Origin of the sequence: Promicromonospora sp. NPDC052451, from assembly GCF_044547525.1 — a bacterium.
GTDB lineage: Bacteria > Actinomycetota > Actinomycetes > Actinomycetales > Cellulomonadaceae > Promicromonospora.
The window spans coordinates 515,701-572,285 of the sequence record NZ_JBIUAP010000001.1; the positions used below are offsets into that span (position 1 = coordinate 515,701).

Consider the following 56,585-nt stretch of genomic DNA (forward strand, 5'->3'; position numbering starts at 1 on the left):
CCCAGCTCCAGGAGCCCCGAGATCACGTGCACGGTGTTGGCGAACTCGTGGGACCGGGACCGCAGGGCGTCGGTCAGGCCCCGGGTCTCCAGGAGCCCCGCGATGTCCTCGGGCTCCAGCAGGTAGATCCGGCGCCGCACCAGCCGGGTCACCCACGCCGCGCAGAGCACGCCCACCACCGTGGCGGCGGCGAGCGCCCCGAGGAGCCAGCCGCGGTCGTCGGTGAGGTCGGCGCGCAGCTCGGACTCCAGGATGCCGACGCTGGCCGTGCCGATCACGGGGGCGGGCGAGGCGTCGTCGGCGGCGTCGCCGTAGACGGGCACCTTGACCCGCCAGGACGTGCCGAGCGTGCCGGTCTGGGTACCGGTCCAGATCTGCCCGGACAGCGGCACGGAGGGGTCGGTCGAGACGGGCCGCCCGATCTCCTCGGGGTCGGGGTGCGAGTAGCGCACGCCGTGGTCGTCGGTGACGACCACGTAGGTGACCTCGGACGCCTCGCGGATGACCTCGGCGATGGGCTGGATGGTCGCGGAGGGGTCCTCGTCGTCGAACGCGTCGTGGATGGCGGGCAGGCGTGCCACGGACTGGGCCACCCCGGTCATCCGGTCGGCGTAGGCCTCCCGGAGCTGGCGTTCCTGCAGCGTGGAGGCCACGAGACCGGTGGTGCAGACGAGTACGAGCACGATGACGACCTGCAGCGCCAGCAGCTGCACCCGGAGCGTCATCGCCCTTCTCACGGACGCCAGTGTGCACCGCGGAACGGCCGGGGTGGTAGCGCGGCGCCGTGACCTAAACGACCACAACCTTCGTTGCGACCAGAACCCGGGTCGGGTGCACGGCGCTCCCTACGCTCTCGCCGAGGTGGGCCGGGCAACGTCGCCGGCGCCCACGCATCCGCTCAAGGAGGAGACATGCGCATCATCCGAACCGGGGCCGCTCCCGTCGGGATCGTCCTGGCCCTGGCCCTCACGGGATGTTCGGGCCTGGAGCCGAACGGCGGTGGCACGGGCGACGCCGCCATCGACGAGCTCAGCATCGTGGTCCCGGCGGCGCCGGGCGGCGGCTGGGACCAGACGGGCCGCGCCCTGCAGACAGACCTGCAGGAGGAGGGCCTGGTCGGTACGGCGACGGTGACCAACGTCGACGGCGCGGGCGGCACGGTCGGCCTGGCGAACATCGCCAACGCGCCGGACCCGAACACGCTGCTCGTGATGGGCCTGGTCATGGTGGGGGCCGTCGAGACCAACCAGTCCCAGGCGCGCATCGAGGACACGACGCCGATCGCCCGCCTCACCGAGGAGCAGGAGGTCATCGTGGTGCCGGCCGAGTCGCCGTACGAGACGGTCGACGACCTGGTGGCGGACATCGAGAAGAACGGCAAGGACGTCTCCGTCACCGGCGGGTCGGCGGGCGGTACCGACCACATGCTCGCGGGCATGCTGCTCCAGGCCGCCGGGCTGCCGGCGGAGGACATCGCGAGCAGCCTCAACTACGTGGCCTACTCCGGCGGCGGCGAGTCGCTGGCGGCCCTGCTCGGCAACAACGTCGACGCGGGCATCTCGGGCATCAGCGAGTACGCCGAGCAGGTCGAGGCAGGTGAGCTGCGGGCGCTCGCGGTCTCGGGCGAGGAACGGGTGGACGCCCTCCCCGACACGCCGACCCTGACCGAGGCAGGCTACGACGTCGTCCTGACGAACTGGCGCGGCGTGGTCGCCCCGGGTTCGATCGACGACGCCGAGCGCGAGGCGCTGACCTCCGCCGTGACCGAGCTCGCCGGGTCGGACGCGTGGCAGGCGACCCTCCAGGAGAAGGACTGGGACGACGCCTTCCTGGCCGGCGATGAGTTCGACGCGTACCTCGAGGGCAACATCGCGGAGGCCCAGGCCGTGCTGCGGGACATCGGCCTGGTCCAGTGAGTCCCGACACCGCGGCGCCCGGGACGCCGGACGGCCCGACGGCGCCGCCACCGTCGGGCACTCCCGGCCCCGTGGAGGCGCCTCGCCGCCGCTGGGGTGAGCTCGTGCTCGCTGCCGCCACGGCGGCCCTCGGGGTGTACGTGCTGGTGACCGCCGGCAGCATCACGGTGCCGGGCTCGACCAACACGCTGGGTCCGCGCGCCTTCCCGTACCTCGTGGGCGCCCTGCTCCTCGCGGCGGGCGTGGTGCTGGTGGTGCTGGTCCTGAGCGGCCGGGCCGGGCAGGAGGAGGGCGGCGAGGACGTCGACCCCTCCGTCCGGACCGACTGGCTCACGGTGGTGCTGCTCGTGGTGATCCTCGTGGTCCACGTGTTCGCCATCAACGCCGTCGGCTGGCCCGTGGCCGCCGCACTGCTGTTCGCCGGTGCCGCGGTGGTCCTGGGGGCGCGCCCCTGGTGGCGCGCCGCGCTGGCCGGTCTCGTCCTGGGTCTGCTGATCCAGGTGGTCTTCGGCGGGCTGCTGGGGCTGTCGCTCCCGCCCGGCCCGCTCCTGGAAGGGGTGCCGTTCCTCCGTGGATAACCTCACCGCCCTCGTCGAGGGCTTCGCCACCGTGCTGCACCCGGTGTACCTGCTGTACGCGCTGTTCGGCGTGTTCGTCGGCACGGCGGTCGGCGTGCTGCCGGGCATCGGCCCCGCGATGACCATCGCCCTGCTGCTCCCGCTCACCTACACGCTGGACCCGACGGCGGCGATCATCGTCTTCGCCGGCATCTACTACGGCGGCATGTACGGCGGGTCCACGACGTCGATCCTGCTCAACACGCCGGGCGAGTCCGCCTCGATCGTCACGGCCATCGAGGGAAACAAGATGGCCCGGGCGGGACGGGGCGCCGCGGCGCTCGCCACCGCGGCGATCGGCTCGTTCGTGGCGGGCACCCTCGCCACGGTCGCACTCACCTTCCTGGCACCCGTCATCGCGCGCTGGGCGGTACGGCTGGGTGAACCCGACTACTTCGCCCTCATGGTGGTCGCGTTCATCACCGTGGGCGCGCTGCTGGGCACGTCGGTGCCGCGCGGGCTCGCGTCGCTGTCGCTCGGCCTGTTCCTCGGCCTGGTCGGCACCGACACGCTCACCGGCCAGCAGCGGTTCACGTTCGGCGTGCCCAACCTGGCCGACGGGATCGACGTCGTCGTGGTCGCCGTCGGCCTGTTCGCCGTCGGGGAGGCGGTCTACGTGGGCTCGCGGATGCGGCACGGGCCCGTGCGGGTCATCCCGGTCGAGAAGGGCTGGCGCACCTGGATGAAGCGCGACGACTGGCGCCGCTCCTGGAAGCCGTGGCTGCGCGGCGCGGCCATCGGGTTCCCCGTCGGCACCATCCCGGCGGGCGGCGCCGACGTCGCCACGTTCCTCTCCTACGCCTCGGAGCGACGGCTCGCCGGACCGCGGCGCAAGGAGTTCGGCAAGGGTGCCATCGAGGGGGTGGCGGGCCCCGAGGCGGCGAACAACGCGGCGGCGTCCGGCGTGCTGGTCCCGCTGCTCACCCTGGGTCTGCCGACCACGGCGACGGCGGCGATCATCATCGTCGCGTTCCAGTCCTACGGCATCCAGCCCGGCCCGCTGCTGCTGCAGAGCGAGTCCTCGCTGGTGTGGGCGCTGATCGCCAGCCTGTACGTCGGCAACCTCATGCTGGTGGTGCTGAACCTGCCGCTGGTGGGCATGTGGGTCAAGGTGCTGCGCATCCCGCGGCACTACCTCTACGCGGGCATCCTCCTGTTCGGTGCGCTGGGTTCGTACGCGCTGAACTTCTCGCCCGTGGACGTGCTGCTGCTGGTGATCATCGGGCTGGCCGGGTTCTTCATGCGGCGCTACGGCTACCCCGTGGCACCGCTGGTGGTCGGCATGATCCTCGGCCCGATGGCGGAGGACCGGCTGCGCCGCTCCCTCGCGATCAGCCAGGGCGACCTGTCCTACCTGGTGACCAGCCCCTTCGCCGCCACCGCCTACGGGGCGATCGTGGTGCTGCTGGTCGTGGGCCTCTGGCTCAAGCGCCGCGAGCGGGCCGAGGAGGCCCAGGGGAACACTGGTTAGGCTCGCCGTATGAGCACCGCACTGATCACCGGCGGGTCCGCCGGCCTGGGCCTCGAGTTCGCCCGCCAGCTCGCGGCGGACCAGCACGACCTGGTGCTGGTCGCACGGAGCGAGGAACGACTCCACCGGGTCGCCGAGGAGCTCAGCTCCGCCTACGGGGTGGCGATCGAGGTGCTCCCGGCGGACCTCTCGACGGCCGACGGCGTCGCGCGGGTCGCGCGGCGGCTCGCCGTCGTCGGCGGCCGCCCGGGGGAGGGGGACCTGCGTCCCGTCGGGCTGCTCGTGAACAACGCGGGCTTCACGACGAGCGGGAACTTCGTGACGGGCCGCGTCACGACCGAACGGCGCGGGATCGCCGTCATGGTGACGGCGGTGATGGAGCTGACCCACGCCGCCGTCGGGCAGATGCTCGAACGCGACCGGGGCGCGATCCTCAACGTCGGCTCGGTCGCGGCCCTCACCGCCGGCGGCACGTACGCGGCGGCCAAGGCGTACGTGCGGACCTTCACCGACTCCCTCGCGGTGGAGCTCAAGGGCACCGGCGTGACGGCCACGCTGCTGTCCCCCGGGTTCATGCACACCGAGTTCCACGCGCGCGCGGGTATCGCCGACGCCGCGTCGTCGGCCGTCCCGTCCTGGGGCTGGCTCGACGTCGAGGACGTGGTCCGGCAGGCCCTGGCGGACGTGCGCCGCGGCGTCGTCCTGTCGACGCCGTCGGTGCGCTACAAGGTGGCCTCCGCGGCGCTGCGTGCCGCGCCCCGCTGGGCGGTCCGGGCGCTGGGCAAGTACCGCTGACCGGCCGGGCCGGCCGACGTCAGAGCCAGCCGACCCGCTTGAAGACGCGGTACAGGATGGCGCCGAGCACCACCATCACGAGCAGCGCGAGCGGGTACCCGAACGTCCAGTGCAGCTCGGGCATGTGCCTGAAGTTCATGCCGTAGACGGTGCCGACCAGGGACGGCGCGAAGAGGATCGCCGCCCACGCGGAGATCTGCTTCATCTGCTCGTTCTGCTCCTGCGTGACGAGGGTCGAGTGCGCGCCCAGCACGTTGGCCAGCAGCGACCGGTAGGTGTCGGCGGTCTCCGCGTACTTGACGGCGTGGTCCAGCACGCTGCGCAGGTGGCGTTCGAGCTCCACGTACCCGGGTCCGCGCTCCGCGGGCGGTGCGTCGTCGCGCAGCGCGCGCAGCACGTCCACCAGGGGCAGGGTGGCCCGCTGCAGGCCGATCACCTCGCGGGTCGCCTCGTAGATCCCCCGCGAGACCTCCGGGTCGCGGGAGAACAGCCGGTCCTCGACCTGGTCGATGTCGGTGCGCAGCCGCGTGACGACGGGCCGGTAGGTGTCGACCACCTGCTCCAGCAGCGTCGCGAGGATCGCCCTGGGCCCGTGGCGCAGCAGGTTCGGCCGGCTCTCCAGCCGCTCGCGCATCGTCGCCAGGTCCGGCACGGCGGACCGGCGGATCGTCACCACGAAGTCCGGGCCCACCCAGGCGTGCAACGTGCCGAACTCCACCCGGCCGATCCGGCCGTCACCGGAACCGTCCGGGTCGAGCGCGGGGTGCAGCACCATGAACAGGGCGTCGTCGAACCGCTCGATCTTGGGCCGCTGGTGCACGGCGATGGCGTCCTCGACGGCGAGGTGGTGCAGGGCGAACTCGGCGGCGACCTGCTGGATCTCCTCGGCCGTCGGCCACGCCAGGTCGACCCACGCGATGCCGCCCCGTGCCCGCGTGATCTCGTAGGTCTCCTCGATGCTCGCCGGGTTCGCCGTGCGCAGGCCGTCCACGTACACCGCGTTGTCCATGATGGTCACAGCCACACCTTCGCAGATGCCGGGGGCGGCCGGGTGGCGGACGGCGGCCGGCCGGTCGGCGGCGTCGTGCCGCGACGTACCCTTGCACCGTGAACGCTGACTTCTCCCCGACCCCGCGCGAGCAGCTCGCCGAGCTCATCAAGGAGCTCGCCGTGGTGCACGGCAAGGTGACCCTGTCCTCCGGCAAGGAGGCCGACTACTACGTCGACCTGCGCCGTATCACGCTGCACCACCGGGCTGCCCCGCTCGTGGGGCACGTGCTCCTGGACCACCTGGAGGAGGTCGGGCTGGGCACGGCCGAGATCGACGCCGTCGGCGGCCTGACCCTGGGCGCGGACCCGATCGCGGACGCGCTGCTGCACGCCGCGGCCTCGCGCGGGCAGGACCTGGACGCGTTCGTGGTGCGCAAGGCGGCCAAGGCGCACGGCATGCAGCGCCAGATCGAGGGCCCGGACATCGCCGGCCGCAAGGTGGTCGTCGTGGAGGACACGACGACGACGGGCGGCTCGCCGATCGCGGCGATCGAGGCCGCACGGGCCGCCGGCGCCGAGGTGCTGGGCGTTGCGACGATCGTGGACCGGGCCACCGGCGCGGGCGAGAAGATCGAGGCGCTCGGGGTGCCGTACCACTACCTGTACGGCCTCGAGGACCTTGACCTCGCCTGAGCCCGTTACCGTAAAACTGGCCGTCTCCATATCACTCCCCCGTGGAGACTTTTGCCTAGCCCTACTGTATCTTTAAGTTCATGGGGCCATTTGTCGCATTAGTCCTGCTCGTCGTCGGCGTCGTGACCTTCACGGTCACCGCGGCGCGGTTCATGGGGCGCGGGCGCTCGCAGGACGTGCAGCGGTGGGCCGAGGCGAACGGGTGGGAGTACGTGGGCACGGACCCGACGCTCGCCCAGCGCTGGAGCGGCCGGCCGTTCGGCGTGGGCCTGGACCGCACGGCGCGCGACGTGCTCCGGGGCAACGTCGACGGGTTCGACATGGTCTCGTTCACCTACACGTGGCGCACCGGCTCGCCCGACGGCGACACGCGCCGCCCGGGGCTGCGCCGGACCGCCCACGTCGTGGCGCTCGACGCGCTCCCGGGCGAGCCCGTGGTCGACCTGTCGCCGGAGGGCCTCCGCGAGAAGTGGCAGAAGCTCTTCGGCGCGCAGGACGTCCAGATCGACAACCCCGCCTTCGACGGCCAGTGGCTCGTGCGCACCTCGGACGAGTTCTTCGCGCGCCGCGCCCTGGACGCCCGGCTCGCGAACATCGTGATGCTGCCCGACTTCCACGGCTCCCGGCTGCGGATCGAGGGCCCGTCCGTGCTGCTGTGGCGTCCGGGCCGCACGGACGTGACCACGTTGACCGAGCGTGCCAAGCGGGTCGCCGACGTGGCGCGCATCGTGCTGCCCATGGAGAAGGGCGGGCCCCGCTTCGAGTCCGGCGGCACGATCGACGGGTTCGGCATCCCGGGCCTGACCTGACGGCTCCGGGCGGGCCGCCGACGCAGGCCAGACCCAGTCCGGATCAGACCCGGTCGACGACGTCCGCGATCGAGTTCAGCACGTGGCTCGGGCGGAACGGGTACTTGTCGACCTCGTCGGCCGCCGTCGACCCCGTGAGCACCAGGAACGTCTCCAGGCCGGCCTCCATGCCGCCCAGGATGTCGGTGTCCATACGGTCGCCCACCATGGCCGTCGACTCCGAGTGCGCGCCGATCAGGTTGAGCGCCGAGCGGAACAGCACCGGGTTGGGCTTGCCCACGTAGTAGGGCTGCCGGCCGGTCGCCGCCGTGATCATCGCGGCCACCGAGCCCGCGGCGGGCAGGAGCCCCTCCTGCGACGGCCCGGTCACGTCCGGGTTGGTGCAGATGAACCGGGCGCCGCCCGTGATCAGGCGGATCGCCTTGGTGATGGCCTCGAACGAGTACGTGCGGGTCTCCCCGAGCACCACGTAGTCGGGGTCCGACTCGGTGAGCGTGAAGCCCGCCTGGTGCAGCGCGGTCGTGAGGCCCGCCTCGCCGATCGCGTACGCGCTGCCGCCGGGGATCTGGTCCGCGACGAACTGCGCGGTGGCCAGGGCCGACGTCCAGATGTTCTCCTCCGGCACGTCGATCCCGCTGTACGCGAGCCGGGCGCGCAGGTCGCGCGGCGTGAAGATCGAGTTGTTCGTCAGGACGAGGAACGGCAGGTCCTTGTCCCGTAGCGCCTTGATGAACTCGGGACCGCCGGGCAGGGCCGTGCCCTCGTGCACCAGCACGCCGTCCATGTCCGTGAGCCAGGCCTCGGTGGTGCGCTCCATGCGGCTCAGCCTAGTGTCCTAGGCTTCGGCCCGTGACCAACCAGTACCGAGAAGCGGTCCGTCCTGTCCCGGTCCGGCGTCATGCCTCACCGCCCACCACGACACCCTGGTCGGCGGCGCCTGGGAACGCGGTGCGGGGCGGGCTGGTCGGTGCGGCCGAGTCGGTCCCCGGCATCAGCGGCGGCACCATCGCCCTCGTGGTCGGCCTGTACGACGCGCTGCTGGGCGCCGCCAGCCAGCTCGTGCACGCGGGTCGGGAGCTGGTCCAGGGCGTGGCCGGACGGCGCGGCCTGCGGCCGGCCGGAGCGGCTCTGCGCCAGATCGACTGGCCGTTCCTCGTCCCGGTGCTCGCCGGCATGGCGGTGGTCCTGCTCGTCTCCCTGAGCACGATCGCCCCCCTGCTCGAGTCGAACCCGGTGCCGATGCGGGCGCTGTTCTTCGGCATGATCGCGGTCTCGGTCAGCGTGCCCGTGCGGATGATGCCGCGCCGGTTCGGGGCGCTCGACGTGGTGCTGCTGCTCGCCGGCGCGGTGGCCGCCTTCTTCCTCACCGGTCTGCCCGCGTCCGAGATCGACGACCCGCCCCTGTGGCTGGTGTTCGTCGGTGCCGCGGTGGCGATCAACGCGCTGGTGCTGCCCGGTGTGTCGGGGTCCTTCGTGCTGCTCGCCATGGGTCTGTACGTGCCGGTGCAGCAGGCGCTGCACGACCGCGACCTCGCGTTCGTGGGCGTGTTCCTGCTGGGCGCGGCGATCGGCCTCGGGTCGTTCGTCAAGCTGCTGCACTGGCTCCTGGAGGAGCGCCGGCAGGGCACCATGGCGCTGCTCGCGGGCCTCATGGTCGGCTCGCTCCGGTCCCTGTGGCCGTGGCAGGACGACGCCGGCGCACTGCTCGCGCCGTCGGGCGGCATCGCCCTGCCGGTGCTGCTCGCCGTCGCGGGTGCAGCCGTCGTGCTGGTCGCGATCTGGTGGGAGGCGCGCCGGACGCCTGCGGCGCCGGGCGCCGCGGTGGACCGTGGCTGACGATCCCGTCGCCGCGCGGCCTGAACCGGCCGAGCCCCCGGTCGGCGTCGGGCCGTGGGTGGGTCCCTCGCCCGACGACCCCCGCTACGACCCCGAGCTGCTCGCCGCGGGCGACCGCCGCAACGTGACCGACGAGTACCGGTACTGGTCGGTCGAGGCCATCGTCGCGGACCTCGACACCCGCCGGCACCCCTTCCACGTGGCGATCGAGAACTGGGCGCACGACCTCAACATCGGCTCCGTGGTCCGCACCGCCAACGCCTTCAACACCGCGGGCGTGCACGTGGTGGGCCGACGCCGCTGGAACCGCCGGGGTGCCATGGTCACCGACCGGTACCTGCACGTGACGCACCACCCGGACGCGGAGGCTCTCGCCGGATGGGCCGCGACGGCGGGACCCGGCGGCGGACGCCTGCCGGTGGTCGGCATCGACAACGTGCCCGGCTCCGTGCCCATCGAGGGGTACGCGCTGCCGCGCCACTGCGTGCTGCTGTTCGGCCAGGAGTCCACCGGCCTGACGGACGAGGCCCAGGCGGCGTGCGACGTCGTCCTGCACATCACGCAGTACGGCTCGACGCGGTCGATCAACGCGGGCGCGGCGGCCGCGATCGCCATGCACACCTGGGTCGAGCAGCACGCGTGACGGGCGCGGCGCGCCCCCACGGCGCGCCCCCGAGCCGGTGACCGACGGCGGTAAGCCGTTGCCCCTCGCCCCGCCGCTCGGACAGGATCGTCGGGTGAATCAGCGACCCCTCGTGCGTGACCGGAACTTCCTCGTCTTCTGGGGTACCCAGACGTTCTCGGTGCTCGGGGACTCGTTCTCCGTGGTCGCCTTCCCGCTGCTGATGCTGGAGGCCACCGGGTCGCTCCTGCAGATGGGGCTGCTGACGAGCGTCATGGCGGCAGGCTCGCTCTCGATGGGGCTCGTCGGCGGGGCGATCGTCGACCGGTTCGACCGCCGACGGCTCCTGATCGCGTGCGACGTGGCACGCCTGCTCCTGTTCGCCGCCGTGCCCGTGTGCTGGGCGATCGACCCCCAGGTGTGGCTGCTGTTCGTGGTGGCGGGCGTGGCGTCGGTGTTCGGGCAGCTCTTCCAGATCACCTACATCACGGCCGTGCCCACCCTCGTGGGCCGGGAACGGGTGGCCGAGGCCAACGGAAAGCTCCAGGCCACGGCGTCGCTCGCCAGCATCGGCGGGCCCGCCCTGGCCGGGCTCGTGGCGGCCGCGGCCGGCGTCACCGCGGCCATCGCCATCGACGCGGCGACCTTCGGCATCTCGGCGCTCGGGCTGGTCGCCGTGCGGCTGTCGCGGACCGCGCCCGCGGGCACGGTCGACCGCGCGGGCCTGGGCCAGGACCTGCGGACCGGCTTCGTCACCGGCGCCCGGTTCCTGTGGCGGCACCCCGTGCTCCGGGTGCTGACCGTCTTCCTGACCATCACCACCTTCGTCACCTACGGGATGACCGACGTGATCATCTACCAGGTGCGGCACGGCCTGGGCCAGGGCGAGACCGTGGTGGGGTACGTGATGGCCGCCGCGGGCGTCGGCACCTGCGTGGCGGCGGCCCTGTCCGCCTGGTTGCGGCGCCGGCTGGGGTTCGGCGCGCTCTGGCTGGGCGCCATGACCCTGTGCGGCGCGGCCGCGGGCGTCCTGGCCCTGGGGCAGCACGTGCTCGTGATCGGTGCGGCCGTGCTCGGCTTCTGGTTCGGGCTGATGCTCGCCGCGGTGTCCTCGATGTCGCTGCGCCAGATGGTCACGCCCGACGCGCTCCTCGGGCGCGTGACCGCCGCGTTCTGGACCATCCACTACAGCCTCGCGCCGCTCGGTGCGGCCGCCCTCACCGCGGCGGCGGACCGGTTCGGTGCCGCGCGACCGCTGCTCGCCGTCGCCGTCGTGTACCTCGGGGTCGTGGGCGTCGCGTTCTTCACCCCCGTCCGCAGCCGCAACCCGGAGGGCCTGGCCGTCGGCTGAGCAGCGGAAAAGACGAAAAGCACAGCGTTGCGGCCGTTCGACTGTCGAGCGGGCGCACACAACGCCTGGTGGATCATGGCAAGATCGATGGTGCATCCCCGGGCGGCCCTGGACACTCTCGCGACCGCCCACCTCACCATTCGTTTGGAGTTTCCCAGATGCCCATCGCAACCCCTGAGATCTACGCCGAGATGATCGACCGCGCGAAGGCCGGCAAGTTCGCCTACCCCGCCGTCAACATCACCTCGTCGCAGACCATCACTGCCGCACTTCAGGGCTTTGCCGAGGCGGAGTCGGACGGCATCATCCAGGTTTCCGTGGGCGGCGGCGAGTACGCGTCCGGCTCGACGGTGAAGGACCGGGTCTCGGGCTCCCTCGCGCTCGCGGCGTACGCCACCGAGGTGGCCAAGGGCTACGGCGTCAACATCGCCATCCACACGGACCACTGCACTGCCGACAAGCTCGACTCCTGGGTCAAGCCGCTGCTCGCGATCGAGGCCGAGCAGGTCAAGAACGGCGGCCTGCCGACGTTCCAGTCGCACATGTTCGACGGCTCCACCGTGCCGCTGGACGAGAACCTGGTGATCGCCGCGGAGCTCCTCGAGCTGTCGCAGGCCGCGCGCACGATCCTCGAGATCGAGATCGGCGTGGTCGGTGGCGAGGAGGACGGCCACACCGCCGAGATCAACGACAAGCTGTACACCACGGCCGAGGACGGCCTGGCCACGGTCCGCGCCCTCGGCGCGGGCGAGAAGGGCCGCTACCTGACGGCGCTCACCTTCGGCAACGTGCACGGCGTGTACAAGCCGGGTGCCGTGAAGCTGCGCCCGGAGATCCTGCTGGACATCCAGAAGGCCGTGGGCTCGGAGATCGGCAAGGACATGCCGTTCGACCTGGTCTTCCACGGTGGTTCGGGTTCGACGGCGGAGGAGATCTCCGCGGCCGTCGACAACGGCGTCATCAAGATGAACATCGACACCGACACGCAGTACGCGTTCACGCGTCCCGTGGTCGAGCACATGTTCAAGAACTACGACGGCGTGCTGAAGATCGACGGCGAGGTGGGCAACAAGAAGGCCTACGACCCGCGCGCCTGGGGCAAGTCGGCGGAGGCCGGCATGGCCGCCCGCATCGTCGAGGCCTGCCAGCAGCTCCGCTCGGCCGGTCAGAAGCTCTGACCCCTCGGCCGGGGTCGCCGCGCACGTGGGACGACCCCGGCCCGAGTACGGGACGGCCCGCGACACGGTTCGTGTCGCGGGCCGTCGTGCGTGCGGGCCGGTCGCGGCGGCGGTCCGCCGTGGGGCTCGTCAGGAGGCGGGCGGGCCGCTCACCCCGGCGGGGGCGGCCGTGCTGCCCGACGGCGGGCCTGCCGGGCCGTCGTCGTCCAGCTCGAAGCCCGGGTCCTCGTCCACGATGTCCAGCAGGTCGCCGATCCGGGTGACCTCCAGCAGGAAGCGCACCGTGGGCGGTGCGCGCAGCACGCGGACCCGGTGCGGGCTGCGGCTGGCCAGGCGCGCGAGGAACGCGACGCCGGACGAGTCCATGAAGGTCACGTGGTGCGCGTCGATCTCCACGGGCAGACGCGACTCCTCGGCGGCCGCCGTCGCCTCGTGCAGGTCGCCGCCGATGTCGGCGTCGATCTCGCCGGAGAGCACGATCCGGGCCCGGGACTTGCCCACGATGACGTGGATGCTCGCGGGGTCCCCGATCTCGGGGCTCTGCTGTCCGGGGTCCTGGGGGCTCCCGCCCTGCGGACCGCGCGGGGGGTCGTATGTTCCGTCCTGCACGGTTCTCCTTCCGGGAGCAATGGTGGTGGCGCTGTGTCGGTCCGATGATAGAGGTTGTGCTTCAGATCTCGGACCGTCCCAATCTACGGTTGAATGTCCTGCTGGAACAGCACCTCGCGCAATAGACATGGATGGGAGGGCATTTTGACCGATTCATCCGGTCTGACACCGTCCTCTCCGCAGCCCCGGCATCCCGGACTCTCGGTATTCGGCCTCGGTCGTGCCCAGGACGGGACGAACGCCACGAACGACACGCCGGACGGGAACGGATTCCATTTCGGTCGGGCCACCGCACCGACCACCGAGAACGCATCACCCGACGACAGGCCGGCCGACCCGCCCGCCGGCGCGCACCGTGCCCGGTCCGCCGAGCCGTACCGGGCACCCGGGACCGAACCGCGCCGGGGCATGGCGGGCACCGGCATCCCGCGCACCCTTCCCCCGTCGATCGGTGACGTGGTGCTGCGTGCCGCCGTGAACGTCGGGATCCCGGTCTTCCTCACGGGACCCACCGAGGACGGCATGCCGATGCTGTGGGCCAACAGCGCCTTCGAGCGCTACGCGGGCGTCCGGTTCAGCGACTTCGCGGGCTTCACGGTGCGCCGCCTCGGCGAGATGCTGGTGGAGCCGCAGGACCTGGAGCGCATGACGGAGCTCGTCAACGCGGGCCAGGAGGTGCACGCCACCGTGCGGTCGCACGTCCGTGGCGGCACCCACGGCTGGGCCCAGCTCACGCTCACCCCGGCCCGTGCCGGGCACAGCGACCGCATCACCCACTGGGTCGGCTTCAGCGTGGACGTGTCCGACCACATGGAACGCCATGCGGCGCAGCTCGCGAGCCTGGAGGTCGAGCGCCAGCAGCGCGAGGACCTCGACCTCATCGCGCAGACCACCGAGATCCTCACGGACCTGGAGTACCCGTACGCCCTGCGCGACATCGCGGAGCTGCTCCAGTCGATGGTGCGCTGGGCCGGCTTCTACGTGAACGACGACGGGCTCAAGCACGCCGCCGGCATCGACGTCGCGGCACCGCCGAGCGGCCGCGGCCGCCGTCACGCCCGGTACATCGAGGGCGACAACATCGCGGACAAGTCCCTGCGGCGTCGTCCGCAGACGGACGCCCTCGGCGACTCCGTCACGACGGGCCCGATGCCGATCCTCGAGGTCGTGGACTCGGTGCAGGACGTGCTCGACGGCGTGCTCGACGGTCCCGTCGCGCTGCACCTCGACATCCCGCACGCACCGCACTCGGCGTCCGGCTGGCTGCAGCGCGACCTCACGCTGCGGCTGGCGGACGAGCTGGGCAAGGCACCCGACTCCGTGGTGGTGCACCCCGTCGCCGGTCGGCGGGACGTGCTGGGCCTCGTGGTGATCGTCCCGGACGAGGACGAGTCCGGCGAGTACGTGGAGGCCGAGGAGCCCGACACGCTGCGCACCGTCGTGGAGGTCGTGGCGCGCCGCGCGGGCAGCGCCATCGACAACGCGCGCATGTACGCGCGTGAGCACCGCCTCGCCGAGACCCTGCAGCGCGCCATGCTCCCCGAGCAGGCGGACGTCGCGGGCCTGGACGTGTGGACCTACTACGCGCCCAACGCCGAGCACGCCCAGGTCGGCGGCGACTGGTACGACGTGCTGCAGATCTCGCCGGAGCTGGTCGGCATCGTGATCGGCGACGTCGTGGGGCACGACGTCGAGGCGGCCGCCACCATGGGTCAGCTCCGGTCCGTGGTGCGCTCGTACGCGTTCGAGCTGTCCACCCCGAGCCGCGTGCTCGAACGCGTGGACCAGCTCGTGGCCGGCATGGGCATCCCCCGCTCGGCGAGCATGGTGTACGCCTCCCTCAAGCGCGAGGAGGCGCCGGACACCTGGACGGTCGGCTATTCGCGTGCCGGCCACCTGCCGCCGCTGCTGCTGCGCGGCGGCAAGGTGATCAAGATGGACGAGGGTGGCGGCGCGCTCGTCGGCTTCGGCTCGCGCGAGCGGAGCACGGGCGAGGCCCGGCTCCAGGCCGGCGACACGCTCCTCTTCTACACGGACGGCCTCATCGAACGGCGCGACCGGTCGCTGCGGCTGGGCCTGGAGGCGCTGCTGGAGACGGCGTCGGCGATCACGGCGCGCGACGCCGCGGGCGTGGGCGAGGAGCTGCTCTCCCGCCTCGCGGACGCACCCGAGGACGACGTCGCGATCGTCGTGGTCCGCATCCCCGACCCGACGGGCGACGCCGGGGAGACCGCGCTGTCGCCGCGCTGGCGGCGCTGGATGCTGCCGAGCGAGCCGTCGTCGATCGGCCGCGCCCGGCACGCCGTGCTGCGCACCTGCCAGGCGTGGGGCATCGAGGAGTCGGCGCAGGCCGAGCTGGTGGTCTCGGAGCTGGTGGCGAACGGTGTGCTGCACGGCTGGGGGCACATCGCGCTGCGCCTGTACGACACGGGTGACGGCCTGCGCATCGAGGTCGAGGACAACAACCCGGCACCCCCGGTGGCCACCGACGGGCACCCCAACCGGCTGGGCGGCTTCGGCATGCAGATCGTGGACCGGCTGGCCGAGTGGGGCTGGCGCCCGTCCGGCAGCGGAAAGCTGGTCTGGGCGAAGCTGCGCCGCCAGCCCACCCCGCCGAAGTAGCCGCGCCGCGGGACGCCCAGGTCACCGAGTGGCCCGGGCGTCCGGCAGTGTGAGGTGGATAACGTTTTACGCGGTGGACGCGTCGCGATGGGACAACGGTGACCCGTCGTCCTCGCGCGAGGTCATGACCGCGAACCCCGAGTCGGGGGCCGAGGGCTCGCACGCGTGCTCGTCGTCGACGCGGAAGAGCTCCATCGCGCCGCACACCTCGAGCACGAACAGGTCGCGCTCGTCGGCGCCGCGGATGACGGTGGCGCCACCGCGCTTGCGGCCGGCGTCGGCCAGGGAGATGAGGAACGCCGCGCCGGTGGAGTCCATGAAGGTGACCCGGCACATGTCGATGACGAGCAGCTGCCGGCGCAGACCGACCACGCGCGCCGCGATCTCCGGGAACTGGTCTCGTTCGGCGAGGTCGAGGTCGCCGGCGATCACGAGCGTCGTCGTCGTGGGAGACGTCGCGATCTCGATCATGTGTCGAGCGTAACGACTGTTGCTCGATCGCACCGGATGAAAGGCAAAATTCACCGCCTCGGCAGAGCCCGCGGGCAATCCGGTGCGCCCGGCTTTGCCCCTCGGTGTCCCGGAAGTGTGAGAATCCGTGCATGAGCACCCACGAGAACCTGCTGCAGGGCCCGGCCCCGACGCTGCTGCCCGACGACCTTCCGGCCGCTCGTGAGCGCCTGACCAGCGGGGACGACCCGGTCGAGGTGGCGGCGCAGGCTCCGGCGTCGTCCCTCGTGTGGGCCGTCCTGGCCGAGGGCTCGCTCACGGTGGGCACCGCTGCGGCCGACGTCGCGGCGTACGCCTACGCCCGCACCGGCTACCACCGCGGCCTGGACGCGCTGCGCCGGGCGGGCTGGCGGGGCCAGGGCCCGATCCCGGCCGGGCACGTGCCCAACCAGGGTTTCCTGCGTGCCCTGCTCGCCCTCTCGGAGGCCGCGCACCGCATCGGCGAGGAGGCGGAGGCCGACCGCTGTGCGACGTTCCTCACGGACTCCGGCACGTCCGCGGACGAGGTCCGCGCCCTGCGTCCCACCACGAAGTAGACTCGGGCGCGGCTCGCCGGCGCCAACGGAGCGCACGCGGCGGAGCGACCAAGCAATCCGAGAAGGTGGAGATCCATGCCAGGCGTCGTGCTCGTCGGGGCCCAGTGGGGCGATGAGGGCAAGGGAAAGGCGACGGACCTCCTGGGCTCCCGCGTCGACTACGTGGTCAAGTTCAACGGTGGTAACAACGCGGGGCACACGGTCGTCATCGACGACGAGAAGTACGCCCTGCACCTGCTGCCGTCGGGCATCCTGTCGCCGGGCGTGGTGCCGGTCATCGCCAACGGCGTGGTGGTCGACATCGAGGTCCTGTTCGAGGAGCTCGACGCCCTGATCGAGCGCGGCGTGGACGTGTCCCGCCTGCTCGTGTCGGGCAGCGCGCACGTCATCGCCCCGTACCACCGCACCATCGACAAGGTGACCGAGCGGTTCCTCGGCAAGCGGCGCATCGGCACCACGGGCCGCGGCATCGGGCCGGCGTACGCCGACAAGATCAACCGCGTCGGCATCCGCATGTGGGACCTGTTCGACGAGAAGATCCTGCGCGCCAAGATCGAGGGCTCGCTGGACCAGAAGAACCACCTGCTCGTGAAGGTCTACAACCGGCGGGCCATCACGGTCGACGAGACGCTCGACGAGCTGCTGCAGTACGCCGAGCGGCTGCGCCCCATGGTCACCGACACCGCCGTCGAGCTGAACAAGGCGCTGGACGCGGGCAAGAACGTGCTGTTCGAGGCCGGCCAGGCCACGATGCTCGACATCGACCACGGCACCTACCCGTTCGTCACCTCGTCCAGCGCGACGGCGGGCGGCGCGGTCACCGGGTCCGGTGTCGGGCCCACCCGCATCGACTCCGTGATCGGCGTCATCAAGGCCTACACGACGCGCGTGGGCGAGGGTCCCTTCCCCACGGAGCTGTTCGACGACAAGGGCGAGTTCCTGCGCAAGACCGGCGGCGAGTACGGCGTCACCACGGGCCGCGCCCGCCGCACCGGCTGGTACGACGCCGTGATCGCCCGCTACGCGACGCGCATCAACGGCCTCACCGACATCGTGCTCACCAAGCTCGACGTGCTCACCGGCATGGAGAAGGTGCCGGTCTGCGTGGCCTACGACGTCGACGGCGTGCGCCACGACGAGATGCCCACCGACCAGACGGCCTTCCACCACGCGAAGCCGATCTACGAGGAGCTCGACGGCTGGTGGGAGGACATCTCCCAGGCCCGCTCCTTCGACGACCTGCCCAAGAACGCCCAGGCGTACGTGAAGGCGCTCGAGGAGATGTCGGGCACCCGGATCTCCGCCATCGGCGTGGGTCCCAAGCGTGACGAGATCATCCCCGTCCACGACCTCATCCACGCCCGCTGAACCCGCTGAGACCACACCACCGAGAGAGCCCTCCGCCACAGTGAAGATCCTCGTCATCGGCACCGGTGCCCGTGAGCACGCCATCATCCACTCCCTGCACCGGGAGACCGAGGCCGGCACCGCCGCGCACGAGCTGCACGCGGCCCCGGGCAACCCGGGCATCGCGGAGCTGGCCACCCTGCACCCGGTCGACCCGCTGGACGGGACGGCGGTCGCTGCCCTCGCCGAGCAGGTGGGTGCCGACCTCGTCGTCGTCGGCCCGGAGGCGCCGCTCGTCGCGGGCGTGGCCGACTCGGTCCGCGCGGCAGGCATCCCGGTGTTCGGCCCGTCGGGCGAGGCCGCCCGGCTGGAGGGCTCCAAGTCGTTCGCCAAGGAGGTCATGGCCGCCGCCGGCGTGCCGACCGCGATGGCACACGTGTGCACCGACACGGCCGAGCTCGCCGCGGCCCTGGACGCGTTCGGCGCGCCGTACGTCGTCAAGGACGACGGTCTGGCCGCGGGCAAGGGCGTCGTGGTGACGTCCGACCGGGCGGAGGCGCTCGCGCACGGCGAGGCCTGCCTGGCCCACGAGGAAGGCCGCGTAGTGATCGAGGAGTACCTCGACGGCCCCGAGGTGTCCCTGTTCTGCGTGTGCGACGGCGCCACGGTGGTCCCCCTGGTCCCGGCGCAGGACTTCAAGCGGGTCGGCGACGGCGACGAGGGCCCCAACACCGGCGGCATGGGCGCCTACACGCCGCTGGAGTGGGCGCCGCCGGGCCTGGTCGACGAGGTGGTCTCGCGCATCGCCCAGCCCACCGTCGACGAGATGGCGCGGCGCGGCACGCCGTTCTCCGGTGTCCTGTACGTGGGGCTCGCGCTCACCAGCCGGGGCACCCGTGTGGTGGAGTTCAACGCGCGCTTCGGCGACCCCGAGACGCAGTCCGTGCTGGCCCGGCTCGCGACGCCGCTGTCCGAGGTGCTGCTCGCCGCGGCCACGGGCGGGCTCGCCGGGCTGGAGCCGCTGCGCTGGCGCCCGGAGGCGTCGGTGACGGTGGTCGTCGCGTCGGAGGGCTACCCGGCGTCGGCGCGTGCGGGCGATCCGATCAACGGTCTCGAGGACGTCGCGGCGCTGCCCGGGGTGCACGTGCTCCACGCGGGCACCGGCCGCTCCGAGACCGGGGAGCTGGTCAGCGCGGGCGGGCGGGTGCTGTCCGTCGTGGCGCTCGGTACCGATCTGGCGGACGCCCGGCGTCGGGCCTACGAGGGTGTGGCGCGGATCGACCTCAAGGGTTCGCACCACCGCACCGACATCGCGCTGAAGGCGGAGCGCGGCGAGGTCACCGTCCCGTAGCGCCGCGCGCGGCTGCCACCTGCTCCGGGTGGTCTCGCCGTCCGCCGGCGTCACCTCCGCGAAACCTGGGCGGCGTTACCATCACGGCCTGTCGACAGGGGAGTGGGTCGTGGCCGAGCGCGAGCGCGTCACGTTCGAGAGCACGTCAGGTCCGCGGCTCGCGGGCATCGTCGATCTGCCCGACGGCGAGGTGCGCGGCTGGGGGGTGTTCTCCCACGGGTTCACGCTCGGCAAGGACTCGCCGGCCGCGGCGCGGATCTGCAAGCAGCTCGCCGCCGAGGGCATCGGGATGCTGCGCTTCGACAACCTCGGCCTGGGGGACTCCGAGGGCGACTGGGGCGACGGCTCGTTCACGCACAAGGTCGCCGACACGGTGCGGGCCGCCGAGTTCATGGCCGGCCAGGGCCGGCCGGTGCACCTGCTCGTGGGCCACTCGTTCGGCGGAGCGGCCGTGATCGCCGCCGCCGCGGACGTGCCGGGCGTGCAGGCCGTCGCGACGATCGGTGCCCCCGTCCAGCCGCGGCACGCGGAGCACAACTACGACGCCGTCCTGGGCCGCGTGTTCGACGACGGTCACGCACTGTGGATGGTGGGCGGCCGCGCGCTCACGCTGAAGCGGCACTTCGTCGAGGACGTCCGGCGGGCCGAGCTGCGCTCGAAGATCCGCGAGATGGGCTCGCCCCTGCTGGTCATGCACTCGCCGACGGACAGCACCGTCGACATCTCGAACGCCGGGGAGATCTTCCGGGAGGCGCGGCACCCGCGCTCGTTCGTCTCGCTGGAGGGCGCCGACCACCTGCTCACCGCGCCCGGTCAGGCCAAGCGGGCGGCCCGCATCATCAGCGCCTGGGCGGACCAGTACCTCACCGTCTGAACCGGCGCGGCGCACGTCACTGGTCCCGGACAGCGGGGCACCCCGCCGCGCAAGTAGACTCTCCCCGGAATCTTCCTCGCCATTCCCATCAGCAAGGAGCCTTCGTGGGACGCGTCGTCGTCGAGGTCATGCCCAAGCCCGAGATCCTGGACCCCCAGGGCAAGGCTGTCGTCGGGGCGCTGCCGCGCCTCGGTTTCACCCAGTTCTCCGGCGTGCGTCAGGGCAAGCGGTTCGAGCTCGAGGTGGACGGCGAGGTGACGCCGGAGATCCTCGCCGCCGCGCGCGAGGCCGCCGCCACCCTCCTGTCCAACCCGGTGATCGAGGACGTCGTGTCGGTGACCGACGCGTCGGACGCCGTCACCGAGACCGCGGTGAGCGCCTGATGTCGGTGGTCGAGCCGACGTCCGCCGCCCCGGTCCCCGGCATCGGGGGCGCCCGGATCGGCGTCATCACGTTCCCCGGCACGCTCGACGACCGGGACGCGGTGCGTGCCGTGCGCCTCGCGGGTGCCGAGGCCGTGTCGCTGTGGCACGCGGACGAGTCGCTCCAGGACGTCGACGCGGTGGTGCTGCCCGGCGGGTTCTCCTACGGCGACTACCTGCGCGCGGGTGCGATCAGCCGGTTCGCCCCGGCGATGTCCGCCGTCGTGGACGCCGCCAAGGGCGGTATGCCGGTGCTCGGCATCTGCAACGGCTTCCAGGTGCTGACCGAGGTGCACCTGCTGCCCGGCTCCATGGTCAAGAACGACCACCTGCACTTCGTGTGCCGGGAGCAGTCGATGGTCGTCGAGAACGCGCACACCGCCTGGACCAACGAGTTCCGGCGCGGCCAGCGGATCACGATCCCGCTGAAGAACCAGGACGGCCAGTTCGTGGCGGACGAGCGCACCCTCGACGAGCTCGAGGGCGAGGGCCGCGTCGTCTTCCGCTACGAGGGCTGGAACCCGAACGGGTCGCGCCGCGACATCGCGGGCATCACCAACGACCGCGGCAACGTGGTGGGGCTCATGCCGCACCCGGAGCACGCCGTCGAGCCCGGGTTCGGGCCGGCCTCCGCCGAGGGGCCGCGCGCCGGCACCGACGGGCTGACGTTCTTCACGTCGGTGCTGTCCTCGCTGGTCCACGCGTGACCACGGGCTCGTCCCGGGCAGGTACGCATGGCCGCTGAGGTGCTGGCGGGGCTCACCATCGAGACGGTGAGCTGGGACCACCCGGACGCCGTCCGCCTCCGTGCCGAGCAGCAGCGCGAGATCGACCTGCGGTACGCCGAGCCCGGCGCGCCGTCGAACGACGACGGCCTGCCCGTGCCCGACGGGCGCGACCAGGTCGACCCCTCGAACGTCTTCGCCACCCTCCTGCTCCGGGTGGACGGAGAGCCCGCCGCGCACGCCGCGGCCCGCGACCTGTCCGGCCGCGACGACTACCGTGGCGGCCGGCACCCCGAGGGCACGGGCGAGGTCAAGCGCGTGTACGTCGCCCCCGGATTCCGGGGCCGCGGCCTCTCCCGCACCCTGATGGAGGCCGTGGAGGACGTGGCCCGCGCCGCGGGCGTGCGGCACCTCGTCCTGGAGAGCGGCCTCATGCAGCCCGAGTCGCTCGGGCTGTACCTGCGGATGGGGTACGACCCGGTCGAGTCGTTCGGTGTGTTCTCGGACGAGCCCGGGTCACGCTGCTTCGGCAAGTGGCTCGTGCCCGGGCCCGACGGCGAGCCGGCCCGCCAGGAGGGCGGGGGCAGCTCCCCGGTCGTGGAGCTGCGTGAGGTGCCCTGGGTCGATCCCGACGCCGTCGCCCTGCGCCGCGCCATGTGGGACTTCCACCAGGAGCGGTACCCCGAGATGGCACGCGACGTCGCGGCGCGCGGCGGTCACGAGGCCGTCGACGCCGAGCGGGGCCGGTCCGCCCTGGCCACCTTCCTCGCCACCGTGGACGGACGGCCGGCCGGGTGCGCCACGCTCGCCGCCGCGCAGGCCGGGCCCGAGCACCTCACGGCCGATCCGCTGCGAGGCGTCGCGGGGCTCGTCGCCGCCTCGGCCGCGGGGCCGGTCGCGGCCGCGGACTCACGCGGGTTCGAGATGCGCGGGGTCTTCGTGGACCCCGCCGTACGGCGCGCAGGCGTCGCCACGGCGCTGGTCCGCCAGGTCGAGGCCGAGGCGCGGCGCCGGGGCGGGCTCGCGCTCTTCCTCGGGACCGGCATCCGCCAGCCGGAGGCGCTGCGCCTCTACGTCGGGCTCGGTTACCGGCCCGTGCTGCCGTACCCGCCGCACGACACCCCCGACGACCCGCTGCTGCTGTTCCTGGCGAAGCCCCTCTGAGCTCCGGCCGCGCACGGTCGGTGCGGGGTGCGGTTCCTCAGCGCACGTCGCGGAGATAGTCGAGCTGGGCACGGACCGACGAGCGGGCCGCCGGCAGCACCGACGGGTCGACGTCGGAGTACACCGCGCGCGTCACCTCGTCCAGCAGCCGGTCCGGGAGCGGGGTCCCGGCGCGGGGCAACGGCGCGTCGAGGGCGGTCAGGGCGGAGCGCACCTGGTCCAGCCGCTCCTGCCGGTGCTCGCGGTAGGCCCGCACCACCGCGCCGAGGTCGTCCACGACCGGCCCGTGCCCGGGCAGGCCGAGGACGGGCGACGTCGCGCCGCCGAGCGCGGCGACCCGCGACGCGAGGCGGTCCAGCGACGCCAGGTAGTGCCGCAGCGAACCGTCCGGCTCGGCGAGCACCGTCGTACCCCGGCCCAGCACCGTGTCCCCCGTGAGCACCACCGTGCCCGACGCCGTCCCGGTCGCCTCTCCTGGCGACTCGCCGGTGGGTGCCGACACCACGAGACACACGGAGTCCGCGGTGTGTCCCGGCGTGGCCAGCACCTCGATGCGCAGGCCCGCGACCTCCAGGACCTCGCCGTCGGCCAGCGGTCCGGACCTCGGGCCGGTGCTCCTGCCGTCCGCGCAGAACTCCGGCAGGACGCCCCGTGACGGCGCCCCGGTCAGCTCGCGGAACCGGGCGAGCCCGCCGGTGTGGTCGGCGTGCCGGTGGGTGACGAGCACCAGCTCGACCGGACCGGCGTCCGCCAGGGCGGTGAGGTGCGGTTCCAGGCCGGGCCCGGGATCCACCACCACGCAGCCGGGTGCGCCGGGGGCGCGCAGCACGTAGGACCGGGTCCCGTCGAGCGTCATCGGGCCGGGGTTGTCGGCACGGAGCACCGACGCGAAGGAGACGACCGGAATCACCGGATCACCTTATCCAGGGGGCGACGGGGCTTGTGCTGCGGCGTCCCGCGGTGTGTGATCGATGAACCACCTCCCAATGGCGAGAGGACCCCGGAATGCCCCTCGTTCCCGGCAGGTCGCGAGGCTCCCGCGGCCGCACAGCCCGCACCGTTCCCGCACTCCTGGCCGCGGTCGCGCTCGCCGCGACCGCCCAGGCCGTCCCCGTGCCCGTCCCCGCAGCCGGCGCCGCGGACGGCCCGGTCCTGGTCAGCGCGGACCCCGTCGTCCTGGTCGGCGACGGTGGCACCGCGCACGTCACGCTCACCGTCGAGGCCGACGGCGGCGGCACCCTCGCCGCACCCGTCACGGTCCGCTGGCGCACGGGCTCGGGCACCGCGACCGCCGACGTCGACTACACCGCCGGCTCCGGCACCGTCGAGTTCGCGGCAGGAACGCCGTCGGGCGCCGAGCGGACCGTCGCGATCCGCACCCGGGCGTCGGCGTCGGGCGAGACGGCGGAGACGGTCCGGGTGGGTCTGGAGTCCGGGGACGCGGAGGTGTCCGCCGACCCCACCGTCGTCGTCCGGGCGCACGGGCTGCCGTACCTCGACCGCCGCCTGCCCACGGAGCGCCGGGTCGCGGACCTGCTGGGCCGCATGACGACGGCCGAGAAGGTGGGGCAGATGACGCAGGCCGAACGGGCGAACGTCGCGGGTGACCCGGCGGTCGTCACGGAGCTCGGGCTCGGGTCGATCCTGAGCGGCGGCGGGTCCACGCCCGCCGACAACACGCCCGAGGGCTGGGCCGACGCGATCGACGGCTTCCAGGCACGCGCCCTGGCGACCCGGCTGCAGATCCCCCTGATCTACGGGGTCGACTCGGTGCACGGGCACGGCAACCTGGCAGGGGCCACGATCCTGCCGCACAACATCGGGCTCGGTGCCACGCGCGACCCGCTGCTGGTGGCCCGGGCCGAGCGCATGGTCGCCACCGAGACCCGTGCGACCGGCATCCCCTGGACGTTCGCGCCCTGCCTGTGCGTGGCGCGCGACGACCGCTGGGGCCGCACCTACGAGTCCTTCGGCGAGCACCCGGCGCTGGCGGGAGTGCTCGGTGCCGCCGCCGTCACGGGGTTCCAGGGGCGCCGCCTGGACGGCAGCCGATCCGTCCTCGCCACGGCCAAGCACTTCGTGGCCGACGGCGACACCGCGTACGGCACCGGCGAGGGCGACTACACGATCGACCAGGGAGTCACGCAGCAGAGCCGGCGGCATGTCGAGGCCGTGGACCTGCCGCCCTACGAGGCGGCGCTCGGGGCAGGCGTCGGCTCGGTCATGCCGAGCTTCTCCAGCGTCGACTGGACCGACGACGGCCTGGGCAACCCCCTCAAGATGCACGCCCACGACGAGCTGATCAACGGCTGGCTCAAGGACGGGCACGGCTTCGAGGGCTTCGTCATCAGCGACTACCAGGGCATCCACCAGATCCCGCCGCTCGCGCCCGACCCGCCGACCACCGGCCAGATCGTCACGAGCGTGAACGCGGGCGTGGACATGTTCATGGAGCCCTCGCAGTTCGAGCGGTTCCATACACGGCTCGTCGCGGCGGTGCAGGACGGTGCCGTGGCCGAGGAGCGGATCGACGACGCCGTGTCCCGGATCCTGACGGCCAAGTTCGAGCTGGGCCTGTTCGAGGAGCCGTTCGCCGACCGGTCGCATGCCGACGAGATCGGGTCCGCGGAGCACCGGGCCGTCGCGCGCCAGGCGGTGGCGGCGTCGCAGGTGCTGCTCAAGAACGCGCGGCACGCGCTGCCGCTGGACCACGACGCGAGCATCTACGTGGCGGGCCGCAACGCCGACGACCTGGGCAACCAGGCCGGCGGCTGGACCGGCACGTGGCAGGGCTTCTCGGGCGACGTCACCGAGGGCACCACGATCCTGGAGGGCATCCGGGCGGCGGCCGACGACGTCACGTTCAGCGAGGACGCCTCCGCGCCGACCGCCGGGGCCGACGTCGGCGTCGTCGTCGTGGGGGAGACCCCGTACGCCGAGGGGTTCGGTGACGTGGGTGGCCCCGAGTGGGCCTGGGACCCGGCGGACGGCGGCGTGCCGCGCGAGGAGAAGTCGATGGCGCTCCAGCCGGGCGACGCCGAGGTCGTGGAGAAGGTGTGCGCCGAGATCCGTGCCTGCGTGGTCCTGGTGGTCTCGGGCCGGCCGCAGGTGCTGACCGACCAGCTCGGCTCGATCGACGCGCTGGTTGCGTCGTGGTTGCCGGGGACGGAGGGCGCGGGCGTCGCGGACGTGCTGTTCGGCGAGCGCCGGTTCACGGGCCGGCTGCCGGTCTCGTGGCCGCGGTCCGCCGACGACCCGGTGGTCAACGTCGGCGACCGGGACTACGACCCGCTGTTCCCGTTCGGCTGGGGGTTGTCCACGGGTGGCCGGGTCGCCCACCTCGACGAGCACCGGCTGGCGCTGCAGGACGCGGTGCTCGACCCCGTGCACGGCGTCCCGGCGCGCGAGTCCCGCCTGCTCGCCCGGGCCGACGTCGCCCGGCTGGAAGGGCGTGCCGGCCTCGCCCTGAGCATCCTGGGCGAGGCGGAGGGCGGACGCTGACGGAAGCATGCCTGGGTCTCCGACAGGGGCCGGCGCAGGACGGTCGGCGGAGGGCGGCCGGGGCAGGACCCGCCAGGTGAAGGTGCCCCGCGGGGGTGGGTTGCTCTGGGTAGACAATGTCTACGCGGAGCAACCCACACCCGCGGGCCATGTCCTCTCAGGGTCAGCCCGCCGAGGCGAGCGCCTGCTCCACGTCCTCGACCAGGTCGCGGGGGTCCTCCAGGCCGACCGAGAGGCGCACCGTCGTCTCCGTGATGCCGACGGCGGCCCGGCCGGGCGCGCCCAGCTTGCGGTGGGTGGTGGTCGCGGGGTGGGTGATCAGGGACTTCGCGTCGCCCAGGTTGTTCGAGATGTCGATCACCCGGAGCGCGTCGAGGAACGCGAACGTGTGCTTCTTCGCGCTCTCGGCGTCGACGCCCTCGGGGACGGCCAGGTCGAACGTGACCACGGTGCCGCCCCCGCTCATCTGGGCGCGCGCGAGCTCGGCCTGCGGGTGCGAGTCGAGGAACGGGTACCGGACCGCGCCCACCCCGGGCAGCTCCTCCAGGGCGTTCGCGACGGTGAGCGCGCCCGCGCCCTGCGCCGCGACGCGTACCGGCAGCGTCTCCAGGCCCTTGAGCAGGGTCCACGCGTTGAACGGCGACAGCGACGGCCCCGTGTTGCGGATGAAGGTCTGCACGGGGCCGGTCACGTACTCGGTCGAGCCGAGGATCGCGCCGCCGAGCACGCGGCCCTGGCCGTCGATGTGCTTGGTGGCCGAGTACACGACCACGTCGGCGCCCAGCTCCAGCGGCTTCTGCAGCAGCGGGGTGGCGAAGACGTTGTCGAGCACCACGGTCGCCCCGGCCGCGTGGGCCAGGTCCACGACGGCGCGCACGTCCACGATGTCCTGCATCGGGTTGGAGGGCGTCTCGAAGAACACCACGTCCGCCGGTGTGGAGAGGGCCTCCTCCCACTGGGACAGCACGTGCCCGTCGACGTAGTCGGTGTGCACCCCCCACTTCTTGAGGATCTCCTCGAAGATCACCACGGTGGACCCGAACAGGGCCCGGGCGGCCACGATCCGCGAGCCGGACCCCACGAGCGCGGCCAGCGACGTGAACACCGCGGACATGCCCGTCGCGGTCGCGTAGCAGGCCTCGGCGCCCTCCAGCAGGCGCAGGCGCTCCTCGAACGTGTGCACCGTCGGGTTCCCGTAGCGGGAGTAGACGAACCGGTCCAGGTCGCCCTTGAACGCGGCCTCGGCGTCGGCCGCCGAGTCGTACACGTAGCCCTGCGTGAGGAACAGTGCCTCGCTGGTCTCCTGGAACTCGCTGCGCTGGTGCCCGCCGCGCACGGCGAGCGTCTGCGGCCGGACGGTGGGCGGCAGCGGCTTGCGGCCGGACCCGCCCGGGCTCGCGTCGTGCGGGAAAGCGCCCGTGACGGTCACGCGTCGCCCTCCGACGCCGGGCCCTGCGACCAGGGCAGCCCGGCGACCTTCCAGCCTCGCTGGTCGCGGACGCCGTCGGCCCCGGGCGCGCCCTCGAACCCGTCCAGCACGTTGTACGACGGCGTGATGCCCGACGCCGTCGCGAGCCGCGCCGCGCCGATCGAGCGCTGACCCGACCGGCAGAGGAAGACCACGGGGCCGTGCGTCACGCCGGCGGCCTTGAGCTCCTCCAGGAACGCGGGGTTGGGCCGTCCGCCGGCCCGCACCCACTCGCTGAACACGGGCCGCCTGCCGAGCGACGACGTGTCCGGCACGCCGATGGTGCGCCACTCGCCGTCGGTGCGGACGTCCACCAGCGTGGCGTCCGGGTCGTCCGCGAGCAGGTCCCAGGCCTGCTGGGGCGTGAGGTCGCCGGCGTAGCCGTCGGCGGGCCGGGCTCCGGGGTGTGCGGGATCGCTCATGGTGCTCCTCCATCGGTCGTGGCGGTAGCACCCTCGTCCGTCCGCGCCGCGAGGCGGGAACGCTGGGTTGCTGCGGCGTCGTCGTGCCACGTCACTCGGCCGCTCGGGATGGTCGTGGCCAACCCTACGACATCTGTCCGGTGGGTGGAACGGCGTCTCGCACGCTGGGCGTGCGCTCGGATGTTGGGACCAGCATCTGAGACATCCGTTGACAGTCCCTTGACCCGCGACACAGGATGACGCCAGGTCATGAGTGCCAGCGCCAAGCCCCGGCTCGCTGGCCGGCAACCCTCCTCCGCGGTGGGGTGCCCCGGGTGACGACCTGGCCGTGCGCAGCCCGCGTGCGGCAAGCGCGGGGGCACGTCCCCCAGGACCTTGCTGGAGGATGCCATGTCCGCACCCACCCTCACCCGTCGTCCCGCTGCCCCGGTGGCGGACGTCGCGCCGCTCCGGCCCGTCGTCGGCGGCGCCACGCTCGTGCCGCTCGTGGACGGTACCCAGGTCGCCTATGCGAACCTCGACGTCGCCGCGTCCGCCCCGGCGCTGCAGGCCGTCGCCGACCGCGTCACCCAGGTGCTCCCCCTGTACGCCAGCGTGCACCGCGGCGCCGGCTACCTCTCGCAGGTGAGCACGGCGCTGTACGAGACCGCCCGCCGCACGATCGGCGCGTTCGTCGGCGCCCGCGAGGACGACCTGACGATCATCACCCGCAACACCACCGACTCCCTGAACCTCCTCGCCGGCTGCGTCCCCGCCCAGCCCGACGGCGAGCCGGGCCGTGTGCTGGTGCTCGACGTCGAGCACCACGCCAACCTGCTGCCCTGGCAGCGGTCCACGGGTGCGACCGTGCTGACCGGCGGCGCGACCGTCGCCGAGACCCTGGCGCAGATCCGCGAGGAGCTCGCCGACGCCGCCTCGGACCGGCCGTTCGCGCTGCTCGCCCTCACCGGCGCCTCCAACGTGACGGGGGAGTCGCTCCCGGTCGACCAGATCGTGGCCGTCGCGCACGAGTACGGCGCGCGCGTGGTGCTCGACGGCGCCCAGCTCGTGCCGCACCGCCGCATCTCCCTGGAGTCGACCGGTGTCGACTACCTCGCGTTCTCCGGTCACAAGACGTACGCGCCGTTCGGTGCGGGCGCCCTGGTGGGCCGTCGCGACTGGCTCGACGCCGGTACGCCGTACCTCGCGGGCGGCGGTGCCGTCCGGCGTGTCCGGGTCGGTGGCACGGACTGGCACGAGGGTCCCGCCCGCCACGAGGCCGGCTCGCCCAACGTGATCGGCGCGGTGGCCCTGGCCGCGGCGTGCGAGGAGCTCGCGGCGCTCGACCCTGCCGAGGTGGTCGCGCACGAGACGGCGCTGCGGGAACGGCTGGTGGCCGGCCTCGAGGCGATCGACCGCGTCGAGGTGGTGCGGGTGTGGGCGGACGCCGTGGACCCGGTGGGCGTGGTGACCTTCACCGTGTCCGGGTACGACCCGGGCCTCGTCGCCGCCTACCTCTCCGCGGAGCACGGCATCGGCGTGCGGGACGGCAGGTTCTGCGCGCACCCTCTGCTCGGCCGCCTCGGCTTCGACGCCGGGGCCGTGCGTGCCTCGGTCGGCGTCGGCACCGCGGGCGAGGAGGTGGAACGCCTGGTCGCCGCCGTGGCCCGGCTCGTCGCCGAGGGCCCGCAGGCCGGGTACGACGTCGTCGACGGCCTCTGGGTGGTCACCGACGACCCGCGCCCGGTCCCGGAGGGATCCGGTCTCGCGGGCCTGCTGGCGACGGCCGCCCTGGGCTTCGACGAGGCCTTCGGCTGCCTTCCCGACGAGGACTAGCCCCGACCGCTACAGCGCCAGGGCCACGCAGATGCCGCCCAGCGTCAGGTCGAGACCGATGCACCAGAGCGCGAGGGACCGGTTGACCACCACGTCGCGGCGGTAGTGCAGCACGTCCCAGACCGCGTGCGCGGCCAGGGCGAGGCCTGCGAGGGCCAGCCCCGTGCGCGGCTCCAGGAACAGGGCCGCCGTCGCGGCCCCGAAGAAGCCTGCCATCGCGGCGGCCTGCACCCAGGTGGCCCGGCGTCCGCGGGCGAGCCCGATGCCGGTGAGGACCACGCCCACCAGCGTGAAGGCGATCCACCGGGGCGTGTCGAGCAGCTCGGACGCGACCGGGATCGCCGACGCCAGGAGCGCGACCAGCCAGGCGGTCCAGCGCACGCCCGTCACGGCGGCGGCCAGATAGCACAGCGCCGCGACGCCGACGGCGGTGGCCGGGTCCTCGGCGACGGCGTCCTGCCAGCCGGCGCCTGCGATCGCCGTGCCGCCGATGAGCAGGCCCACGCCCGTGACCGCTCCGAGCACCAGCCAGGCGGTGTTGGTCGGCCAGGTCCCGGTCCAGCGGCTCGGCCGTGCGGCCGCCGCCGTCTCGAACGTCTCGGTCATGGTCCTGTCTCCTCGCGACCGGCTGAATACCCTCCAGGGGTACCTTGGCAGACGGTGCGAGGTCGGCGAAACCCCTTTCGGTCAGGACCGAAGCCGTTCGGCCCGAGCGGCGTCGCCGGACGCGCAGGTCACGGGAACGGCCTGCGCGTCCCGCCCCGTCAGAGGGGGAAGGCGCGCGGTGCCGGGAGGGCGGCCTCGACCTGTGTCGCGAGTGCCAGGAGCGTGAGCTCGCCGCCCGGCCGGCCGATGATCTGCACGCCCATCGGCAGACCCGCGGGCGCGTCGCTGGTGGGTTCGGTCCAGTGCGTCGGCACCGTGATCGCGGGCAGCCCCGCGACGTTGAGCATCGAGGTGAACGGCGTGTACTGGCACTGCTGCTCGAAGTTCCGCTCCGGGTCCTCGGCGTCGTACCACCCGATCGGACGGGGCGTGAGCGCGAGCGCGGGGGTGACGACGGCGTCGTACGCGCTGACCTGAGCGACCAGGGACCGTTCGTAGCCTGTGAGCGTGCGCAGTGCCTCGGCGAGCTGCCGCGCCGGCAGCTCGCGCCCCGACCGGATCAGCCACTGCGTCAACGGTTCCAGCCGGTCGAGCGTCGCGGGGTCGTCGAGGGGCACCGCGGAGGCGCCGCCCATCCACAGGGTGCGGAACGCGGGGGCGTACTCGGGGGCCTCGGCGAGGACCGTCTCCTCGATCTCGTGCCCGGCCCCGGCCAGCGCGCGCACACCCGCGTCGAGGGCCGCCCGTGCCTCGGGCGACACCGTGATGTCGTAGAACCCGTCCCACGCCGACGACGTGGTGACGCCGATCCGGGCGACGTTCACGCCCGCACCGCCGGTGTTCTCCGGGGCGGGCAGCTCCGCCCGCTGGGCCGTGGCCAGGTAGGCCCCCGCCGCGTACGACGGCGCGCGCAGCGTGAACGGGTGCGCGACGCCGCCCCCGGCCCGCCTCGGGAGCATCGCCTCCAGCAGGAGCGCGGCGTCGGCCACCGTGCGCGCGACAGGCCCGTTGACGACCAGCCCACCCAGCGCGTCGACACCGCTGCCCGCCGGCAGCAGCCCGCGCGTGGGCTTGAGACCCACGACGCCGCAGGCCGCGGCCGGGATGCGGATCGAGCCACCGCCGTCGGACCCGGGCGCGAACGGCAGCATGCCCGCGGCCACCGCGGCGGCGGCCCCGCCGCTCGACCCGCCCGCACCGCGGGTCAGGTCCCACGGGGTGCGCGCGGGCGGGGCGCCCACCGGCTCCGTGTAGGCGGGGAAGCCGAGCTCGGGGGCAGCGGTCTTGCCGAGGCTGACGATGCCCGCGTCGTCGAGCACGCGGACGATCTCGTCGCTCTGCTCCGCCGGCGGCAGGCCCGCGAAGGCGCGCGACCCGAAGCCGGTCGGCACGCCCGCGCGGTTCCAGAGGTCCTTGTCGCCGGTGGGCAGACCCCACAGGCTGCCCGGCGACGGCGCACCGTCCGGCTGCGTGCCGGTGCCGCCCTCGGGGCGACCCGCGGACCCGAGCTCCGCGGCGCGTGCCCGCGCACGGTCCGGGGTGACGGTGGCGAAGGCGCCGACCAGCGGGTCGAGCCGTTCGACGCGGTCGAGGAAGTAGTCGGTGACCTCGGTGGGGGTGAGCTCTCCGGCGGCGAGAAGGTCGCGGAGCTCGACGGCGGTCCGCTCGTGCAGGGCATCCATCGGGCCAGGTTATGCGCACCTCGGCACCGATCTGACGACCGGGCGTCGCGCAATGAAATGTCATTCCACCGCGCAGAATGCGCTTCTCCGGCATATGTTCGTGGGGTGCCGGCACCTTTACGGCGCGCCACCGTGGGGCGCCAGAGGTGACCAGAAATGTCTCTAAGGGGGAGAGAACCATGACATTCCTCAGTGCAGGGCTCGTTCTACCGAGCCAGGTCGACTGGCTGGAGCCGCTCACGAGCGCTCTCGGGGCCGTCGCGAGCTTCATCCCGAAGCTTCTGGTGTTCCTGATCGTCTTTCTCATCGGGTACTTCATCGCCAAGGCGATCGCCCGGTTCGTGGGGATGATCCTGACGCGGGTCGGCTTCAACAAGGTGCTGGAGCGGGCCGGGGCCACGAGGCTCCTGGCGGGCTCGGGGATCGAGCCGATCTCGCTGCTCACCAAGATCATCTACTACTTCATCCTGCTGATCACGCTCCAGCTCGCGCTGAGCGCGTTCGGGCCCACCAACCCGGTGAGCGCGATCGTGAACGACATCGTGGCGTGGCTGCCGAGCCTGCTGGTCGCGATCATCATCGTCGTGATCGCCGGCGCCATCGCGAATGCCGTGAAGGACCTTCTGCTCAACACCATGAGCGGTGTTTCCTACGGCTCTCTCGTGGCCAAGGCCGTGTCGTTCCTCATCATCGCGCTCGGTGTTATCGCCGCGGTCAACCAGATCGGCATCGGCACCACGGTGACAATGCCTGTTCTCGTCGCATTCCTGGCCACCGTCGCCGGAATTCTGATCGTCGGTGTCGGTGGTGCGCTGATCGGCCCCATGCGCTCGCGCGTCGAGGGCTTCCTCGGCAACCTCTCGTCGGGTGGTGGCGCCGCTGCCACGCCCGCCGCGGGGACCGGGACCGCTCCGGGCACCGACCCGGGCGCCGCCCCGGCGTCGGGCTCGTTCGCGCCCCCGCCGCCGCGCGACATCTGATCGCCCCGGCTCACCGGTCGCAGGACGCCGGGGTCGCACCGTCAACCGACGGTGCGACCCCGGCGTCGTCCTGTGGGGGTCGGTACTCGCGGTCGTCCGGCAGTGGCGATCGGCCCGCCGGGTCGAGCCCCCTAGCCCGCGCCCAGCAGCGCGCGGGCTTCGCCCAGCACGTCGGCGAGCCGCTCCAGGTCGGGGTCGTCCTCGGTCGGCTGGATCGCCACGGTGCCGGCCCCGGCGTCGCCGAACCGGCGCACGCCGTCGGCGAAGTCCTGGGCGTCGCCCCAGATCGCGTAGCTCGCGAGGCGCTCGTCGTCGGCGACGTCCCGCCCCCAGGCGGTGAGCTCGGCGCGCAGGCGCGTGACGGCGTCCGGTCCGGTGCCGCCCGACACGAACTGGATCACCGGGAAGTCCTCGGCCTCCCGCCCGGCGGCGGCCCGGCCCTCGGCGATACGTTCCAGCGCACCCGGCAGGCCCGCCAGGCCCACGGACCCCTCCAGCACCACGCCGTCGCCCACCTCGCCCGCGAGCCGCAGCGACTTCGGTCCCGTCGCGGCGACCGGCACCCCCACGGGCCGGGCGGGCGGCCAGTCGAGCGCGACGTCGTCCAGGGAGACGTACCGGCCCGACGTCGTCACGCGCTCCCCGGCGAGCAGCGAGCGCAGCGCCGTCGAGTACTCGCGCATGAGCGTGAGCGGGGACGCCGCCTTCGCGCCCACCTGGGCCATCCACGACTGCACGCCGTGACCGATGCCGGGGACGAGCCGCCCCGGGAACATCCCGTCGACCGTGGCGACCTCCATGGCGGTGAGCGCGACGTTCCGCAGCGGCGTCGGCATCACGCCGATCCCGACCCGGACCCGGTCGGTGGCAGCGAGGATGGCGGTCGCGGCGGAGATCCCGCCCGTCTGGAAGCAGTCCTCCCAGAGCCAGATCTCCTCGATCCCCGCGGTCTCCACGGCGCGGGCGAGCGGGACGATGCGGGACGGCGGGGTCGAGGGGCGGATGATGCACGCCAGTGTGGTCATGGGGGCCACGCTGTCACGGCGGCAGCCGTCAGATCCAGTCCTTCCGGGCCGCGTACCAGCCCAGCTGGATCCTGGTCGAGACCCCGGCGATACCCATCAGCACCTTGACGCGCCGCTGCACGGTGCGCAGCGACAGGCCGAGCTGGTTGGCCACGGACTGGTCCGTGAGACCGGCGAGCATCAGCGCGAGGATGCGCGCGTCCTGCCGGTCGAGCCCGGACCGTTCGGCACCCTCGCCGGGCAGGGGGAACGGGGTGGCGTCGCGCCACACGCCCTCGAACAGCGCGATCAGGGCGTCCAGCAGCCCGGAGGGGTGGATGATCAGCGCGCCCACGAGGTCGGGCGCCATGTCGGTGGTGCCGTCCCCGGCCTCCCGCACCGTCTGGATGGGCACGAACGCGAGCCGGTGGTCGATGATGAAGAGCTTGATCGGCACCCGCTCCGAGAACCGGACGTCCTCGCCCTTCTCGATCGCCTCGGTGACGTCGTCCACGCGCAGCATGCCGGTGTCGAGGAACACCCGGTCCACGACCACGCGGTACCGGACGCCGCGCGCGACGGCCTGGTCCTCGGCGGTGTTCTCGCCGACGGACATCACGAAGACCGGCGGCTTGGTGAACGACTCGACGGTCTCGCGCGCACCGAGCTGGAGCTGCGTGAGCCGTTGCCGCACCGCGTCGGCCCCGCGCACCACGTCCACGACGTCGGTCGCGGGCCGGAGCGCGGACGAGCGCCGGAACTCCGCCTCGAGCTGGATCAGCTCCTCCTGCGCGGCCTGGATCTCGTCCTTGCGCCGGGCCAGCAGCGCGCCGAGCGCGATCTCGGGCGGCGCGGCCTGGAAGCGGGAGTCGTCGGTGCTCTGCCGCGTCGCGAGTCCGTGGCTCTCGAGCGCGCGCAGCACGTCCAGGGCGTCGCCCGGGTCGCAGCCGAGGCGGCGGGCCAGCTCGGCCGCGTCGAGGGACGGCGAGGCCACCAGGTCGTGGTAGGCGAGCGCCTGCGAGGTGGTCAGTCCGAGCACGTCACCGAGCATGAGTCCTCCCGCCGGACGAAATCCGCAGCGTCGGGCCCGAGGATACGGGATTGCTAACCTCCGGCAGGTGAGCATCGAGGACGTGCGCTTCCCCGCGGCCGACGGCGAGCCCGTCGCCGGCCGCTGGTTCCTGCCGGACGGCGACCCCGCGGGCGTCGTGGCGATCGCACCCGCCATGGCGATGCCGATGCGGTTCTACCGGCACACCGCGGCCTGGCTCGCCGAGCGGGGTCTGGCCGTCCTGACCTTCTCCTACCGCGGGTCCGAGCCGGAGCTGTACGGCCCGCTGCGGGAGTCGGCCGCGACCGCCCTGGACTGGTACCGCGACGCGGAGGGCGCCGCGGGGCACGCCCGCGCCCGGGCGGACGCCGCGGGCGTGCCGCTCACGTGGGTGGGCCACTCGTTCGGCGGCCAGAGCCTGGGCTTCCTGTCCGACGTCGCCGTGGAGCGCTGCGTCATGGTCGCGTCGGGCACCGGCTGGCGGGGCCTGGCGGCGCCGGCGATCCGGACCTGGTCGCCGCTGCTGTGGCGGGTGATCGCCCCGGCCGCGACCGCCGTCGCGGGCTACTACCCGGGCCGCCGGCTCCGGATCCTGGACGACCTGCCCGCCGGCGTCATGCGCCAGTGGGGCCGCTGGTGCCTGCACCGCGACTACCTGTTCAGCGAGCACCCGGAGCTCCGGGAGCGGTTTGCGAAGGTGGGCACGCCGGTCACGGCCCTGTGGACGGCGGACGACGAGCTCATCTCCCCGGAGTCGATCCGCTCCTGGAGCGCGGAGTTCCCGGGCACCGAGATCGAGCTCGTCGAGATGCGCGCTGCCGACCACGGCCTGACCCGCATCGGTCACTCGGGCTTCTTCCGCCCGAAGCGGGCCGTCCTCTGGGAGGAGCTCCTCCTGCCGCGCCTCGCCGTCGGCTGAGCCGTGTTGCCTCTCCCTCGGGAGGGGCGCGCTCCTCTCCTGCTTGGCCGCCGGCCGGAGGTGCCTCGCGGAGGTGCGTTGCTGTGCGTAGACAATGTCTACCCTGGGCAACGCGCCTCCGCGGGGCACCTCCGACCGAGGCCGCGACGGTGCCGCGTCAGAGCGGGGTGACCGTACCCGTGAAGTGCCGGGTGCCCTTGCCGGAGCGCCAGCCGTCGTACACGAAGCCCGCGGCGCCCTCGGCCGCCGGCTCGACGTCGGCCACCGGGCGGATCGCCACGTCGACCGTGCCCGGCAGCAGCACGGGCCGGAAGAACTCGACGGTCCACTCGTAGGCGTCGCCACGCAGCGCCGGGCCGACCTCCGCCAGCGCCCGTGCCGCGCTGTACATCCCGTGCGCGATGGCCCGCGGGAACCCGAACGCCTTGGCACCCAGGGCCGACGTGTGGATCGGGTTCTGGTCGCCCGACACCGCGCCGTAGGCCCGCCCGGTGCCGCCGCCGAGCGTCCAGCGCGCGGTCGGCAGCGGCGGCGTCCACTCGGGCCGTCCCGTCGCGGACGATCCCGCCCCGGACGATCCCGCCCCGGACGGCCCCTCGTCGGGCGCCGTGAAGCCCTTGGCGAGGTAGGTCGAGACACCCTGGTAGACGAGGTCGCCGCCGGTCCGCACCTCCGCGACCAGGTCGACCTGGACGCCCCGGCGGTGGCCGCGGGCGTTCTGCGCCCATGCCCGGACCTCGAGCGGCTCGCCCAGGCGTACCGGCCTGAGCACGCGCGCCACGTTCCGGAGGTGGACCATCCCGAGCAGCGGCAGCGGGAAGTCCGCTCGCACCATGACGGCGGTGGCCAGCGGGAAGGCCAGCACGTGCAGGAACCCGGCCGGCAGCACGTCCGACGCCGGTTCGCCCAGCAGCCGCTGGTACGCCGCCAGGTGCGCGGCCTCGCCGGACGTGTCGACGTCGCCGACGCGGTAGCTCACCTCCGGCAGCCGCACCGCGCCCCGGGGGCGCTTCGTCGCCGACCCGGCGACCCCCTTCGCGAACAGCCCGCCCAGCCTCGGCAGCGCTGCCAGCTCCGTCTCGCCGTACGACGCCGGCGCGCCGCGCCGTGCCACCGCCCGCCCCTGCTCCGTCACTTGCCCACCATGTGCTGACCGCAGACGCGGAGGGTCTGCCCGTTGATCCCGGCCGCCGGGTCGGACGCCAGGAAGCAGATGGCCTCGGCGATGTCGACCGGCAGGCCGCCCTGACCGAGCGACGGCATCCGCCGTGCCACGGTGCGGGTGAGGGCGGGTACCTTCGCGGTCATCTCGGTCTCGATCCAGCCGGGTGCCACGGCGTTCGTCGTGCCGCCGACCGCCGCGAGCACCGGGGCACCGGCGGCCGCGTTCGCGATGACGCCGGCCTTCGTGTAGCCGTAGTTGGTCTGTCCCCGGTTGCCGGCGAGCCCGGTGGTCGAGGCGAGGGAGACGATCCGCAGGCCCTCGACGCCCGCGCCGAGCAGACGCTCGTTGATCCGGAGCTGCGCCGTCAGGTTCACGGCGATGACCGGGTCCCACTTGTCGGCCGTCATGTTGGCGAGCAGCTTGTCGCGGGTGATCCCCGCGTTGTGCACCAGGATGTCGAGACCACCGAGCGGCTTGGCCGCGGCCAGGATCTTGTCGGCCGCGTCGTCGGCGGTGATGTCGAGCTGGAGCGCGACCCCGCCGATCTCGTTCGCGACGGCCGCCAGCGACTCGCCGGCAGGCGGCACGTCGATCACCACGACCTTCGCGCCGTCCCGTGCCATGGTCCGGGCGATGGCCGCGCCGATGCCGCGTGCGGCGCCGGTCACGACGGCCACCTTGCCGGCCAGCGGGTGCTCCCAGTCCACGGCGGTGCTGCCGGTCGTGCCCGACGGCCCGACCGGCAGGAGCTGGCCGTCCACGTACGCCGACTTCGCGGACAGGAAGAAGCGCAGCGTCGCCTCGGCGGAGGCCGAGTCCACGGCCGCGTCGTGGGTGAGCTGGATCCCGTTGGACGTCGACCCGCCCCGCAGCTCCTTGCCGAGCGAGCGCACCAGACCCTCGACCCCGCCCCGGGTCGCGGCCAGGACCGGGGCGTCGCCGTCCCCGACGGCGCGGGAGATCGTCACGACCCGGCCGTTGCCCGCCAGGCGGCGCAGCGTGCCGGCGACGGTCAGCACGGGTGCCGAGACCGCGGCGGGCGTCTCGGCACCGGTCAGCACCAGCACCACGGCGCCGAACCGCTCGCCGTCGGCGGTCTCGGGGCTGCGGCGCACGTCGAGGTCCCAGCCGGACAGGGTCTTGGCGACGGCGTCGGCGTCGGCGGCCGAGGCGTCGTCGGACACGACCAGGACCGGGCCCACGGTCAGCGGGGCGCCGGGGCGGTAGCGGCGGAGGATGGCGGGCTGGGGGAGGCCCAGCTTCTTGAAGACGGGCTTGAGCGTCCCGTTGGCCAGGTTGAGATAGCTGTCGGTCACGGTGTCCTCTTCGATTGCGGTGGCGGCGGGGCGGGCGGACGGCCCGGACTAGGCGGACTCGATGACGGCCACGGCACCCAGGCCGCCGGCCGCGCAGATCGAGATCAGCGCACGTGCGGGCTTCCCGGTCTCCGCGGCCTTCGCCGAGACCAGCTTCGCGGCCGTCGCGATGATGCGGCCGCCGGTCGCGGCGAACGGGTGGCCCGCGGCGAGCGAGGAGCCGTTGACGTTGAGCTTGCTGCGGTCGACCTTGCCGAACGCGCCGGGAAGGCCCAGCTCGGTGCGGCAGTACTCCTCGTCCTCCCACGCGGCGAGCGTGGTCAGCACGGTGGAGGCGAACGCCTCGTGGATCTCGAAGAAGTCGAAGTCCTCGAGCGTCAGCCCGTTCCGGGCCAGGAGGCGCGGCACCGCGGCGGCGGGGGCCATGAGCAGACCCTCGTGACCGTGCACGAAGTCGACGGCCGCCGTCTCCGCGTCCACGAACTTCGCCAGGATCGGCAGCTCGCGCTCCTGCGCCCACTCGCGCGAGGCGAAGAGCACGGCGGAGGCACCGTCGGTCAGCGGCGTGGAGTTGCCTGCCGTCATGGTGGCCTCGGCGTCGAGCGAGGTGCCGAACACGGGCTTGAGCTTGGCGAGCTTCTCGGGCGAGGTGTCGGCGCGCAGGTTGTCGTCGCGGGTCAGGCCCTTGAACGGCGTGACCAGGTCGTCGAAGAAGCCGGACTCCCAGGCGCGCGCCAGGTTCCGGTGCGAGTTGTAGGCGATCTCGTCCTGCGCCTCGCGGGTGATGCCCCACTTCGCGGTGGTGATGGCCTGGTGCTCGCCCATCGACAGGTGCGTGCGGGGCTCGCCGGTGCTGGGGGTCGCGGGGGCGAGGTCCTTGGGGCGGATCTGGAGCAGCGCGCGGATCTTGGCGCCGGTCGTCCTGGCGTGGTTGGCGTCCAGGAGCGCGGCGCGGAGGCGGTCGCTCACGACGATCGGCGCGTCCGACACCGTGTCGGTGCCGCCCGCGACGCCCGACTCGATCTGGCCCAGCTTGATCTTGTTGGTGACCGCGATGGCGGCCTCCAGACCGGTGGCGCAGGCCTGCTGCACGTCGTAGGCCGGCGTGGTGGGCGCCAGGGAGGAGCCCAGCACCGACTCGCGGATCAGGTTGAAGTTCTTGCTGTGCTTGAGCACGGCGCCGCCGGCGACCTCGCCCAGGCGCTCGCCCTGCAGGCCGAACCGGGCCACGAGGCCCTCCAGCGCCGCGGTGAACATGTCCTGGTTGCTGGTCCGGACGTACTTCTTGCCGGCACGGGAGAACGGGATGCGGTTGCCGCCGATGATCACGGCCTCACGCGTGGACGGGACGGGGGAGGGGGTAGTGGACACGTCGCTGTTCCTCTTCGCTTGGTCGTCGGGCGAGTGGCTTCGTCGGTTCGAGCCTGGCCGAGGCCGGGGCGGGCCGCGACCCGGTTCGCACGGGGTGGTGCCCAGGACTCACAGTACCTGATACTCTCAGTCTCGTGAGACGAATCACAAGACCTCTAGCGAGTCACGGTGAGGAGGCGGACCGATGAGCATCGGAGTCGACGGTCGTTCGACCCGCTGGGACGACCACCGCACGGCCCGCAGGGCCGAGCTCGTCCGGGCGGCGCGCAAGGCCGTGCACCGCCTGGGTCCCGCGGTCTCGATGGACGAGATCGCAGCCGCGGCGGGCACGTCCAAGTCCATCGTCTACCGGTACTTCGACGACAAGGCGGGCCTGCGGCTCGCCGTCGCCGAGACCGTCGTGATGCAGATGCACGACGCGCTGCGTGCCGCCGCACAGGGCGCCGACAGCCCCGAGATGGCGCTGCGCGAGATGGTACGGGTCTACCTCGAGATGATCGAGAGCTCGCCCAACGTCTACTGGTTCGTCACGCGCACGGCCATCGGCGGCAACGAGCCGGCCCCGGTCGAGAGCGGCCGCCGCGGCCGCCGCGCTCCCGCCGCCGACGTCGCGGACGCCGCCGTCCCGACCACTGCCGTGGACCTGCACCCGCTGGGCGCCTACCTCGACTCGGTGATCGAGCTCGTCGCGGAGCCGTTCGCCCGCGCCACCGACGTCACTCCTGCCGACGCCGCCGCCTGGGCCGCCGGCGCCGTCGGCTTCGTCCGAGGCTCCGGCGAGTGGTGGCTCGGCCACCGCAACGTCGAGGCCAGCCCGCTGAGCCGCGAGGAGCTCACGGAGCGCGTGACGCTCTGGCTCTGGACCGGCCCCGTGGGCGTGCTGCACCACGACCGGCCCGGCTCCGCGTCCTTGCGGTCGTGACCTGACCCTGACCCGATCCACCCTCCCGAGAACCAGAACCTGGCCTGAGGCCGAACACCGAGGAGAACCGATGACGACCACCTCCGAGCCCGTAACCACCCCCGCGGCGACCGAGGCCGCGGCGCCCAGGCCCGCGACACCGCGTCCGGCGTCGGGCCCGCGCGTGGACGTGCCCGCCCTGCAGCAGATGCTGCTGGGCCGCTGGCCCGAGGAGCGCGCGGAGGCGCGGCGCCTCGTGGCCGAGCACCCCGAGCTCTGGAAGAAGGAGGGGATCACCAAGGAGGAGCACCGGGAGATCGCCCTGGCCCAGATGAAGGCGATGGTGCCGTTCGGTCAGGTGCTCCGGGCGTTCCCGGAGCGGCTCGGCGGGCGGGGCCAGGCCGGGGCGAACCTGGTGGGCTTCGAGGAGCTGGTCGCCGCCGACCCGTCGCTGCAGATCAAGGCGGGCGTGCAGTGGGGCCTCTTCGGCGCCGCGATCCTGCACCTCGGCACCGAGGAGCAGCAGGACCGGCTGCTCCCCGGGGCGATGGACCTGAGCGTGCCGGGCGCGTTCGCGATGACCGAGACGGGCCACGGGTCCGACGTCGCCTCCATCGGCACCACGGCGACGTACGACCCGGAGACCGAGGAGTTCGTGCTCAACACCCCGTTCCGCGGGGCGTGGAAGCAGTACCTCGGCAACGCGGCCAAGCACGGCGTGGCCGCGACCGTCTTCGCCCAGCTGATCACGGGCGGCGTGGACCACGGCGTGCACTGCTTCTACGTGCCGATCCGCGACCCGCAGACCATGGAGTTCCTGCCCGGCGTGGGCGGTGAGGACGACGGGCAGAAGGGCGGCCTGAACGGCATCGACAACGGCAAGCTGCACTTCACGAACGTGCGCGTGCCGCGCCGGGACCTGCTCGCCCGCTACGGCCAGGTGGCCGCCGACGGCACCTACACCTCCTCGATCGACAGCCCGGGCCGCCGCTTCTTCACCATGCTCGGCGCCCTCGTGCAGGGCCGCGTGTCGCTCGACGGCGCATCGATCAGCGCCGCCAAGATCGGCCTCGCGATCGCCACGAAGTACGCCGAGCAGCGGCGCCAGTTCTCGCCGTCCGCCGGGGCCGACGAGCTGACGCTGCTCGACTACGCGACGCACCGCCGTCGCCTCTTCCCGCGGATCGCCGAGGCGTACGCGATGCACTTCGCGCACGACGAGCTGCTCGACCTCTTCGACGACGTGTTCTCGGGCCGCGAGGACACCCCCGCCAAGCGTGAGGACCTGGAGACGACGGCGGCCGCGCTCAAGGCCACCTCCACGTGGTACTCCCTCGACACGCTCCAGGAGTGCCGCGAGGCCTGCGGCGGCGCCGGCTTCCTCTCCGAGAACCGCTTCACGGGCCTGCGTGCCGACCTCGACATCTACGCCACCTTCGAGGGCGACAACCATGTGCTCCTGCAGCTCGCGGCGAAGCGGCTCGTGGGCGACTACGGCAAGCGGATGGCGAAGGCCGCCAGGACCCCCGGGGGCATGGCGGGCATCGTGGCCGGGCAGGCCAAGGACGCGGTGCTGCACAAGCTCCCGCTCAAGCGGCTCGGCCAGTCGGTGGCCGACGGCGGCGCCGCCCGGTCCGCCGGCCGGCTGCTGGACCCGGAGGTGCAGCGCGGGCTGATCGCCGGGCGCTTCGAGGGCATGGTCGCGGCCACGGCGATGGGCATGCGCCCGGCGCTCAAGGCCGACTCGATCACGGCGCAGGAGATCTTCGACGACAACCAGGTGCGCCTCCTCGGCTCGGCCTCGGCCTGGGCCGAGCTCGTGCGCTGGGATGCGTTCACGAAGGCCATCGGCACGGTGTCCGACGCCGGTACCCGCGCGGTGCTCACGCTGCTGCGCGACATCTACGGGCTCACCGTGATCGAGCGGCACCTCGACTGGCACCTCACCAACGGCCGCATCTCCACCGGGCGCGCCAAGGCGGTCACGTCGACGATCGACCGCCTGCTCAAGCAGCTCCGCCCGCACGTGCTCGACGTCGTCGACGCCTGGGGGTTCACGCAGGAGCACCTGCGCGCCCCGATCGCCGACGGCTCCGAGAAGGAGCGTCAGGACGAGGCGCGCACGTACTACCGCGAGCTGCGCGCGAGCGGCACGGCGCCGGTCAGCGAGAAGGAGCTGCGCAAGCGCCAGGCCCAGGCCTGACGCCTGCGGCGGTCACGCGGCGTCGGGTACTGCCGCCACGACGGGGGCGGGGAGCTGCTGCACGGGAGCCTCGACGGGCTCGGCGGCGGCCTCCTCGTCCTCGTCGTCGTTCTCGGCCGGTCGCGCGAGCGGCCCGCCGAGGGTGACCTGGGCGCGCAGCACCGGCACCGGTTCAGGAGTTGCCCGGGCCACGACGAGCGTGCCCGCCAGTCCGAGGAGGACGGCGAGCACGGCGAGCGGTACGAGCTGGTATGCGAGGGTGAGGCCGAGCAGTGCGCCGCAACCCACGGCGACGATCGATCCCATCACGAGTACACGGGTCATCAGGAGCCTCCCTGCCAAGGTGTCTCCGAGGAGCATTGCCTGACCCCAGGGGGATGCCGTCGATCACCGGGTGCCCGCTCGCGCCGTCGCGACGTCTGGGGACGCACGATGCACGGACCGGCTCCGGCTGAGCTGGGGCTCATCAGATTGTGTGTGGCGAGCCTGCCTCGCCGTCCCTTCCAGTAAGCCCCAAGGAGACCGGCCTCGCACCTCGAGGCGCCATGCCCCGGGTCACGACTCGGTCACGGATCGTCCCGCCGGACCGGGTTGCAGTGCGCGGTGGCGGTGAGGATCAGGCCGACGTCGGGCCGCCACGGCTCGAGGTTCCACGTGGGCTTGTCGATCGCGCCGACCGCGTGGCACACCAGCTGGTTGTCCATCGTGGCGCTGTCCGCCTCCGGCTCCGCCGCGACGAGCTGCGTCCGGATCAGGTCCAGGCCCGCCTCGCCCGCGCGCCGGGCCCAGTCCGCCGGGTCGACGGCGAGCGACCGGCCGCCCTCGTTCTCGCCCCAGGTCGCGCTCTCGATCGCACGGTCGCCGGCCGTGACCGTGTACCGCACGGGTCCTGCGGAGCCACCCCCGGCGGCGCCGGTCCCCTGGCCGGGCCGGAGCCGGTCGTCGACCTCCAGGCGGGCGTGGGTGGCGTCGACGTCCGTCACCTCGATGCGCGGGGCGGTGGACCCGGCGTCCGGCGGCGGCGCGGGCGGGCCGAGCGCCGCGACGGGTGTGCCGTCGCCGTCGAGCACGGTGACGCTGCCGTCGGAGTCGACGTCCAGCGCCCCGGCGGAGGCCAGCGTCAGGTCCGCCGTGTCGCCGGGCGCGAGGTCGAGGGTGACGGTCCGCGGACCGTCACCCTCGACGACGGCGGCCCGCGGTGCCGTGAGCTCCAGCGTGGCGCCGCCCGTGGTGAGCGTGCTGACGGGGCGCTCCGGTGCGTCGCCGGCCGCCTCGGCCGGTCCGGGTGCCGGTGGCTCGTGGGACGCTGCGGTCGTCGGCTCGTCCTCGAAGCGCTGCGCCGCCCGGTCGACCAGCTCGCAGCCGTTGAGCAGGAGGACCAGCGTCAGTGCGGCGCAGGCGGCGAGCGGCCGGGCTGCGGTTCTGCGGGCTGGTCGGATCGGCACGGACCCATTGTGCGGCAGGGGCGCCGGGCCGCACCCGGTGCGGCGGGCGAGGCCGTGTGCGGGTCCGGTGTGCGGCCGGTGCGGGAGCCCGCACGGACTTCGCCCGTGCCTGGTGTGCCGGGTGGCGCGGTCGAACGCCACCCCCCTATGGTTAGAACATGCGTTCGAACAAGGTGCTGGTGACTCGGGGTCCGGCCGACGTGCCGGACCGTTCTGCGCGCGGTGCGGTGGCGCCGCGCGAGTCGGGGTTCGCGAACCTCACGGAGGCGGTCGACGCGGTGGCGGCGGTCGACGCGCTGCTGGCCTCGCTCGCCGCCTCGCGCGCGGTGCTCATGGAGTCGGTCCGTGAGTGGGTGGCCGAACGGCCCGAGCAGTTCGAGGCTCCCGCGGCCGAGGCGGACGACGTCGCCGGCCTGGCCCCCGAGCTCGTCGAGCAGCTCGCCCGGGCGCTGCGGGTACCGGAGGGCTCGGCGGTCGCACTGATCGAGGAGTCCCGTGCGCTGGTGCACGAGCACCCGCGAACCCTGGCCGCCCTGCGTGGCGGGCACATCAGCCATGCCCACGCGCAGACGATCCTCGGCTACACGGACGGGCTGCGCCGGGCCAACCGGGTGGCACTGGAGACGCGCCTGCTCAAGCACGCCCGCACCACCACACCGGGAGAGCTGAGCCTGGTCGCGCACACCGAGCGGGAACGGCGGCTCCGGCCGGACGTGCGGCCGGAACCGCGGGTCGTCGCGTCGGCGCGGTCCCGGCGTCAGCGGGTCAGCGCTTCCCCCACAGGTCGTCCCACGCGGTGAACGGGTCGGCGGGCGGGGCCTGCTGCGGGCTGCCGCCCGCGGCGACCGCCGGTGCCTGGGCGCCCCAGCCGGGATTCGCCCAGCCCGGGTCCGCCCAGCCGGTACCGCCCGGGCCGGCGTCGGCCGGGTGACCGGCCGGCAGGTGCTGCTCCGGCAGCCGGTCGTCGGACCATCCGGCGTCCGCCCAGCCCGCGTCGGTTCCGGGGGCGCCCCAGGCGGCCGCGGTGTCCTCGGGGTAGGCGGGGCCGGTCGTGCCCGGTGCGGGTTCGGGCGCGGACCAGCCTTGTCCCGCGTAGTGGGTGGCGCTCTGCGTCCCGCCCGCGTCCGCCCCGTACGGGTCCGGCGGCACCTCGTGCGCGCTGTAGTCGTACTGCTCGGGCGCGGCGGGCACCGGGCTGCTGTCCGCCCAGTGCCCTGCCGGCGTGGCCTGTCCTGGCCAGGCGAGGGGATCCGAGGCGGGTCCGCCGGGCGGGTCCAGGGGCTGCTCCTGTGCCGCGTAGGGCCGGGCGCCTGCAGTGCCCGGGCCGCGGCCCGGCGCACCCGGCGACGAGGCCGGGTGCCCGCCCGTGCCGTGCCTCGGCGTGGCCACCGCGGCGAAGGTCGTGGTGGCCAGGTACTGCTCGAACGGCACGTCGAACGTCTCGTCACGGGACCACGCCGAGTCCCACGCGGCGGCCACCTGGGGTGCCGCGCCGCGTCGTCCGTCGTCCGGCATGGGGGGAAGGTTGATCTCGCCCGACCCGTGCAGCACCTGGTCGTGCATCTGGCCCACCCAGTTGACCGCGAGCTCGAAGCGCATCGTGCCGAGGCCGTTCACGCCCAGCTCGCCACCCAGCGCGGGGTGCGGGTTGAAGGTGTAGACGTCCTCCTCGCCGAGGTGGATGCCACGGCTCCGGGCGTCCCGGACCAGGTCGTCCATCAGATAGGTCGCGCGGCCCTCGGGCGATTCGAGCTCGGCGTACATGGTGACTGCGGAGGTCCAGCGGAGCTCGAGCGTGCCCTCGACCGTGTCCAGGAACCACCATCCGTCCAGCGACTCGAGGAAGATGTCGCCGAAACAGGTCGCGAAGCGTGGAGTCTGCTCGCGAAGCCCCAGCCACCGCCATGAGGCGAGCCCGAACTCGAAGGCAACCTTCGGAAAAGTTCGGAGCAGCTTCATGTCCGAATGAAACCACTACCGGGTAAACGCCGGGAACCCCCCGGTGACATCTTTGTTACGCGGTTTCTCAATAGTGGCGGGCGCCCCTGCCCGGCCTCGCCGGAGGGTGAACCTGACACGGGAAATCCCGTGCGGTGCCACCGGCTGCACCGTGATGATGGCCGGATGGAGCAGGTGGAGGTCGTCGTCGCCCATCGCGACTGCGCGACGCTGCGCGTGGGTGACGTCTTCCTGAAGGTGGACGGCGACCAGGCGCGCAGCGACATCGAGGTGGAGGCGATGACGAGGGCGCCGGTGCCGACCCCGGAGGTCCTGTGGCGGACCCCGCCGGCGCTCGCGCTCGCCGCGGTCCCGGGCGCGGCGCTGGGGCGTCTCGGCAGCCCGTCCACCGCGTCGTCGGCGGCGTGGGCCGCGGCGGGTGCCATGGTCCGCAGGCTGCACGACGCGCCCGTGCCGCCCTGGCCCGGCAAGGGCCTCGGGGACATCGCGGCCCGGCTCGACGAGGAGTGCGAGTGGCTCGTGGGCAGCGGCACGCTCCCCGCCGACCTGGTCGCGCGCAACCGCGAGGTGGCCGAGGCGGCGCTCCGGCCGTGGACGCCGGTGTTCGCGCACGGTGACCTGCAGCTCAGCCACGTCTTCGTCGAGGGCGACGAGGTCACCGGGGTGATCGACTGGACCGAGGCGGGGCCGGGCGACGCCCTGTTCGACCTCGCCGTCCTGACGCTCGGGCAGGAGGAGCGCCTGGACGACGTCGTCGCGGGCTACGGTGCCGACGTCGACCTCGACGTGATCCGCGGGTGGTGGTCGCTGCGCAGCCTGGTGGCGATCCGCTGGCTCGTCGAGCACGGGTTCGACCCCGGCGCGCCGGGCTGCGAGATCGACGTGCTGCGCGCCCGGATGTGAGCCCGGACGTGGGTCCGGGCCCGGCCACCGCTCCGCACCGGCTCCGCTACGTGCCCGATCCGTAGCGCGGCGAACCCGGCCGGCGCAGCAGACCGGACGTGATCGCGACACCGAGCAGCAGAAGCAGCCCGCCCCCGGCCTCTGCCGCGTTCGGCACCTCGCCGAACGCGATCCACGCCGCCGTCATGCCCACCACCGGGACGAGCATCGTGAACGGTGCCACCGCGCTCGCCCGGTACCGCGCCAGCAGGGTGTTCCACACGCCGTACCCCACGAGGCTGGCGAGCCACGCCGTGTACAGCGTGGACAGCACGGCGGTCCAGGTGGGGTGCGTCAGGGCGTGGCCGACGGCGGCCGGCCCGTCGAGCAGCACCGCCAGGGCGAACATCGGTACGGGGACCACGAGCCCCGACCACACCGTCATGGACAGGCCTGCGAGCGGTCCCTGCCGGGCGCCCGTGGTCTGGTCGACCGACCCGAGCCGGCGCACGATCACGTTGCCGGTCGCCCAGGACGCCGCGGCCGCGAGCGTGAGCAGGAACGCGACCGCCGGTGTCGCCGCCGACCGGCCGAGGCCGACGACGACGAGGCCCACCGCGCCGAGCACGACCCCGACGAGCTGCGGCGTCGTCGGGCGCTCGCGGAGCGCGACGCTCGCGAAGAGGACCGTGAGGACGACCTGGGCCTGGAGCACGAGCGAGGCCAGCCCGGGCGGCATGTCGAGCCAGATCGCCGTGTACATGAGCGCGAACTGGCCGAGGCTGAGGAACAGGCCGACCACGAGGACGTCCTTCATCGCGGCCGCGGGCCGGGGGACCAGGAAGATCGCCGGCACCAGCACCACGACGAAGCGGACGGCGACGAACAGGGCGGGCGGCACGTCGTCGACGCCGAGGTCGATCGCCAGGAAGTTGGTGCCCCAGATCACCATGACGAGCACGGCGAGGAGCGAGTGGCGCAGGGGCATGCCGTCATGGTCGGCCTGGGTGACCCCGCCCGTCCATCGCGTATCACTGCCCGAGTCTTCAGCCGGCCTGAACGGTGGGCGGTGCCCCTGACTACGTACTTTCCCGATCTTGTTCCACCGAGCGGGTGAAAAGTAGCGTCGCCGCACAGATGCCAGACACGTTCGCGAAGGAGCGTCCGATGCGCAGCACGAGACACCGCACCATCCGCACGACCGTGACGGCCACCGCGGCCGTGACGCTCGTCCTGTCCGCCTCCCTGGTCGCGTCCGCGGCGGCACCCCAGGCGCGGGACGGCGGGGCCGGCGCGGCTGCTGCTCCGGCCGAGGCAGCCGCCCTGACCTGGTCGGACGAGTTCGACGGCGCTGCCGGCAGCGCGCCGAACAGCGCCAACTGGAACTTCGAGACCGGGGGCGGCGGCTGGGGCAACAACGAGCTTCAGGTCTACACCGACTCCCGCGACAACTCGGCCCTGGACGGCAACGGCAACCTGGTGATCACGGCACGGCAGGACGGCAACGGGGGTTACACCTCCGCGCGCCTGACCACCAAGGGCAAGGTCCAGCCGCAGTACGGCCGCCTGGAGGCGCGCATCAAGATCCCGCGCGGGCAGGGCATCTGGCCGGCGTTCTGGATGCTCGGCGGCCAGTTCCCGAACACGGGGTGGCCCGATGCGGGCGAGATCGACATCATGGAGAACGTCGGCTACGAGCCGCACCTGGTGCACGGCACGCTGCACGGCCCCGGGTACTCGGGCGGCAACGGGATCACCGGGCAGTACATGCACCCGCAGGGCTGGTCGTTCGCCGACGACTTCCACACCTTCGCGATCGACTGGCAGCCCGGCTCGATCACCTGGTCCGTCGACGGCGTCGCCTACCAGACGTTCACCACGGCGAACACCGGCGGCAACCCGTGGGTGTACGACCAGCCGTTCTTCTTCATCCTGAACGTCGCCGTCGGCGGCAACTGGCCGGGCTACCCGGACGGCACCACGCAGTTCCCCCAGAGCATGGTGGTCGACTACGTGCGCGTGTACGACTCACAGCTCTGACAGCTCGCCGGAGCGCGTCAGCGGGGCGGTCCCGTCGTCACCGGACGGCAGGGCCGCTCCGCCGCGCGACCCGTCGTAGACTGGGGCGGGCGCTCCGGCGCCCGGAAACCTACCCCGCACGCAGAGGTTTACTCCATGACCGCGCCCGCGTCCCAGGCACCCTCCCGCCCGCAGCTCGACACCGTCGAGGTCGCAGCGGCCACCCCCGACGAGGTGCAGCCGTACGGAGAGCTCGGACTCAAGAAGGACGAGTACCAGCGCATCAAGGACATCCTGGGCCGCCGCCCCACCGCGGCCGAGCTCGCGATGTACTCCGTGATGTGGAGCGAGCACTGCTCGTACAAGTCGTCGAAGGTGCACCTGCGCAAGTTCGGCGAGCGCGTCACCGACGAGATGAAGGAGCACCTCCTCGTCGGCATCGGTGAGAACGCCGGCGTCGTCGACATCGGCGACGGCTGGGCCGTCACCTTCAAGGTCGAGTCGCACAACCACCCGTCGTTCGTCGAGCCCTACCAGGGCGCCGCGACCGGCGTGGGCGGCATCGTCCGCGACATCATCTCGATGGGCGCGCGCCCCGTGGCGGTCATGGACCAGCTCCGGTTCGGCGACGTGAACCACCCCGACACGGCGCGCGTCGTGCACGGCGTGGTCTCCGGCGTCGGCGGCTACGGCAACTCCCTGGGCCTGCCGAACATCGGCGGCGAGCTCGTCTTCGACGGCTCCTACCAGGGCAACCCGCTCGTCAACGCGCTCTGCCTCGGTGTGCTGCGGCACGAGGACATCCACCTCGCCAACGCCTCCGGCCTCGGCAACAAGGTGGTCCTGTTCGGCGCCCGCACGGGCGGCGACGGCATCGGCGGTGCCTCGATCCTCGCGTCCGAGACCTTCGAGGACGGCGTCCCCGCCAAGCGCCCGTCCGTCCAGGTGGGCGACCCCTTCATGGAGAAGGTGCTCATCGAGTGCTGCCTGGAGCTGTTCTCGGCCAAGGTCGTCGAGGGCATCCAGGACCTCGGCGCCGCGGGCATCTCCTGCGCCACCTCGGAGCTCGCCTCCAACGGTGACGGCGGCATGCACGTCGACCTCGACGACGTCCTGCTGCGCGACCCCACGCTGAACGCCGGCGAGATCCTCATGTCGGAGTCGCAGGAGCGCATGATGGCCGTCGTCCGGCCCGACCAGCTCGACGCGTTCCTCGCGATCACCGCGAAGTGGGAGGTCGAGACCGCCGTCATCGGCGAGGTCAACGACTCCGGCCGGCTCACCATCGACCACCACGGCCAGCGGATCGTCGACGTCGACCCGAAGACCGTGGCCCACGAGGGCCCCGTCTACGAGCGGCCCTACGCCCGTCCGGCGTGGCAGGACGGGCTGGCGGCCGACACGACGGTCGCCGCGGGCCTGGCCCGCCCCGCGTCCGGCGAGGAGCTGCGCGAGACCGCGCTGACGCTCCTGGCCTCCCCGAACCTCGCCTCCAAGGCGTGGGTCACCGACCAGTACGACCGCTTCGTCCAGGGCAACACCGCCCTCGCCCAGCCCGACGACGGCGGCGTCGTCCGCGTCGACGAGACCACGGGCCTCGGTGTCGCGCTCGCGACCGACGCGAACGGCCGCTACGGCAAGCTCGACCCGCGCACGGGCGCCGCGCTGGCGCTCGCGGAGGCGTACCGCAACGTCGCCACGTCCGGTGCCACCCCGCTCGCGGTGACGGACTGCCTGAACTTCGGCTCGCCCGAGCACCCGGACTCGATGTGGCAGCTCGTCGAGGCGATCGAGGGTCTGGCCGACGCCTGCCAGGAGCTCGGCGTGCCGGTCACGGGCGGCAACGTGTCGCTCTACAACGGCACCGGCGAGCCGGGGCAGATCGACTCGTCGATCCACCCGACCCCCGTGGTGGGCGTGCTCGGCGTGATCGACGACGTGCGCACCGCGCTGGCCTCCGGCTGGCAGTCCGAGGGGCTGTCGCTCCTCCTGCTGGGTACCACGCGGGACGAGCTCGACGGCTCGGCGTGGGCCGACGTCGTGCACTCGCACCTCGGCGGCGTGCCGCCGCGGGTGGACCTGGCGGCCGAGAAGGCCCTGGCCGGTGTGCTCGTCGAGGCGCGGCGGTCCGGTCTCGCGGCCGCCGCGCACGACCTGTCCGAGGGCGGCCTGATCCAGGCCCTGCTGGAGGCGTCGCTGCGCTTCGGCGTCGGCGCGACGGTGGCGCTCGAGGGCGTCACGGGCCGCGACAAGGTGGACCCGTTCGTGGCGCTGTTCTCGGAGACGACCGGGCGCGTGGTCGTCGCCGTGGACCCGGAGCACGAGGGCGAGCTCACGCACCTCGCGGAGGACGCCGGCGTACCGGTGCTGCGCCTCGGTACCACGGGCGGCGACGCCGTGGTGGTCGAGGGCCACTTCGACCTCCCGCTCGACGAGGCCCGCGAGGCCCACGAGGGCACCCTGCCCCGCATCTTCGCCTGACCCGCGAACCCGCCGACGGAGAACGGTGGCGAGACAGGACCGAGCGTTCTGTCTCGCCACCGTCCTGTCCCGCCACGGTTCTCCGTCGGCAGGCCGGGGGTACCGGTAGGGTCCGGGGGTGCGATTTGTCCGTGGCCTTGTCTCGTTCGTGCTCTGGGTCGTCGCGATTCCTCTGCTGCTGGTGGCGTCGGGGCGGGTTCTGCCGTTCGACAACGTGCCGCCCCTGCCGCTGATCGTGGCGTTCACGCCCTGGGCGGCGCTGGTGACGCTGCCGCTGCTGGTCATCGCCCTCTTCTCCCGGCGCTGGGTGCTGACGGTGCTGCTGGCGGTCTCGCTGGCGGGCTTCGTCTACTGGACCGCGCCCTTCTTCGTCCCGCCGCCCGCGTCCGCGCCCGCCGACCCCGCCGACGCCGGCACCGTGCGCGTGATGACCCTCAACGCCCACCTGGGGCAGGCCGACGCCGAGTCCGTGGTGGACCTCGTGGAGTCGCAGCACGTCGAGGCGCTGACGATCCTGGAGCTCACACCGGGCCTGGAGGAGGCCCTGACCGAGGCGGGTCTCGACGAGCTGCTGCCGCACAGCTTCACCGTCCCGGCGCCGGACGGCCCCGGGGGCAGCGGCCTGTGGTCGTCGACGCCCCTGAGCCGGCCGGAGCAGCTCCGCGGCACGAGCTTCGCCATGCCGTCGGCCCTCGTGGACGTGGGCGGCACGGACGTGCGCCTCACCGCCGTGCACCCCTACCCGCCGCTGCCCGAGGAGACCGCCACCTGGCGCACCGAGCTGGTCGAGCTCACCGAGCAGGCCCGGTCCGACCGGACCCCGCAGATCCTCGCCGGTGACTTCAACGCCACCTACGACCACGCGACCTTCCGCGACCTGCTCGGCTCGCGGTTCGCGGACGCGACCCGGGAGTGGGGCGCGGGCCCGGTCGTGACCTGGCCCGAGGGCAGCCGGGTGCCGCCGCTGTTCGCGCTGGACCACGTGGTGGTGGAGCGGGACATGCCGGTCTCCGACGTCGTGCCCATGGACGTCCCCGGGACGGACCACCGGGCGCTGCTGGCCACCGTCGTCGTCGAATAGCACAGCGACACCGCGCGGGGAGCGCGGAACCGGCCTATGTTCGCAGTTGTGCCGACTCGTCAGATGCGCCTCGCGCCCTCCGCCCCCGACGACGTGACGAGCGCCCTCGCGGCGCTCCGCGCCGAGGTCGGCCTGCCCGCGATGTTCCCGCAGGAGGTGCTCGAGGAGGCGCGTGCCGCGGCCGTGCGGGACTTCTCGGCCGGCCGGGCGGACCGGCGCGACATCGAGTTCGTGACCATCGACCCGCCAGGCTCCAAGGACCTCGACCAGGCGGTGCACGTGGAGCAGTCCGGCGAGGGCTACGTGGTGCACTACGCGATCGCGGACCTCGGCGCGTTCGTGGTGCCGGGCGGCGCCCTCGACACCGAGGTGCGCAAGCGGGGCATGACGATCTACGGGCCGGACGCCCGCACCCCGCTGCACCCGAAGATCCTCTCGGAGGGTGCGGCGAGCCTCCTGCCCGAGGAGGACCGACCGGCGGTGCTGTGGACCGTGACGCTGAACGCGCGCGGCATCATCACCGGTGCCGGGCTGGAGCGCGTGCTCGTGCGCAGCCGCGAACGGCTCACCTACGCCGAGGTCCAGTCGGCCCTCGATGCGGGCACCGCGAGCGAGTCCCTGCAGCTCCTGGCCGACGTCGGGCGCCTGCGTCAGTCGCTCGAGGTGGCCCGCGGCGGCGTGTCCCTGGAGGTGCCCGAGCAGGAGGTCGAGCGGCGCGAGGACGGCACCTACGCACTGTCGTTCCGCCGCAACCTGCCGGTCGAGGAGTGGAACGCGCAGATCTCGCTGCTCACCGGCATCGCCGCGGCGCACCTCATGCGGGAGGCCGGCGTCGGCATCCTGCGCACCCTGCCCGAGGCCGATCCCCGTGACCTGGCGCGGCTGCGCCGCACGGCCCGCGCGCTCGGCATCGAGTGGCCGGACACGCTCCCGTACGCCCGGCTGGTCCCGACGCTCGTCTCGCGCATCCCCGAGCACGCCGCGTTCCTCAACGAGGCGACCACGCTGTTCCGCGGGGCCGGCTACGTCGCCTTCGGCATGCCGGGCCCGGACGGCGCCGTGGTGGCGCCGCCGGAGAACACCCGGCACGCGGCGATCGCCGCGGACTACGCGCACGTCACGGCGCCGTTGCGGCGCCTGGTGGACCGCTACGCGACGGAGATCTGCCTCGCCGTCTCGGCGGGGGCCCCGGTGCCCGCATGGGTGCTCACCGCGATGCAGGACCTGCCCGCGGTCATGGCGGAGACCGGCCGCCGGGCCTCGTCGTTCGAGCGCGAGTGCATCGACATCGTCGAGGCCTCGGTGCTCGCCGGCCGCCTCGGCGAGGACTTCGACGGCGTGGTGGTCGACCTCGACGACCCCCGGAAGGACGGCCAGGGCCCGCAGCGCGGCCAGGTCGTGCTGCGGGAGCCGGCCGTGCGCGCCCGGGTGACGGGTTCGCACCTCCCGCTGGGCGACGAGGTGCGGGTCCGGCTCGCCGAGGCCGACGTGGCCGAGCGCCGCGTCGCGTTCACGCTGCCCGGCGAGGAGCTGCCGGACGACGGCAGCGGCCGCGCCCTCGCCTCCGGTCGTGGCGGACGCCGCTCCGCGGGGCGCCGGGCCGCCGCGGCGTCGCGCCCGGTGGCGCCGCCCGAACCGTCGCCGTCACCGCGGCCGTCACCCTCCTCCCCCGAGCCGACGCCGAGGCCGGGGACCTCTCCGGAGGCCGCGCGGTCCTCGGTACCCGGATCGGGATCCTCGGGATCGTCCGTGACGGGACGGTCGGTCTCGCTCGGGTCGGCGATCTCGCCGCCCACGACACCTGCGGCGCCCGTGCCGTTCGCGCGGCCGGACGACGGGCCCGTGCCCGCGCACGGCGCGCTGTCTCCTGAGGCCGCGGCAGGGCCGGTGCAGCCGGCCCCGGAGCTGCCGCGTCCGGAGCTGCCGCGTCCGGAGCTGCTGCGTCCGGAGCTGCTGCGTCCCGAGTCGGCCCGTCCGGAGCCGTCCCGTCCGGGGTCGCCGCTTGCCGGGTCGTCCCTTGCCGCGTCGCGGCTCCCCGAGCCGTCACGTCCCGAGTCGCCGCGCTCGCAGCCGGCGCGTCCGCAGCCGATGAGCCGGGCGGCCCGGCGGAGCGCCGAGCAGGGTCCGGCGTGGTCGGAGACGGCCGCCGGCCCGGGCTCGTGGGCGGGCACCGGGTCCGGTGCGCCGTCGTGGTCCGCCGTCGATCTCGGCGCGGAGAGCTGGCGGAACGCGGATCCTGGTCTTTCCTGGGCGGGCCCCGAGACCACCGCCGCCCGTTCGTACCCGGAACCCGCGCCGGAGGCTGCGCCGTCGTACCGGGCCGAGCAGGCCTTCCCGCAGGAGCGCTCCTCCGCGCGGGAGCTTCCGTACCCGCCGGAACCGTCCTCCACGCCGGATCGGCAGTACCCGGGCCACTCCGACGACCAGCGGTACCCGCAGGAGCAGTCCGCCCGGCCCGCGTCCGACGGCGGGACCGCGGCGTCCGCACCTGCCTCCGTCCCGCCGCACCCGGGGCACGGTGTGGGCTACCCACCCGTGCGACGGCCGGTGCGGCCGCAGGTCCGCGACGAGGTGCCGATGTCCCACCCCTGGCCGCGGCACGCCCCCGGGCCCCGGCGCACGGCGTCGCTGTCGCAGCCGGTCCCGGTCGTCCGCGGGGACGGGTACGCCGGCGGCGTGCACGTGGCGGAGTACCCGGTCCTCTCCTCGCGGGAGCTGCCGGTCGTGGTGGCGGCGGACCTGCTCGCGGTGGAAGGTCCGGGGCCCGACGGCTACCGCTACTGAGGCGGACCGTCCGCGATACTGGCCCCATGACCCTTGCCGTACCCGTTCCCCGGTGGGCCGGCGCCGTGGCCGCCCTGGGTGTGTCCGTGCTGCTGGCCGGTTGTACGCCGTCGGACGGCGTCCAGGACCTGGAGGCCCTGTTCGACGAGGAGCAGCAGGCTGAGGACGTGCTCCCGGACGCACAGCTCGCCGACCTCGCCGTCGACGGCGACACCACGCGCCGGCTCGGCGCGGACGGCGACGCCACGTTCTACGCCGCCCGCTCCGGGGACGGCGCCTCGACGTGCCTGGTCCTGGCCAGCACCGAGGCGGACACGATCGCCGGCTGCACGATGACGCCCAACCCGACGGGGACCGAGGTGTCGAACGGCACCGACAAGGTCATGTTCGTCATGCCCGGAACCGACTTCACGAGCCTCGAACGGTCGGGCTGGACCCGGCTCGGCGACTTCCTGGCGGTGCAGTAGTGCCGCCGCGTCGCCGGACCGACCCCGAGGCCGGGCGCGCCGCCGTCGCGGCCTGGTCCCGGGACGAGGCGGACCGCCGAGCGGTGACCACCGCCGTGCGGTTCCTCCTGGAGGAGGTGGCCGCCGTCGCCCCCGGGAACTCCGTCGAGGTCCGGGTCCCGCCGGCCGGAGCAGTGCAGGCCGTCGCCGGTCCGCGGCACACCCGAGGTACGCCGCCGAACGTGGTCGAGACCGACCCGGAGACCTGGCTCGGCCTCGCCACGGGCGCGGTGAGCTGGGCGGACGCCGTCGCAGACGGACGGGTGCGGGCCTCGGGCGAGCGCTCGGACATCTCCCATCTGCTGCCGCTGACAGCGGGGCGCCGGGCGGTGTCCGGGGCGATCGGCGAGCTGGATCCACCGACCGGATCCGGGTGAACCGGGCGTGTCCGGCGTGTGCGCTGCCACGGATGTCAGTGCCACCCGCTAGCCTCGGCGTCGATCTCGTGGTTCGGCTGCGAGCAGGTTCACCCGGTGCCGGGGCGGCATTTTTCCCTGCGGGTGTCGGTCCGTAACCGCCGGTTCACGATGCAGTGGTTGGTTGGTGGCGCTCGTGCCGGGCTGCTCGCGCGACGGACACGCGCCCC

51 protein-coding genes and 1 riboswitch (1 of these 52 running past the window's edge) are annotated in these 56,585 nt (G+C 73.4%); of the genes, 32 read left to right on the top strand and 19 right to left on the bottom strand.

Annotated features, from left to right (window positions below; translation table 11 throughout):
* On the bottom strand, nt 1–737 hold the 5' end (the start) of the coding sequence (locus ACIG47_RS02205) for an ATP-binding protein (RefSeq protein ID WP_397429422.1). Its footprint begins 769 nt before the window's first position; the window shows 737 of its 1,506 coding nt (coding positions 1–737); its start codon is at nt 735–737; its stop codon lies off the left edge, out of view.
* A gap of 174 nt (nt 738–911) precedes the next feature.
* Between ACIG47_RS02205 and ACIG47_RS02210 the strand changes: the two genes are divergently transcribed.
* Genes ACIG47_RS02210 through ACIG47_RS02225 form a run of 4 tightly spaced genes read left to right on the top strand, consistent with a single transcriptional unit; the run spans nt 912 to nt 4,799 of the window.
* Complete coding sequence (locus tag ACIG47_RS02210; RefSeq protein WP_397429423.1) at nt 912–1,916, top strand: Bug family tripartite tricarboxylate transporter substrate binding protein; 1,005 nt, start codon at nt 912–914, stop codon at nt 1,914–1,916.
* Entirely contained in the window at nt 1,913–2,494 is a 582-nt protein-coding gene (locus tag ACIG47_RS02215) for a tripartite tricarboxylate transporter TctB family protein (protein WP_397429424.1), read from the top strand. Before ACIG47_RS02210 ends, ACIG47_RS02215 begins: the two co-directional genes overlap by 4 nt.
* Nucleotides 2,487–4,004 carry a tripartite tricarboxylate transporter permease gene (locus tag ACIG47_RS02220; RefSeq protein WP_397429425.1) on the top strand — a complete coding sequence of 506 codons (1,518 nt, stop codon included), beginning with the start codon at nt 2,487–2,489 and terminating at the stop codon, nt 4,002–4,004. Before ACIG47_RS02215 ends, ACIG47_RS02220 begins: the two co-directional genes overlap by 8 nt.
* Before the next feature lie 9 nt (nt 4,005–4,013).
* Nucleotides 4,014–4,799, top strand: a complete 786-nt coding sequence (locus tag ACIG47_RS02225) for an SDR family NAD(P)-dependent oxidoreductase (protein ID WP_397429426.1) — start codon at nt 4,014–4,016, stop codon at nt 4,797–4,799.
* A 19-nt stretch (nt 4,800–4,818) separates the two neighbouring features.
* Here ACIG47_RS02225 and ACIG47_RS02230 read toward each other — a convergent pair whose 3' ends face one another.
* Entirely contained in the window at nt 4,819–5,817 is a 999-nt protein-coding gene (locus ACIG47_RS02230) for a magnesium and cobalt transport protein CorA (protein ID WP_397429427.1), read from the bottom strand.
* Nucleotides 5,818–5,906: 89 nt separating this feature from the next.
* On the opposite strand from ACIG47_RS02230, the gene pyrE reads away from it, so the two are divergent.
* Both pyrE and ACIG47_RS02240 read left to right on the top strand, forming a co-directional pair.
* A complete protein-coding gene (pyrE, locus tag ACIG47_RS02235) occupies nt 5,907–6,482 on the top strand; it encodes an orotate phosphoribosyltransferase (protein ID WP_397429428.1) in 576 nt (191 codons plus the stop codon).
* A gap of 80 nt (nt 6,483–6,562) precedes the next feature.
* The gene (locus tag ACIG47_RS02240; RefSeq protein WP_397416455.1) at nt 6,563–7,291 is read left to right on the top strand and encodes a hypothetical protein; all 729 of its coding nucleotides are present in this window, start codon (nt 6,563–6,565) and stop codon (nt 7,289–7,291) included.
* A gap of 43 nt (nt 7,292–7,334) precedes the next feature.
* On the opposite strand, the gene ACIG47_RS02245 is transcribed toward ACIG47_RS02240, so the two are convergent.
* On the bottom strand, nt 7,335–8,108 hold the full coding sequence (locus ACIG47_RS02245) for an HAD-IIA family hydrolase (protein WP_397416458.1): 774 nt from the start codon (nt 8,106–8,108) through the stop codon (nt 7,335–7,337).
* Nucleotides 8,109–8,140: 32 nt separating this feature from the next.
* Here ACIG47_RS02245 and ACIG47_RS02250 point away from each other — a divergent pair, with 32 nt between their 5' ends.
* From ACIG47_RS02250 to fbaA, 4 genes are all read left to right on the top strand, one after another.
* Complete coding sequence (locus ACIG47_RS02250; protein WP_397429429.1) at nt 8,141–9,127, top strand: DUF368 domain-containing protein; 987 nt, start codon at nt 8,141–8,143, stop codon at nt 9,125–9,127.
* Nucleotides 9,120–9,770 (top strand): TrmH family RNA methyltransferase, encoded by a 651-nt coding sequence (locus ACIG47_RS02255; protein ID WP_397429430.1) that lies wholly within the window; start codon nt 9,120–9,122, stop codon nt 9,768–9,770. The genes ACIG47_RS02250 and ACIG47_RS02255 overlap by 8 nt, the downstream gene beginning before the upstream one ends.
* 94 nt (nt 9,771–9,864) lie before the next feature.
* Nucleotides 9,865–11,100, top strand: a complete 1,236-nt coding sequence (locus tag ACIG47_RS02260) for an MFS transporter (RefSeq protein ID WP_397429431.1) — start codon at nt 9,865–9,867, stop codon at nt 11,098–11,100.
* 158 nt (nt 11,101–11,258) lie between these two features.
* Nucleotides 11,259–12,278 (top strand): class II fructose-bisphosphate aldolase, encoded by a 1,020-nt coding sequence (fbaA, locus tag ACIG47_RS02265; protein ID WP_397416466.1) that lies wholly within the window; start codon nt 11,259–11,261, stop codon nt 12,276–12,278.
* Nucleotides 12,279–12,407: 129 nt separating this feature from the next.
* Here the strand turns inward: fbaA and ACIG47_RS02270 are convergent, their stop codons facing one another.
* Nucleotides 12,408–12,887 (bottom strand): STAS domain-containing protein, encoded by a 480-nt coding sequence (locus ACIG47_RS02270; protein WP_397416468.1) that lies wholly within the window; start codon nt 12,885–12,887, stop codon nt 12,408–12,410.
* Nucleotides 12,888–13,295: 408 nt separating this feature from the next.
* Between ACIG47_RS02270 and ACIG47_RS02275 the strand changes: the two genes are divergently transcribed.
* Nucleotides 13,296–15,509, top strand: a complete 2,214-nt coding sequence (locus ACIG47_RS02275) for a SpoIIE family protein phosphatase (protein ID WP_397416470.1) — start codon at nt 13,296–13,298, stop codon at nt 15,507–15,509.
* A gap of 66 nt (nt 15,510–15,575) precedes the next feature.
* Here the strand turns inward: ACIG47_RS02275 and ACIG47_RS02280 are convergent, their stop codons facing one another.
* Complete coding sequence (locus ACIG47_RS02280) at nt 15,576–15,980, bottom strand: STAS domain-containing protein (RefSeq protein WP_397416472.1); 405 nt, start codon at nt 15,978–15,980, stop codon at nt 15,576–15,578.
* Between the two features lie 131 nt (nt 15,981–16,111).
* On the opposite strand from ACIG47_RS02280, the gene ACIG47_RS02285 reads away from it, so the two are divergent.
* The 7 genes from ACIG47_RS02285 to ACIG47_RS02315 all read left to right on the top strand — a co-directional run bounded on the left by ACIG47_RS02285 (nt 16,112) and on the right by ACIG47_RS02315 (nt 22,438).
* Nucleotides 16,112–16,555 (top strand): DUF3151 domain-containing protein, encoded by a 444-nt coding sequence (locus ACIG47_RS02285; RefSeq protein WP_397429432.1) that lies wholly within the window; start codon nt 16,112–16,114, stop codon nt 16,553–16,555.
* 75 nt (nt 16,556–16,630) lie between these two features.
* Nucleotides 16,631–17,923: an adenylosuccinate synthase gene (locus tag ACIG47_RS02290; protein ID WP_397416477.1), complete on the top strand. Its 1,293-nt coding sequence runs from the start codon at nt 16,631–16,633 to the stop codon at nt 17,921–17,923.
* A gap of 40 nt (nt 17,924–17,963) precedes the next feature.
* Nucleotides 17,964–19,253 (top strand): phosphoribosylamine--glycine ligase, encoded by a 1,290-nt coding sequence (gene purD, locus ACIG47_RS02295; RefSeq protein WP_397429433.1) that lies wholly within the window; start codon nt 17,964–17,966, stop codon nt 19,251–19,253.
* Between the two features lie 109 nt (nt 19,254–19,362).
* Nucleotides 19,363–20,127, top strand: a complete 765-nt coding sequence (locus ACIG47_RS02300; protein ID WP_397429434.1) for an alpha/beta hydrolase family protein — start codon at nt 19,363–19,365, stop codon at nt 20,125–20,127.
* Nucleotides 20,128–20,231: 104 nt separating this feature from the next.
* Nucleotides 20,232–20,510 carry a phosphoribosylformylglycinamidine synthase subunit PurS gene (gene purS / locus ACIG47_RS02305; protein WP_397416483.1) on the top strand — a complete coding sequence of 93 codons (279 nt, stop codon included), beginning with the start codon at nt 20,232–20,234 and terminating at the stop codon, nt 20,508–20,510.
* The gene (gene purQ / locus ACIG47_RS02310) at nt 20,510–21,256 is read left to right on the top strand and encodes a phosphoribosylformylglycinamidine synthase subunit PurQ (RefSeq protein WP_397429435.1); all 747 of its coding nucleotides are present in this window, start codon (nt 20,510–20,512) and stop codon (nt 21,254–21,256) included. Before purS ends, purQ begins: the two co-directional genes overlap by 1 nt.
* Nucleotides 21,257–21,283: 27 nt before the next feature.
* Nucleotides 21,284–22,438, top strand: a complete 1,155-nt coding sequence (locus ACIG47_RS02315) for a GNAT family N-acetyltransferase (protein ID WP_397429436.1) — start codon at nt 21,284–21,286, stop codon at nt 22,436–22,438.
* Between the two features lie 37 nt (nt 22,439–22,475).
* Here the strand turns inward: ACIG47_RS02315 and ACIG47_RS02320 are convergent, their stop codons facing one another.
* Entirely contained in the window at nt 22,476–23,294 is an 819-nt protein-coding gene (locus ACIG47_RS02320) for an MBL fold metallo-hydrolase (RefSeq protein ID WP_397416592.1), read from the bottom strand.
* Nucleotides 23,295–23,443: 149 nt separating this feature from the next.
* Here ACIG47_RS02320 and ACIG47_RS02325 point away from each other — a divergent pair, with 149 nt between their 5' ends.
* The gene (locus ACIG47_RS02325; RefSeq protein ID WP_397429437.1) at nt 23,444–25,939 is read left to right on the top strand and encodes a glycoside hydrolase family 3 N-terminal domain-containing protein; all 2,496 of its coding nucleotides are present in this window, start codon (nt 23,444–23,446) and stop codon (nt 25,937–25,939) included.
* Nucleotides 25,940–26,102: 163 nt separating this feature from the next.
* Here the strand turns inward: ACIG47_RS02325 and ACIG47_RS02330 are convergent, their stop codons facing one another.
* Nucleotides 26,103–27,368 carry an O-succinylhomoserine sulfhydrylase gene (locus ACIG47_RS02330; protein ID WP_397429438.1) on the bottom strand — a complete coding sequence of 422 codons (1,266 nt, stop codon included), beginning with the start codon at nt 27,366–27,368 and terminating at the stop codon, nt 26,103–26,105.
* The gene (locus ACIG47_RS02335; protein WP_397429439.1) at nt 27,365–27,829 is read right to left on the bottom strand and encodes a rhodanese-like domain-containing protein; all 465 of its coding nucleotides are present in this window, start codon (nt 27,827–27,829) and stop codon (nt 27,365–27,367) included. Before ACIG47_RS02335 ends, ACIG47_RS02330 begins: the two co-directional genes overlap by 4 nt.
* Nucleotides 27,830–28,074: 245 nt before the next feature.
* A riboswitch (SAM riboswitch) is annotated at nt 28,075–28,188 on the top strand.
* A gap of 31 nt (nt 28,189–28,219) precedes the next feature.
* On the opposite strand from ACIG47_RS02335, the gene ACIG47_RS02340 reads away from it, so the two are divergent.
* The gene (locus tag ACIG47_RS02340) at nt 28,220–29,644 is read left to right on the top strand and encodes an aminotransferase class V-fold PLP-dependent enzyme (protein WP_397429440.1); all 1,425 of its coding nucleotides are present in this window, start codon (nt 28,220–28,222) and stop codon (nt 29,642–29,644) included.
* A 9-nt stretch (nt 29,645–29,653) separates the two neighbouring features.
* On the opposite strand, the gene ACIG47_RS02345 is transcribed toward ACIG47_RS02340, so the two are convergent.
* Together ACIG47_RS02345 and ACIG47_RS02350 are read right to left on the bottom strand one after the other, a co-directional pair.
* Nucleotides 29,654–30,250, bottom strand: a complete 597-nt coding sequence (locus tag ACIG47_RS02345; protein ID WP_397429441.1) for a hypothetical protein — start codon at nt 30,248–30,250, stop codon at nt 29,654–29,656.
* 158 nt (nt 30,251–30,408) lie between these two features.
* Nucleotides 30,409–31,932 (bottom strand): amidase, encoded by a 1,524-nt coding sequence (locus tag ACIG47_RS02350; protein ID WP_397429442.1) that lies wholly within the window; start codon nt 31,930–31,932, stop codon nt 30,409–30,411.
* Between the two features lie 179 nt (nt 31,933–32,111).
* Here ACIG47_RS02350 and ACIG47_RS02355 point away from each other — a divergent pair, with 179 nt between their 5' ends.
* Nucleotides 32,112–32,912 (top strand): hypothetical protein, encoded by an 801-nt coding sequence (locus ACIG47_RS02355; protein ID WP_397416501.1) that lies wholly within the window; start codon nt 32,112–32,114, stop codon nt 32,910–32,912.
* Between the two features lie 131 nt (nt 32,913–33,043).
* On the opposite strand, the gene ACIG47_RS02360 is transcribed toward ACIG47_RS02355, so the two are convergent.
* On the bottom strand, nt 33,044–33,937 hold the full coding sequence (locus tag ACIG47_RS02360) for an LLM class flavin-dependent oxidoreductase (protein WP_397429443.1): 894 nt from the start codon (nt 33,935–33,937) through the stop codon (nt 33,044–33,046).
* Nucleotides 33,938–33,965: 28 nt separating this feature from the next.
* Nucleotides 33,966–34,967 (bottom strand): helix-turn-helix domain-containing protein, encoded by a 1,002-nt coding sequence (locus tag ACIG47_RS02365; protein WP_397429444.1) that lies wholly within the window; start codon nt 34,965–34,967, stop codon nt 33,966–33,968.
* Nucleotides 34,968–35,034: 67 nt separating this feature from the next.
* Here ACIG47_RS02365 and ACIG47_RS02370 point away from each other — a divergent pair, with 67 nt between their 5' ends.
* Nucleotides 35,035–35,886 carry a hypothetical protein gene (locus tag ACIG47_RS02370; RefSeq protein WP_397429445.1) on the top strand — a complete coding sequence of 284 codons (852 nt, stop codon included), beginning with the start codon at nt 35,035–35,037 and terminating at the stop codon, nt 35,884–35,886.
* Nucleotides 35,887–36,043: 157 nt separating this feature from the next.
* Here the strand turns inward: ACIG47_RS02370 and ACIG47_RS02375 are convergent, their stop codons facing one another.
* The 3 genes from ACIG47_RS02375 to ACIG47_RS02385 are packed head-to-tail and all read right to left on the bottom strand — an operon-like array spanning nt 36,044 to nt 39,738.
* Entirely contained in the window at nt 36,044–37,021 is a 978-nt protein-coding gene (locus tag ACIG47_RS02375; protein WP_397429446.1) for a MaoC family dehydratase, read from the bottom strand.
* Nucleotides 37,018–38,367, bottom strand: a complete 1,350-nt coding sequence (locus ACIG47_RS02380) for a 3-oxoacyl-ACP reductase (protein ID WP_397429447.1) — start codon at nt 38,365–38,367, stop codon at nt 37,018–37,020. The genes ACIG47_RS02375 and ACIG47_RS02380 overlap by 4 nt, the downstream gene beginning before the upstream one ends.
* A gap of 48 nt (nt 38,368–38,415) precedes the next feature.
* The gene (locus ACIG47_RS02385) at nt 38,416–39,738 is read right to left on the bottom strand and encodes an acetyl-CoA C-acetyltransferase (RefSeq protein ID WP_397429448.1); all 1,323 of its coding nucleotides are present in this window, start codon (nt 39,736–39,738) and stop codon (nt 38,416–38,418) included.
* A gap of 184 nt (nt 39,739–39,922) precedes the next feature.
* Between ACIG47_RS02385 and ACIG47_RS02390 the strand changes: the two genes are divergently transcribed.
* The gene (locus tag ACIG47_RS02390; protein WP_397416516.1) at nt 39,923–40,660 is read left to right on the top strand and encodes a TetR/AcrR family transcriptional regulator; all 738 of its coding nucleotides are present in this window, start codon (nt 39,923–39,925) and stop codon (nt 40,658–40,660) included.
* A gap of 70 nt (nt 40,661–40,730) precedes the next feature.
* A complete protein-coding gene (locus tag ACIG47_RS02395) occupies nt 40,731–42,842 on the top strand; it encodes an acyl-CoA dehydrogenase (protein WP_397429449.1) in 2,112 nt (703 codons plus the stop codon).
* 12 nt (nt 42,843–42,854) lie between these two features.
* On the opposite strand, the gene ACIG47_RS02400 is transcribed toward ACIG47_RS02395, so the two are convergent.
* Together ACIG47_RS02400 and ACIG47_RS02405 are read right to left on the bottom strand one after the other, a co-directional pair.
* A complete protein-coding gene (locus ACIG47_RS02400; protein ID WP_397429450.1) occupies nt 42,855–43,166 on the bottom strand; it encodes a hypothetical protein in 312 nt (103 codons plus the stop codon).
* Between the two features lie 242 nt (nt 43,167–43,408).
* Nucleotides 43,409–44,287 carry a DUF2599 domain-containing protein gene (locus tag ACIG47_RS02405; protein WP_397429451.1) on the bottom strand — a complete coding sequence of 293 codons (879 nt, stop codon included), beginning with the start codon at nt 44,285–44,287 and terminating at the stop codon, nt 43,409–43,411.
* Nucleotides 44,288–44,445: 158 nt separating this feature from the next.
* On the opposite strand from ACIG47_RS02405, the gene ACIG47_RS02410 reads away from it, so the two are divergent.
* Nucleotides 44,446–45,087, top strand: coding sequence for a DUF222 domain-containing protein (locus tag ACIG47_RS02410; protein WP_397429452.1), 642 nt, complete (start codon nt 44,446–44,448; stop codon nt 45,085–45,087).
* Here ACIG47_RS02410 and ACIG47_RS02415 read toward each other — a convergent pair.
* Complete coding sequence (locus ACIG47_RS02415; RefSeq protein ID WP_397429453.1) at nt 45,053–46,246, bottom strand: T6SS immunity protein Tdi1 domain-containing protein; 1,194 nt, start codon at nt 46,244–46,246, stop codon at nt 45,053–45,055. The genes ACIG47_RS02410 and ACIG47_RS02415 overlap by 35 nt on opposite strands.
* A 165-nt stretch (nt 46,247–46,411) precedes the next feature.
* Here ACIG47_RS02415 and ACIG47_RS02420 point away from each other — a divergent pair, with 165 nt between their 5' ends.
* The gene (locus tag ACIG47_RS02420; protein WP_397429454.1) at nt 46,412–47,149 is read left to right on the top strand and encodes a phosphotransferase family protein; all 738 of its coding nucleotides are present in this window, start codon (nt 46,412–46,414) and stop codon (nt 47,147–47,149) included.
* Between the two features lie 46 nt (nt 47,150–47,195).
* Here ACIG47_RS02420 and ACIG47_RS02425 read toward each other — a convergent pair whose 3' ends face one another.
* Complete coding sequence (locus ACIG47_RS02425) at nt 47,196–48,116, bottom strand: EamA family transporter (protein ID WP_397429455.1); 921 nt, start codon at nt 48,114–48,116, stop codon at nt 47,196–47,198.
* Nucleotides 48,117–48,295: 179 nt separating this feature from the next.
* Here ACIG47_RS02425 and ACIG47_RS02430 point away from each other — a divergent pair, with 179 nt between their 5' ends.
* The 6 genes from ACIG47_RS02430 (at nt 48,296) to ACIG47_RS02455 (ending at nt 56,376) form a co-directional block, all read left to right on the top strand.
* Nucleotides 48,296–49,168, top strand: a complete 873-nt coding sequence (locus ACIG47_RS02430) for a family 16 glycosylhydrolase (protein ID WP_397429456.1) — start codon at nt 48,296–48,298, stop codon at nt 49,166–49,168.
* 135 nt (nt 49,169–49,303) lie between these two features.
* Nucleotides 49,304–51,628, top strand: a complete 2,325-nt coding sequence (gene purL / locus ACIG47_RS02435; RefSeq protein WP_397416533.1) for a phosphoribosylformylglycinamidine synthase subunit PurL — start codon at nt 49,304–49,306, stop codon at nt 51,626–51,628.
* Nucleotides 51,629–51,746: 118 nt separating this feature from the next.
* Nucleotides 51,747–52,709 carry an endonuclease/exonuclease/phosphatase family protein gene (locus tag ACIG47_RS02440; protein ID WP_397429457.1) on the top strand — a complete coding sequence of 321 codons (963 nt, stop codon included), beginning with the start codon at nt 51,747–51,749 and terminating at the stop codon, nt 52,707–52,709.
* A gap of 48 nt (nt 52,710–52,757) precedes the next feature.
* Nucleotides 52,758–55,493: an RNB domain-containing ribonuclease gene (locus ACIG47_RS02445; RefSeq protein ID WP_397429458.1), complete on the top strand. Its 2,736-nt coding sequence runs from the start codon at nt 52,758–52,760 to the stop codon at nt 55,491–55,493.
* A gap of 26 nt (nt 55,494–55,519) precedes the next feature.
* Nucleotides 55,520–55,960 (top strand): hypothetical protein, encoded by a 441-nt coding sequence (locus ACIG47_RS02450; RefSeq protein WP_397429459.1) that lies wholly within the window; start codon nt 55,520–55,522, stop codon nt 55,958–55,960.
* Nucleotides 55,960–56,376, top strand: a complete 417-nt coding sequence (locus ACIG47_RS02455; protein ID WP_397429460.1) for a sterol carrier family protein — start codon at nt 55,960–55,962, stop codon at nt 56,374–56,376. Before ACIG47_RS02450 ends, ACIG47_RS02455 begins: the two co-directional genes overlap by 1 nt.
* Nucleotides 56,377–56,585: the final 209 nt, after the last annotated feature.

Bases quoted from the DNA above. Each gene is read 5' to 3' on its own strand.
- ACIG47_RS02210 (WP_397429423.1), top strand. From the start codon at position 912: ATGCGCATCATCCGAACCGGGGCCGCTCCCGTCGGGATCGTCCTGGCC.
- ACIG47_RS02225 (WP_397429426.1), top strand. From the start codon at position 4,014: ATGAGCACCGCACTGATCACCGGCGGGTCCGCCGGCCTGGGCCTCGAG.
- ACIG47_RS02240 (WP_397416455.1), top strand. From the start codon at position 6,563: ATGGGGCCATTTGTCGCATTAGTCCTGCTCGTCGTCGGCGTCGTGACC.
- ACIG47_RS02245 (WP_397416458.1), bottom strand. From the start codon at position 8,108: ATGGAGCGCACCACCGAGGCCTGGCTCACGGACATGGACGGCGTGCTG.
- fbaA (WP_397416466.1), top strand. From the start codon at position 11,259: ATGCCCATCGCAACCCCTGAGATCTACGCCGAGATGATCGACCGCGCG.
- ACIG47_RS02275 (WP_397416470.1), top strand. From the start codon at position 13,296: ATGGCGGGCACCGGCATCCCGCGCACCCTTCCCCCGTCGATCGGTGAC.
- ACIG47_RS02280 (WP_397416472.1), bottom strand. From the start codon at position 15,980: ATGATCGAGATCGCGACGTCTCCCACGACGACGACGCTCGTGATCGCC.
- ACIG47_RS02285 (WP_397429432.1), top strand. From the start codon at position 16,112: ATGAGCACCCACGAGAACCTGCTGCAGGGCCCGGCCCCGACGCTGCTG.
- ACIG47_RS02290 (WP_397416477.1), top strand. From the start codon at position 16,631: ATGCCAGGCGTCGTGCTCGTCGGGGCCCAGTGGGGCGATGAGGGCAAG.
- purQ (WP_397429435.1), top strand. From the start codon at position 20,510: ATGTCGGTGGTCGAGCCGACGTCCGCCGCCCCGGTCCCCGGCATCGGG.
- ACIG47_RS02315 (WP_397429436.1), top strand. From the start codon at position 21,284: ATGGCCGCTGAGGTGCTGGCGGGGCTCACCATCGAGACGGTGAGCTGG.
- ACIG47_RS02320 (WP_397416592.1), bottom strand. From the start codon at position 23,294: ATGACGCTCGACGGGACCCGGTCCTACGTGCTGCGCGCCCCCGGCGCA.
- ACIG47_RS02325 (WP_397429437.1), top strand. From the start codon at position 23,444: ATGCCCCTCGTTCCCGGCAGGTCGCGAGGCTCCCGCGGCCGCACAGCC.
- ACIG47_RS02335 (WP_397429439.1), bottom strand. From the start codon at position 27,829: ATGAGCGATCCCGCACACCCCGGAGCCCGGCCCGCCGACGGCTACGCC.
- ACIG47_RS02340 (WP_397429440.1), top strand. From the start codon at position 28,220: ATGTCCGCACCCACCCTCACCCGTCGTCCCGCTGCCCCGGTGGCGGAC.
- ACIG47_RS02345 (WP_397429441.1), bottom strand. From the start codon at position 30,250: ATGACCGAGACGTTCGAGACGGCGGCGGCCGCACGGCCGAGCCGCTGG.
- ACIG47_RS02350 (WP_397429442.1), bottom strand. From the start codon at position 31,932: ATGGATGCCCTGCACGAGCGGACCGCCGTCGAGCTCCGCGACCTTCTC.
- ACIG47_RS02355 (WP_397416501.1), top strand. From the start codon at position 32,112: ATGACATTCCTCAGTGCAGGGCTCGTTCTACCGAGCCAGGTCGACTGG.
- ACIG47_RS02360 (WP_397429443.1), bottom strand. From the start codon at position 33,937: ATGACCACACTGGCGTGCATCATCCGCCCCTCGACCCCGCCGTCCCGC.
- ACIG47_RS02365 (WP_397429444.1), bottom strand. From the start codon at position 34,967: ATGCTCGGTGACGTGCTCGGACTGACCACCTCGCAGGCGCTCGCCTAC.
- ACIG47_RS02390 (WP_397416516.1), top strand. From the start codon at position 39,923: ATGAGCATCGGAGTCGACGGTCGTTCGACCCGCTGGGACGACCACCGC.
- ACIG47_RS02395 (WP_397429449.1), top strand. From the start codon at position 40,731: ATGACGACCACCTCCGAGCCCGTAACCACCCCCGCGGCGACCGAGGCC.
- ACIG47_RS02400 (WP_397429450.1), bottom strand. From the start codon at position 43,166: ATGACCCGTGTACTCGTGATGGGATCGATCGTCGCCGTGGGTTGCGGC.
- ACIG47_RS02410 (WP_397429452.1), top strand. From the start codon at position 44,446: ATGCGTTCGAACAAGGTGCTGGTGACTCGGGGTCCGGCCGACGTGCCG.
- ACIG47_RS02415 (WP_397429453.1), bottom strand. From the start codon at position 46,246: ATGAAGCTGCTCCGAACTTTTCCGAAGGTTGCCTTCGAGTTCGGGCTC.
- ACIG47_RS02420 (WP_397429454.1), top strand. From the start codon at position 46,412: ATGGAGCAGGTGGAGGTCGTCGTCGCCCATCGCGACTGCGCGACGCTG.
- ACIG47_RS02425 (WP_397429455.1), bottom strand. From the start codon at position 48,116: ATGCCCCTGCGCCACTCGCTCCTCGCCGTGCTCGTCATGGTGATCTGG.
- ACIG47_RS02430 (WP_397429456.1), top strand. From the start codon at position 48,296: ATGCGCAGCACGAGACACCGCACCATCCGCACGACCGTGACGGCCACC.
- purL (WP_397416533.1), top strand. From the start codon at position 49,304: ATGACCGCGCCCGCGTCCCAGGCACCCTCCCGCCCGCAGCTCGACACC.
- ACIG47_RS02450 (WP_397429459.1), top strand. From the start codon at position 55,520: ATGACCCTTGCCGTACCCGTTCCCCGGTGGGCCGGCGCCGTGGCCGCC.